The organism is Streptomyces sp. NBC_01260 (genome assembly GCF_036226405.1).
GTDB classification, from domain to species: Bacteria; Actinomycetota; Actinomycetes; order Streptomycetales; family Streptomycetaceae; genus Streptomyces; species Streptomyces laculatispora.
Genome location: NZ_CP108464.1, coordinates 5,028,850 through 5,086,520 on the forward strand (window position 1 = coordinate 5,028,850; position 57,671 = coordinate 5,086,520).

At 70.5% G+C, this 57,671-nt stretch carries 40 protein-coding genes, 2 pseudogenes and 1 riboswitch (2 of these 43 only partly in view); of the genes and pseudogenes, 36 read left to right on the plus strand and 6 right to left on the minus strand.

Annotation, left to right across the window (positions count from 1 at the left end; all coding sequences use genetic code 11):
• Together OG322_RS22380 and OG322_RS22385 are read right to left on the minus strand one after the other, a co-directional pair.
• On the minus strand, nt 1–268 hold the 5' portion of the coding sequence (locus tag OG322_RS22380) for an SUKH-3 domain-containing protein (protein WP_123459788.1). The gene continues 266 nt to the left of window position 1, outside the view; the window shows 268 of its 534 coding nt (coding positions 1–268); it begins with the start codon at nt 266–268; the stop codon falls past the left edge of the window.
• Between the two features lie 10 nt (nt 269–278).
• On the minus strand, nt 279–812 hold the full coding sequence (locus tag OG322_RS22385; RefSeq protein WP_123459787.1) for a YwqJ-related putative deaminase: 534 nt from the start codon (nt 810–812) through the stop codon (nt 279–281).
• 303 nt (nt 813–1,115) lie between these two features.
• On the opposite strand from OG322_RS22385, the gene OG322_RS22390 reads away from it, so the two are divergent.
• The 3 genes from OG322_RS22390 (at nt 1,116) to OG322_RS22400 (ending at nt 5,761) form a co-directional block, all read left to right on the plus strand.
• Nucleotides 1,116–2,093: an SMI1/KNR4 family protein gene (locus tag OG322_RS22390; protein ID WP_123462000.1), complete on the plus strand. Its 978-nt coding sequence runs from the start codon at nt 1,116–1,118 to the stop codon at nt 2,091–2,093.
• 5 nt (nt 2,094–2,098) lie between these two features.
• Nucleotides 2,099–4,669: an SUKH-4 family immunity protein gene (locus OG322_RS22395; protein ID WP_329306837.1), complete on the plus strand. Its 2,571-nt coding sequence runs from the start codon at nt 2,099–2,101 to the stop codon at nt 4,667–4,669.
• A 198-nt stretch (nt 4,670–4,867) separates the two neighbouring features.
• Nucleotides 4,868–5,761 (plus strand): cellulose-binding protein, encoded by an 894-nt coding sequence (locus OG322_RS22400; protein ID WP_185095298.1) that lies wholly within the window; start codon nt 4,868–4,870, stop codon nt 5,759–5,761.
• 73 nt (nt 5,762–5,834) lie between these two features.
• Here the strand turns inward: OG322_RS22400 and OG322_RS22405 are convergent, their stop codons facing one another.
• Nucleotides 5,835–6,290, minus strand: a complete 456-nt coding sequence (locus OG322_RS22405; protein WP_123461996.1) for a MarR family winged helix-turn-helix transcriptional regulator — start codon at nt 6,288–6,290, stop codon at nt 5,835–5,837.
• Between the two features lie 171 nt (nt 6,291–6,461).
• On the opposite strand from OG322_RS22405, the gene OG322_RS22410 reads away from it, so the two are divergent.
• Nucleotides 6,462–7,919, plus strand: a complete 1,458-nt coding sequence (locus OG322_RS22410) for an MFS transporter (RefSeq protein ID WP_329306838.1) — start codon at nt 6,462–6,464, stop codon at nt 7,917–7,919.
• A 102-nt stretch (nt 7,920–8,021) separates the two neighbouring features.
• Here OG322_RS22410 and OG322_RS22415 read toward each other — a convergent pair whose 3' ends face one another.
• A complete protein-coding gene (locus OG322_RS22415; protein WP_405700696.1) occupies nt 8,022–9,623 on the minus strand; it encodes an MFS transporter in 1,602 nt (533 codons plus the stop codon).
• 401 nt (nt 9,624–10,024) lie between these two features.
• Here OG322_RS22415 and OG322_RS22420 point away from each other — a divergent pair, with 401 nt between their 5' ends.
• The 7 genes and pseudogenes from OG322_RS22420 to OG322_RS22450 all read left to right on the plus strand — a co-directional run.
• The gene (locus OG322_RS22420) at nt 10,025–10,813 is read left to right on the plus strand and encodes an ABC transporter ATP-binding protein (RefSeq protein ID WP_123459783.1); all 789 of its coding nucleotides are present in this window, start codon (nt 10,025–10,027) and stop codon (nt 10,811–10,813) included.
• The gene (locus OG322_RS22425) at nt 10,810–13,395 is read left to right on the plus strand and encodes an ABC transporter permease (RefSeq protein ID WP_123459782.1); all 2,586 of its coding nucleotides are present in this window, start codon (nt 10,810–10,812) and stop codon (nt 13,393–13,395) included. Before OG322_RS22420 ends, OG322_RS22425 begins: the two co-directional genes overlap by 4 nt.
• A gap of 678 nt (nt 13,396–14,073) precedes the next feature.
• Nucleotides 14,074–17,607 carry a transcription-repair coupling factor gene (mfd, locus tag OG322_RS22430; protein WP_266411840.1) on the plus strand — a complete coding sequence of 1,178 codons (3,534 nt, stop codon included), beginning with the start codon at nt 14,074–14,076 and terminating at the stop codon, nt 17,605–17,607.
• Nucleotides 17,608–17,699: 92 nt separating this feature from the next.
• Complete coding sequence (locus tag OG322_RS22435; RefSeq protein WP_123459780.1) at nt 17,700–18,320, plus strand: ArsR/SmtB family transcription factor; 621 nt, start codon at nt 17,700–17,702, stop codon at nt 18,318–18,320.
• The gene (locus OG322_RS22440; protein ID WP_329306839.1) at nt 18,317–19,633 is read left to right on the plus strand and encodes an MFS transporter; all 1,317 of its coding nucleotides are present in this window, start codon (nt 18,317–18,319) and stop codon (nt 19,631–19,633) included. Before OG322_RS22435 ends, OG322_RS22440 begins: the two co-directional genes overlap by 4 nt.
• Nucleotides 19,634–20,019: 386 nt before the next feature.
• Nucleotides 20,020–20,184, plus strand: a pseudogene (locus OG322_RS22445) (hypothetical protein); the annotation flags it as partial.
• A gap of 64 nt (nt 20,185–20,248) precedes the next feature.
• Nucleotides 20,249–20,800, plus strand: a pseudogene (locus tag OG322_RS22450) (UTRA domain-containing protein); the annotation flags it as partial.
• A 183-nt stretch (nt 20,801–20,983) separates the two neighbouring features.
• Here OG322_RS22450 and OG322_RS22455 read toward each other — a convergent pair.
• Nucleotides 20,984–21,559, minus strand: a complete 576-nt coding sequence (locus tag OG322_RS22455; protein ID WP_123459778.1) for a TetR/AcrR family transcriptional regulator — start codon at nt 21,557–21,559, stop codon at nt 20,984–20,986.
• Nucleotides 21,560–21,663: 104 nt separating this feature from the next.
• On the opposite strand from OG322_RS22455, the gene OG322_RS22460 reads away from it, so the two are divergent.
• From OG322_RS22460 to OG322_RS22495, 8 genes are all read left to right on the plus strand, one after another.
• Nucleotides 21,664–22,530 carry an SCO6745 family protein gene (locus tag OG322_RS22460; protein WP_329306840.1) on the plus strand — a complete coding sequence of 289 codons (867 nt, stop codon included), beginning with the start codon at nt 21,664–21,666 and terminating at the stop codon, nt 22,528–22,530.
• Nucleotides 22,531–22,665: 135 nt separating this feature from the next.
• Complete coding sequence (locus tag OG322_RS22465) at nt 22,666–23,421, plus strand: HNH endonuclease family protein (RefSeq protein WP_185095411.1); 756 nt, start codon at nt 22,666–22,668, stop codon at nt 23,419–23,421.
• A gap of 159 nt (nt 23,422–23,580) precedes the next feature.
• The gene (locus OG322_RS22470) at nt 23,581–23,964 is read left to right on the plus strand and encodes a hypothetical protein (RefSeq protein WP_148085505.1); all 384 of its coding nucleotides are present in this window, start codon (nt 23,581–23,583) and stop codon (nt 23,962–23,964) included.
• Between the two features lie 972 nt (nt 23,965–24,936).
• Nucleotides 24,937–34,788 carry a LamG-like jellyroll fold domain-containing protein gene (locus OG322_RS22475; RefSeq protein ID WP_329306841.1) on the plus strand — a complete coding sequence of 3,284 codons (9,852 nt, stop codon included), beginning with the start codon at nt 24,937–24,939 and terminating at the stop codon, nt 34,786–34,788.
• A gap of 8 nt (nt 34,789–34,796) precedes the next feature.
• Nucleotides 34,797–35,372, plus strand: coding sequence for a suppressor of fused domain protein (locus OG322_RS22480; RefSeq protein ID WP_164494334.1), 576 nt, complete (start codon nt 34,797–34,799; stop codon nt 35,370–35,372).
• Between the two features lie 121 nt (nt 35,373–35,493).
• A complete protein-coding gene (locus OG322_RS22485; protein ID WP_123459772.1) occupies nt 35,494–35,994 on the plus strand; it encodes a hypothetical protein in 501 nt (166 codons plus the stop codon).
• Nucleotides 35,945–36,817 carry a hypothetical protein gene (locus tag OG322_RS22490; RefSeq protein WP_329306842.1) on the plus strand — a complete coding sequence of 291 codons (873 nt, stop codon included), beginning with the start codon at nt 35,945–35,947 and terminating at the stop codon, nt 36,815–36,817. The genes OG322_RS22485 and OG322_RS22490 overlap by 50 nt, the downstream gene beginning before the upstream one ends.
• Nucleotides 36,818–37,065: 248 nt before the next feature.
• Nucleotides 37,066–37,254, plus strand: a complete 189-nt coding sequence (locus OG322_RS22495) for a hypothetical protein (protein ID WP_329306843.1) — start codon at nt 37,066–37,068, stop codon at nt 37,252–37,254.
• A gap of 80 nt (nt 37,255–37,334) precedes the next feature.
• Here OG322_RS22495 and OG322_RS22500 read toward each other — a convergent pair whose 3' ends face one another.
• Nucleotides 37,335–38,252, minus strand: a complete 918-nt coding sequence (locus tag OG322_RS22500) for a hypothetical protein (protein ID WP_148085504.1) — start codon at nt 38,250–38,252, stop codon at nt 37,335–37,337.
• A 95-nt stretch (nt 38,253–38,347) separates the two neighbouring features.
• Here OG322_RS22500 and OG322_RS22505 point away from each other — a divergent pair, with 95 nt between their 5' ends.
• The 17 genes from OG322_RS22505 to OG322_RS22585 form a co-directional block, all read left to right on the plus strand.
• Nucleotides 38,348–39,562 carry a CapA family protein gene (locus OG322_RS22505; RefSeq protein ID WP_398910439.1) on the plus strand — a complete coding sequence of 405 codons (1,215 nt, stop codon included), beginning with the start codon at nt 38,348–38,350 and terminating at the stop codon, nt 39,560–39,562.
• A 487-nt stretch (nt 39,563–40,049) separates the two neighbouring features.
• Nucleotides 40,050–42,281, plus strand: coding sequence for a cache domain-containing protein (locus OG322_RS22510; protein ID WP_123459767.1), 2,232 nt, complete (start codon nt 40,050–40,052; stop codon nt 42,279–42,281).
• A gap of 6 nt (nt 42,282–42,287) precedes the next feature.
• Complete coding sequence (gene pgsB, locus OG322_RS22515) at nt 42,288–43,892, plus strand: poly-gamma-glutamate synthase PgsB (protein ID WP_123459766.1); 1,605 nt, start codon at nt 42,288–42,290, stop codon at nt 43,890–43,892.
• Nucleotides 43,889–44,371 (plus strand): poly-gamma-glutamate biosynthesis protein PgsC/CapC, encoded by a 483-nt coding sequence (locus OG322_RS22520; RefSeq protein WP_073738471.1) that lies wholly within the window; start codon nt 43,889–43,891, stop codon nt 44,369–44,371. Before pgsB ends, OG322_RS22520 begins: the two co-directional genes overlap by 4 nt.
• Nucleotides 44,372–44,380: 9 nt before the next feature.
• On the plus strand, nt 44,381–45,460 hold the full coding sequence (locus OG322_RS22525; protein WP_123459765.1) for an NlpC/P60 family protein: 1,080 nt from the start codon (nt 44,381–44,383) through the stop codon (nt 45,458–45,460).
• A 138-nt stretch (nt 45,461–45,598) separates the two neighbouring features.
• The gene (locus OG322_RS22530) at nt 45,599–46,567 is read left to right on the plus strand and encodes a glycosyltransferase family 2 protein (protein WP_329306844.1); all 969 of its coding nucleotides are present in this window, start codon (nt 45,599–45,601) and stop codon (nt 46,565–46,567) included.
• Complete coding sequence (locus tag OG322_RS22535; RefSeq protein WP_123459763.1) at nt 46,564–46,965, plus strand: GtrA family protein; 402 nt, start codon at nt 46,564–46,566, stop codon at nt 46,963–46,965. Before OG322_RS22530 ends, OG322_RS22535 begins: the two co-directional genes overlap by 4 nt.
• Nucleotides 46,966–47,102: 137 nt before the next feature.
• Complete coding sequence (locus OG322_RS22540) at nt 47,103–47,759, plus strand: SurA N-terminal domain-containing protein (protein ID WP_123459762.1); 657 nt, start codon at nt 47,103–47,105, stop codon at nt 47,757–47,759.
• Between the two features lie 31 nt (nt 47,760–47,790).
• Entirely contained in the window at nt 47,791–48,753 is a 963-nt protein-coding gene (locus tag OG322_RS22545) for a nucleoside triphosphate pyrophosphohydrolase (protein ID WP_329306845.1), read from the plus strand.
• A 374-nt stretch (nt 48,754–49,127) separates the two neighbouring features.
• Nucleotides 49,128–50,519: a cytochrome P450 family protein gene (locus OG322_RS22550; protein ID WP_123459760.1), complete on the plus strand. Its 1,392-nt coding sequence runs from the start codon at nt 49,128–49,130 to the stop codon at nt 50,517–50,519.
• A gap of 105 nt (nt 50,520–50,624) precedes the next feature.
• Entirely contained in the window at nt 50,625–51,560 is a 936-nt protein-coding gene (locus OG322_RS22555; protein WP_329306846.1) for a transglycosylase family protein, read from the plus strand.
• Between the two features lie 312 nt (nt 51,561–51,872).
• A riboswitch (cyclic di-AMP (ydaO/yuaA leader) is annotated at nt 51,873–52,044 on the plus strand.
• Between the two features lie 4 nt (nt 52,045–52,048).
• The gene (locus tag OG322_RS22560) at nt 52,049–52,795 is read left to right on the plus strand and encodes a LysM peptidoglycan-binding domain-containing protein (protein ID WP_123459758.1); all 747 of its coding nucleotides are present in this window, start codon (nt 52,049–52,051) and stop codon (nt 52,793–52,795) included.
• A gap of 307 nt (nt 52,796–53,102) precedes the next feature.
• Nucleotides 53,103–54,389 (plus strand): phosphopyruvate hydratase, encoded by a 1,287-nt coding sequence (eno, locus tag OG322_RS22565; RefSeq protein ID WP_123459757.1) that lies wholly within the window; start codon nt 53,103–53,105, stop codon nt 54,387–54,389.
• 180 nt (nt 54,390–54,569) lie between these two features.
• Nucleotides 54,570–55,040, plus strand: a complete 471-nt coding sequence (locus tag OG322_RS22570; protein ID WP_123459756.1) for an FtsB family cell division protein — start codon at nt 54,570–54,572, stop codon at nt 55,038–55,040.
• A gap of 64 nt (nt 55,041–55,104) precedes the next feature.
• The gene (locus OG322_RS22575) at nt 55,105–55,683 is read left to right on the plus strand and encodes a DUF501 domain-containing protein (protein WP_123459755.1); all 579 of its coding nucleotides are present in this window, start codon (nt 55,105–55,107) and stop codon (nt 55,681–55,683) included.
• Nucleotides 55,684–55,754: 71 nt separating this feature from the next.
• On the plus strand, nt 55,755–56,696 hold the full coding sequence (locus OG322_RS22580) for a Ppx/GppA phosphatase family protein (protein WP_123459754.1): 942 nt from the start codon (nt 55,755–55,757) through the stop codon (nt 56,694–56,696).
• A 497-nt stretch (nt 56,697–57,193) separates the two neighbouring features.
• A protein-coding gene (locus tag OG322_RS22585; RefSeq protein ID WP_123459753.1) for an NAD(P)/FAD-dependent oxidoreductase crosses the window boundary here: on the plus strand, nt 57,194–57,671 show its 5' portion. Its footprint extends 908 nt past the window's final position; only the first 478 of its 1,386 coding nucleotides appear in the window; the start codon lies at nt 57,194–57,196; its stop codon lies off the right edge, out of view.

Below are 57,671 nucleotides of genomic sequence, written 5' to 3' on the forward strand. Positions count from 1 at the left end.
GGCCGGGCGCGGTCGCGGTGAGGTGGAGGCCGCCGAATTCGGCCCAGGCCTCCACGGCTGACGGGAAGACGGCGTGCTGGTGGCCGGCCGGCGAGGCGTGCGAGCGCAGCGCGTCGGCCCACTCCTCGGCCTGCCGGATGTCCCAGCGGCCGGGCTGCCAGCCCGCGGCGCGCAGGGCGGCGTCGACGGCGACGGGGAAGCGGGTGGAGGCCTGGCGGTCGTGGTTCGCCGGGCCCGCCTGTTCGGGGAGTTCGGTTCGGTCGGCCATGGGGGCGCGGTCAGCCCTTCTCGGCGGTGGTCGCCGCTCCGGTCGTGGTGAGGTCGACGGGTCGTACGCCGAAGTGGGCGAGCATCACCGAGCAGGAGCGGCAGGGCGGTGCGTAGCTGCCGTGCAGGGGGTCGCCGTCCTCGCGGATGCGGCGTGCGGTGAGCCGGGCGTGCTTGAGCGCGCGGCGGGCCTCGCCGTTGGTGAGGGGCTTGCGCTGGGCTCGTTTGGAGCGGCCGGCCTCCGCGGCGGTGAGGTGCCGGGAGAGCAGTATCGCTTCGGGGCAGCGGCCGGTGAAGCGTTCGCGCTGGCTGCTGGTGAGGGTGTCGAGGAAGTCCTGGACGAGGTGGTGCAGTACGGGCGGCTGGTCGCCCTTGCCCGCGGTGCAGGTGAGTGTCTCGCCGCGTACGGACAGCGCTGCGGCCACCGCGGGCAGGATGCCGTCGCGGCGGTGGGTCAGGCGGGGTGCGTGGCTGGTTTCGGAGCTGCTCCAGCTGAGTCGTGGGTCCCCGGTTGTGACGGTGTGTGCAGAGTGTGCGGTGTGCATGGTGCGTTGTCCCTCCCGTGCCCGCAGCGGCCGCTGCCGAATGTGCACGCCCCCGTGTATGCGGTGACAGCCTGCCAAATGTGTCGGGTCGTGTGAAAGCTGGGTCGGGAAAACGTGTGTGCGTGTCGCGCGACAGTGGCCCGGCCGTCGCTCATCCGGCACAGCGTTGTGACGGTTCGTGACGGAAGCGGCCGGGGGCCGGTGGGGCGGGACCCGTTCTTGCGGCACCGCATAGGCTGTGCCTGGACCGCCCCCATGGGCAGGTCGGTCCTCATCAGCCAGACGCAGCAGGGGGCAACCGCCATGACGACAGGTCGGCTCGGGCAGCAAGCCGCGCCACCGAACGGGGCCTACGCCGGGCAGCTCGTGCACTTCCCGGATCCTGTCCGGGCGTCCCGCCACCCCAGAGGTGTGCGTATGGACGGGAACGGCTGTCCGGAGTTCGCGCCGTACGCCCGCGCCGCCGCCGAGATCGCCGAGCCCCCGCAGGGCTTCGGCGTCGACGAACTGCGGCTCACGGACTACGTGTCGGCGAACGCGGCGCTGGCGGCCAGTGGCCATGAGCTGTGGGACACGATTCCCGCGGTGGCCACCCCGCACGGCTGGACCTGGCACCACGTGCCGGGCGGCCGGCGGATGGAGCTGGTCCCGGTCGAGGTGAAGGCGCTGCTGCGGCATCACGGCGGGCTGGCGACGACGGCGGTGGACCAGAACAAGCGGGGCACGCGTCCGCTCCAGGAGACCCGGCCCGCGCACTTCCGGCTCCCGAAGGGGGCCGTGGCGGTGAGCGAGCAGCAGATCCAGGGGGTCGAGGAGGACCTCGGCTACCGGTTGCCCGGTGCGTACCGTTCGTTCCTGAAGGCGGCGGGCGGTTCGGCCCCGGTGGGCGCGGCGCTCGACGCGGAGCTCGGTCTGCTGGTCGACCAGCCGTTCTTCACGGTGCGCGACGAGGCCGCGGTGAACGATCTGGTGTACGTCAACAAGTGCCTGCGGGACCATCTGACCAAGGACTACCTGGGCGTCGGTTTCGTCCAGGGCGGCATCCTCGCGGTGAAGGTCCGGGGCCAGGGCACCGGTTCGGTGTGGTTCTGCGCGTACGACGATGCGCGGGATCAGGACGGCTGGAGCGTGCAGGAGCGGGTGGACCGGCTGCTGCTGCCGTGCGGCGCGGACTTCGACGCCTTTCTGCAGCGTCTCGCGGGCAACCCGCCGGAGTTGGAGACGGTGGCGAACCTGATGGTGGACGGCGGCTTCGCGCACGCCGTCCCGGTGGAGGGGTGAGCGCGATGGTGACCTTTGCGCAGGCGCAGGAGCGTGCGGACGAGTGGGTCAACGGTGACGTTGCGGCGTATCAGCACCGCGAGGTGCGGGTACGTGAGTTCGAGCTGGGTTTCGTGGTGTGGGCCGAGGACCGGGCGGAGGGTCCGGTCTCGGACGGCGGCCGGCAGCGGCTGGTGATCGCCCGGGACAGCGGTGAGGCGACGCTGTGGCCCGGATTGCCGGTCGGCGAGGTGATCCGGCGGTACGAGGAGGAGTACGGCGTCACGGATGTGGCGCAGGCTGCCCCGCAGCCGCCGCAGCGCATCGATCTGAATCAGACGTCGTTCCTGTTGAGTCCGCCCGAGTGGCTCCAGGAGGCGGCGGACAAGCTCGGCATACCGGACCGGCGGACGGAAGGTGCCGGCGAGCAGGCGGCCGCCGCCCCCGCTGTCCCTCCTCCCGCCACCTTCCCTTCTGCTCCTTCCGTTCCTTCCCCTTCCTCTCCGCCGGACGGGCCGGGCACCTACGAGCCGACCGCGTACGCGGGGGTTCCGGCGTCCTCTCCGCAGCCGCCGGTCGGGGCCACGCCGTGGGCGGGGACCGATACCAACTCCGACTCCGACGACGGGGGAGTGGCTCTGCCGGCCACGGTGTTCGCGCCGCCGCTCTCCGGTGCGGACGACGAGGGCGCGCCGCCCAGGATGGTTCCGGCGGATGCGCCGACCGCGCTGATGTCCGGTGGCAGCCAGCTGCCCCGGACGGCGCTCGTGCCCGGTCTCGATCCGCAGGGTTCCGGGGCTCACGTTCCCGGTGCGCCCGGTGCGCCCGGTGCGCCCGGTGCGCCCGGCGGGTCCGGTGCGAGGGACATCTCGCAGGAGGCCACCAGCAAGGCGGCCGTGTCGCCGCGGGGTGCGCGTGGCGGGGGTGCGACGACTCCGCCGCCGCCCGGTGCCCCCGGCGTTCCGGGTGCGCGGCCGGGTGCGCCGGTGCCGCCGCACTCGGGACCGGGTGCGCCCGGCGCCCCGGCGGGCGGGTACATGCCGACGCAGCTCGCCCCGCAGCAGGGCCCGCCCGGTGTGCCCCAGCCGCCCGGTCCGCCGGGTGTGCCCGGTGCGCCGCAGCCTCCCAGCCCTCCCGGTCCGCCCGGGTCGACGCCGCCGCCCGGTGCCAACGTGCACCAGGCGGCCACGGTGTTCGCGCCGCCCGGCCAGGTGGGTCCGCCGGCTCCGCAGCCGCCCGGTCCGCCCGGCGTTCCGGGTGCTCCGCTGCCGCCCGGTCCGCCCGGTCCGCCCGGGTCGACGCCGCCTCCCGGTGTTGGCGGGCATCATGCGGCCACGATGCTGGCGGGTCCGGGCCAGGTGGGTCCGCCGGCTCCGCAGCCGCCCGGTCCACCCGGTGCTCCGGGTGCCCCGCTGCCGCCCGGTCCGCCCGGGTCGACGCCGCCTCCCGGCGCCGGTGTGCACCACGCCGCGACGATGCTCGCGGGTCCGGCTCAGATGGGCCCGCCCGCTCCGCAGCCTCCGGGGCCGCCCGGCGCGCCGATGGGCGCCCCCGGTCCCGTGCCGCCGCCCGGTCACACCCCGCCGCCCGTGGCGTACGGGTATCCGCAGGCGCCCACCGGTCAGCCGACGGTCGGCCCCGGCTACCAGGCCGTGCTGCGCTACCGCGGCCCCGATGGCAGCGAGCAGCAGCTGATCCGCCGTTCGGCGCCCGGCACCCCGCACCCCGAGTGGCAGATGCTGCACGAGCTGCGGGCCATGAACGTGCCGCCGCAGCAGGTCATCGAGCTGCACACGGAGCTGGAGTCCTGTGAACTGCCGGGTGGTTACTGCGCCCGGATGATCCGGGAGACCTGGCCGCAGGTGCGGATCACCAGCGTCGCCCCGTACGGCACCGATCACGCGAGCCGGCAGCAGGGCATGCAGCATCTGCTCACCCATCAGGGCGAGCTGCACCAGGTCGCGGACGGTCCGGCGCGTCCGGCGCCGGTCCGGGCACCGCTGCCGCAGCTCCCGCCCGCGATGCCGGTGCCGCCGGAGGCCGTCGCGGAGGAACTGCTGCAGGCCTTCGGCCCGCAGGGTGTGCTGCGCTTCGATCAGCGTGCGGTGTCCCGGCAGGGTGTGCCGGAGGTCGTGGCGCGGACCCTGGTGTGGGCGGGGCTGCCCGCCGACTTCGGGCCGTTCTTCTGGGCGCAGCCGGGGCAGCCGGTGGTGCCGACGCTGGCCGAGCTGGCCATGCAGCGGCAGGTGCAGCCGGCGCCCGACGCGGGGTCGTACCTCGTGATGGGTTCGGACTTCGGCCGGGCGATCTGTGTGCAGTACGGAACGGCGAACATCGTGGCCGTGCCGGTGGAGGCGGGGCCCGGCGGGCAGTCGGTGCCGCCGCAGTTCGTGAACACCGGGCTGCCGGAGTTCACCCGTTCGCTGGCGCTGCTGGGCCGGATGTGGCGGCTGCGGTTCGGTCTCAACCCGGAGCAGGCCGGCCGCTGGACGGTCGACTTCCAGGCGCAGCTCGTCGCGCTGGACCCGGCGGCGCTCGCGTCGCCGGAGAGCTGGTGGTCGGTGCTGCTGGAGCAGATGTGGGACGGCTTGATCTGATCGTCCGGCCTGCGTAGTACTTCATCGGGCGTGGTGCCCTGTCCCCTGCTGGGGGCGGGGCGCCACGCCTTCGTCGTCTGTGATGCCCGTCGCTTCCGTCCGGAAAGCATCGAAAGGATTCCGACTTCTCAGCCAATTGCCGCATCCTTGACGTATTGCTCGATGGTCGGGTCGGAGAGTCGGAAAGAGGCGACAAGGATGAGTTCTGCACCGGTGTCCGCGCACGGCTTCGTCGGCGTACGCGGACGTGGCTACCGTCCGGAGCAGGTGGACCGCATGGTGGCCGAGCTGTCCGCCGAGCGGGACGCGGCCCAGGAGCAGGTGGCTCGGCTGACGGCGCAGGTGGAGACGCTGATCGCGGAGTCGGCCCGGCTGGACGAGGCCGTCGCCGTGCTGGCGCCGCAGGACTACGCGTCGCTGGGGGAGCGGGCGCAGCAGATCCTGGCGCTCGCCGAGGGCGAGGTGGAGACCGTGCGGGGTGCGGCGCTGGAGGACGCGCAGTCCTTGCGGGACGCGGTGGACGCGGCGGCGCGGACCTTGCGGGAGTCGGCCCGTGCGGACGCGGAGGCGATGCGGGCGGCCGCGGTGGCCCGTGCCGAGCAGTTGCTGGCCGCGGCGGAGGGCTCGGCCGGTGAGGCGCTGGCCGCGGCCCGGCTGGAGGCGGGGGCGGCGCGCGAGGAGGCGGACGCCGCGATGGAGGCGACCCGCAGCCGTACGGCGAGTGTGCTGGCGCATCAGGAGCAGGAGCACGCCGAGCGGTGGAAGGCGGCCGAGCGGGAGCTCGCGGACGGCGAGTCGGCGCAGTCCGCGGAGCACACGGAGCTCACCGGGCGGGCGGAGGCCGTGCTGGCCGGGGCGCGCCGGGCACTGGCCGAGACGGAGGAGGCCGCGCGGCACGGCCAGGAGGACGCCGAGGCGCGGGGCGCGGAGCTGATCGCCGCTGCCCGGGTGCGTGAGGAGCGGGTGGCGCGGGAGACGGAGCGGATTCTGCGGGAGCACGAGGAGGGCCGCGAGGAGGTGCAGGCGCACATGGCGCACGTACGCAATTCGCTGGCGGCGCTCACCGGGCGGGTGACTCCGGCGGGCGACTGAGGCGTCGTCCGGTCCGGCGGAGGGGGCGGGGCCGGGGCCCGGGGCGTGTGCCGGTGGCCGGGCGGGTCCGGGGTCAGGGGCGCGGCCAGGGGTGCTTGGAGAGGTGCTCGATGCCGCTGTTGAAGCGCTTGAGGTAGCCGGCGAAGGCGGCGATGTCCTCGTCCGGCCAGTCGTCCATGATCTGGTCCAGGGCGCGCACGACCCGTTCGCGCTCCTGGTCGAGGAGTTCGGCGCCCTTGGCGGTGATGCGGAACTTGCGGGCCATGCCGCCGTCGGGATCGGCGATGCGTTCGGCCAGCCCGGCGCGTGTCGCCGCGGCTGTCTGGCGGTTGAGGGTGGAGGCGTCGAGTCCGAAGGCCTCGCTCAGTTCGCCGTTGGACATGGGTCCCTGGATCCGGATGCGGCTCAGCAGGATGTAGGCGCTTCGCTCCATGAGGGCGTACTTGTGCCGTCCGCCCCGGTGGTAGGGGAGGTCGTGTCGCCCGAGCAGCATCTGCTCGTACTCCACCTCGTCCGTGGGCCTGGCCATGTCCGCGGCCTCCTGCTCCTGCTCCGGGGTCGGTTGCGCGGCGGGTGCTGAACGCCGGCTCATGCTCTCATGCGGCGTGCATCGGACACGTGATGTGTATGACACATTCGGCGTGTACGATGCACATCGCTATTCGGTGGACGAGACGACGACCCCTAGGAGTTCCTCCTCATGGATGCCCCCCAGCCGACAGCCAGAACGGGCGGTGTGGTCGCTACGCTCGCCTTCGCCGGCACCGTGGCGGCGGTCATGCAGACCCTGGTCACCCCGCTCATCGCGGAGCTGCCGCAACTTCTCAACACGACCTCCTCCAACGCCACTTGGGTGATCACCGTCACCCTGCTGGTCTCGGCGGTGTGCGTGCCGGTCTCCGGACGGCTGGGTGACCTGCTGGGCAAGCGCCGGATGCTGCTCGTGTGTGCGGTGCCGCTGTTCGCCGGTTCCGTGGTGTGCGCCCTCGCGTCCTCCGTCGTCCCCATGATCATCGGGCGCGGTCTGCAGGGGATGGGCATGGGCATGGTGCCCCTCGGCATCGCTCTGCTGCGTGACGTGGTGCCGAAGGAGAAGCTGAGCTCCTCCATCGCCCTGGTCAGCGCCTCCCTCGGCATCGGCGGCGCCCTCGGCCTGCCGATCGCTTCGGCGGTCGCCCAGTACGCGAGCTGGCGGGTGCTGTTCTGGGGCTCCGCCGCACTGGCCCTCGCCATCTCCGTACTGATCTGGTTCCTGATTCCGGACGTCCCGGCGGGCGCCAAGGGGCAGCGTTTCGACGTGCCCGGCGCCCTCGGCCTGGCCGTCGGCCTGGTCTGCCTGCTCCTCGCCGTCTCCAAGGGTGCCGAGTGGGGCTGGACCTCCACGACGACGGTCGGCCTGTTCGTCGCCTCCGTCGTGGTGCTCATCGGCTGGGGGTTCTGGGAACTGCGGACCAAGGACCCGCTGGTCGACCTGCGCACCACGGCCCGCCCCCGGGTGCTCATCACCAACCTCGCGTCGCTCTTCGTCGGTTTCGGCATGTACGCGGGCATGCTGATCGCACCGCAGCTGCTGCAGTTCCCCGAGGCCACCGGTTACGGCCTGGGCCAGTCGATGCTCGCGGCGGGCCTGTGGATGGCCCCCGGCGGCATCATGATGATGATCGTCTCCCCGTTCGGCGGGAAGCTCACCGACGCCCGCGGCCCCAAGTTCACGCTGATCTGCGGTGTGCTGGTCATCGCCGCGGCCTACGGGCTGGGCATCCTCCTGATGGGCTCCGCCTGGGGGCTGATGCTGTTCCTCATGGTCAGCAGCAGTGGCGTCGGCCTCGCCTACGGTGCGATGCCCGCCCTGATCATGAGCGCGGTCCCGGCGTCCGAGACGGCAGCCGCCAACGGGTTCAACACCCTCATGCGCGCGCTCGGCACCTCGATCGGCGCCGCCGTGATCGGTGCGGTCCTCTCGCAGATGACCACGGAGGCGGGCGGCTTCACCCTCACCTCCGAGGCCGGGTTCCGTACCGGCCTGATGTTCGGCTGCGGTGTCGCCGTCATCGCCGCGGCGATCTCGGCGTTCATCCCGGCCGTCCGCGGGTCCGCCGCCACCGGTGAGACGGCCGACGCGGCCGCCTCGCCGGAGGTGGCCACGGCCAGGGGCTGACCCCGGCACGCGCACCCAACTGCCCGGCTCCGGGCCCCGAAAGGGGAGGGAGCCGGGCAGTCCCGCGTACGGGACCAGGCCGGAGGTGGCCACGCCCTCCCCTCAGCCGGCCGGGCCTCCGGGCGCGGGAGCGCTGTCGGGCTCCTCGGTGAGGATCGGGAAGCGGCGGGGGGTCACGAAGACGAGGACCAGCAGGGCGACGACGGCGGCCGCGGCCGCCCCGAGGTAGACCCGGTCGACGGCGGCGTCAACGGCCCGCCGCAGATAGTCCGTTGCCGCCGCGCTCAGTGCGCCCGGGTCGTCCAGGGCGTGCGAGACGGAGTCCAGATCGCCGGGCAGGCCGGGTACGGGGGCGTCGGCGAGCCGGGAGGCGAGGACTCCGTTGGCGACGGCGCCGAAGAGCGCCGCGCCGATGCTCTGGCCCAGCTGGCGGCAGAAGAGCACGGAAGCCGTCGTCGTACCGCGTTCGGCCCAGCCGACGGTCGACTGGACGCCGACGATCAGCGGGAGCTGGAAGAGCCCGAGCGCGGCGCCGAGCAGCAGCATGATCAGTGACGGCTGCCAGGCCCGGCCCGGATAGGGCAGCAGCGGGAAGGCGAGCAGGACCAGCAGGGCGCCGGACATGCCGGTGATCGCGGTGCGGCGGAAGCCGATGCGGTTGTAGACCCGGTTGGAGAACGCCGCCGACACCGGCCAGCTCAGCGTCATCACCGAGAGCACGAAACCGGCGGCGATCGGCCCGAGGCCGAGCACCGACTGCGCGTACGTCGGCAGGAAGACGGTCGGCGCGACCATCAGCAGACCCATCGCGCCCAGGGCGAGGTTGACGGAGGCGATGGTGCGCCGCCGCCACACCCAGCCGGGGATGACCGGTTCGGCGGCGCGCCGTTCGATGAACACGGTCAGCGCGGCGAGCAGGGCGGTCGCCGCCAGCAGGCCGAGGGAGGGGAGGGACAGCCAGGGCCAGGCGACCCCGCCCTGGACGAGTGCGGTCAGCAGCAGGGCGCCGGTCGCGAAGACGGCCAGGGAGCCCGCCCAGTCGATCCGGGGGCGGGGGGCGCCGGCCGCGCGGCGGACGCGGGAGGGCTCGTGGAGGTGGCGGGCGACGAGCCAGAGGGCGACGGCCCCGATCGGCAGGTTGATCAGGAAGATCCAGCGCCAGTCCGCGTACACCGCGAACAGCCCGCCGAGCACCGGTCCGGTGACCGCCGAAGTGGCCCAGACGGTGGACAGTTTCGCCTGGATCCTCGGACGCTCCTTGAGCGGGTAGAGGTCCGCCGCGATGGTCTGGACGGTGCCCTGGAGGGCGCCGCCGCCGATCCCCTGCACGACACGGAAGGCGATCAGCGCGGCCATGTTCCAGGCGGCGGCGCAGAGCACCGAGCCGAACAGGAAGAGGATCACGCCGGCGATCAGGACCGGCTTGCGGCCGAAGGTGTCGGAGAGCTTCCCGTACACCGGCAGGGTGACGGTCACGGCCAGCAGATAGCCGGAGAAGAGCCAGGAGAAGACGGAGAACCCGCCCAGGTCACCGACGATCTGAGGGATCGCGGTGGAGACGATGGTGCCGTCGATGGCGGACAGCGCCATACAGAGCATCAGGGCCGCGACGACGGGGCCGCGTCCACGGGGTTTCGCGGGGGAGGGGGCGGGGCCGAGTCCTGACCCCGATATCGCTTCCGTACCGCCGCTCGCGCCGCTCACCAGGATTCCTTCCCCATGCACGTAATTTCGGACACTGTCTCACCTGCGGCTCTCCCGGGGCAGACGGCAGCGGCGGCGGACGTCCCGGGGCGGGGTGCTCCACCCGTCGTGTGCACCGATGGGAGCAACCCCTCAGAAACCCGTCCACCCAGGGGCCGAGACCCCTAGGGGGAGCTCCCTATTTCTGTCCAGGGGCCGTTCCTCCCGGCGGAGGAGGTGCCTGGTCAGGCCCTCTCCGTAGCGTTGTTCGCACACCGCGATTGCGGCTGACCGCAGGGGACGGGGTGGGGAAAACCCCACCCGAAGACTGCGCTGGGCACCAGCGCGCCGAACCCCCTCCGGCCGACAGACTTCAGAGCAGACAGCGACGACTCAGCGCTGGCCGACATAGGAGAAATACCGTGACAACGGCTGTAACCATTCCCAGGCACGGGGGCACTGGAAGGCGTACGGCTGTTGCTGCGCGAGCGCGGCAGGTCGTCAAGGCGTACGGGGTGGGGGAGACCCGGGTCGTCGCGCTCGACCATGTCGATGTGGACATCGCACGGGGGCAGTTCACGGCCATCATGGGCCCGTCCGGCTCCGGCAAGTCGACGCTGATGCACTGCCTGGCCGGGCTGGACACCGTGACGTCCGGTCAGATCCACCTCGCCGAGACCGAGATCACCGGGCTCAAGGACAAGAAGCTGACCCAACTCCGCCGCGACCGCATCGGGTTCATCTTCCAGGCGTTCAACCTCCTGCCGACGCTCAACGCGCTGGAGAACATCACGCTGCCGATGGACATCGCGGGCCGCAGGCCGGACGCCGCCTGGCTGCGGCAGGTCGTGGAGACCGTGGGCCTCTCCGACCGGCTGAAGCACCGGCCGACCGAGCTCTCCGGCGGCCAGCAGCAGCGGGTCGCGGTGGCGCGGGCGCTCGCCGCCCAGCCGGAGATCATCTTCGGCGACGAGCCGACCGGGAACCTGGACTCGCGGGCCGGCGCCGAGGTGCTGGACTTCCTGCGCAAGTCCGTCGACGAGCTGGGCCAGACCATCGTCATGGTCACCCACGACCCGGTCGCCGCCTCCTACGCGGACCGGGTGCTGTACCTCGCCGACGGGCGCATCGTCGACGAGATGCTCAACCCGAGTGCCGATCAGGTGCTGGACCGGATGAAGGACTTCGACGCGCGCGGGCGGACCTCATGACCGTCTGGAAGACCTCGATGCGCAACTTCTTCGCGCACAAGGGGCGGATGGCGCTGTCCGCCGTCGCCGTCCTGCTGTCGGTGGCGTTCGTGTGCGGCACGCTCGTCTTCACCGACACGATGAACACCACGTTCGACAAGCTCTTCGCCGCGACGTCGGCCGACGTCACCGTCAGCCCGAAGTCCGCGAAGGCCGACGACACCCCCCAGAACGGCAAGCCCGAGTCGCTGCCCGCCTCCGTGGTCGCGCAGGTCGAGAGGGCCGACGGGGTGAAGAAGGCCGAGGGCTCCGTCTCCAGCATGGCCGTCACGGTCGTCGACAGCCACAACAAGAACATGGGCTCCGAGACCGGCGCCCCCACGATCGCCGGCAACTGGACGCAGAACGAACTGCGTTCCATGGAGATCACCTCCGGCCACGCACCGCGCGGCCCGACCGAGGTGATGGTCGACGCCGACACCGCGGACAAGCACCACCTGAAGCTCGGTGACGAGCTGCGCACCATCGCCGTCACCGGCGACATCCGGGCGAGGATCAGCGGCATCGCCGCCTTCAAGGTCACCAACCCCGGTGCCGCGATCGTCTACCTCGACACCGCCACCGCCCAGCAGAAACTGCTCGGCGCCCGCGACGTCTTCACCCAGATCTCCGTCACCGCCGAACCGGGCGTCAGTGACGAGCAGTTGAAGCGGAACGTCGCCACCGCCCTGGACGGTCCGGCCGCGTACAAGCTCCTGACCCAGAAGGAGGCCGCGGAGGCCAACAAGGACTCCATGGGCTCGTTCCTCGACGTCATGAAGTACGCGATGCTCGGCTTCGCCGGGATCGCCTTCCTCGTCGGCATCTTCCTGATCGTCAACACCTTCTCGATGCTGGTCGCCCAGCGCACCCGCGAGATCGGCCTGATGCGGGCCATCGGCTCCAGCCGCAAGCAGGTCAACCGGTCCGTGCTGCTCGAAGCGGTGCTGCTCGGCATCGTCGGATCGATCCTCGGCGTCGCCGCCGGGGTCGGCCTGGCCGTCGGCCTGATGAAGGTCATGGGCGCGGTGGGCATGGAGCTGTCCACCGAGGACCTCACCATCGCCTGGACGACTCCGGTGCTCGGACTCGCGCTCGGCATCATCGTGACCGTCCTCGCCGCCTACGTCCCGGCCCGCCGGGCCGGCAAGGTCTCCCCGATGGCCGCCCTGCGCGACGCCGGAACCCCGGCGGACGCCAAGTCGGGCTGGATCCGGGCCGGCCTCGGCCTGGTCCTCACCGGCGCCGGCGTGGCCGCGCTGTGGACGACGGCCCAGGCGGACAAGGCGAGCGAGGGCTCGCTCTTCCTCGGCCTGGGCGTGGTCCTCACCCTCATCGGCTTCATCGTGATCGGCCCGCTGCTCGCCGGTGTGGTCGTTCGGGCGCTCAGCGTCGTCGTCCTGCGCCTGTTCGGCCCGGTCGGCCGGCTGGCGGAGCGCAACGCCCTGCGCAACCCGCGCCGCACCGGGGCGACCGGCGCCGCCCTGATGATCGGCCTGGCCCTGGTGGCCTGCCTGTCGGTGGTCGGCTCCTCGATGGTCGCCTCGGCCACCGACGAGCTGGACAAGTCGGTGGGGGCCGACTTCATCGTGCAGGTGGGCAGCGGCGACAGCGGGAGGCCGGTCAGCCGGCAGGCCTCCGCAGCGGTCGAGGGCGCACCCCACCTGGCCCACGTCACCCATCTCAAGGAGGTGCACGCCAAGCTGACGCTGCCGGGAGGCGGCACCGAGAAGGTGGGTCTGACCGCCGCCGATCCGACGTACGCGCAGGACCTCAGGCGCGACACGCTGTCGGGTGAGCTCTCCGCCGCCTACGGCAAGGACGCGATGTCCGTCGGTTCGAAGTTCGCGAAGCGCCACGGGATCAAGGTCGGGGACCGGCTGAAGGCCGCCTTCGAGCACGGCTCGACAGCGACGCTGAAGGTCGCCGCCATCACCTCCGACGACTCCGCCCTCGACACCGGGGCGATGTACACGAACATCACCACGGCGGCGCGCCACGTCCCGGCCGACCGCATGCCGCTGGACGCGATCGTGTTTGCGAAGGCGGCGCCGGACCAGCAGGACCAGGCGTACAAGTCGCTCAAGGCCGCCGTGGCCACGGACCCGACCATCAAGGTGTTCGACCAGACCGATTTCAAGCAGGAGCTGAAGGACCAGATCGGTCAGCTGCTGAAGATTGTCTACGGACTGCTCGCCCTGGCCATCATCGTCGCGGTGCTCGGAGTCGTGAACACCCTCGCGCTCTCGGTGGTGGAGCGTACCCGGGAGATCGGCCTCATTCGCGCCATCGGCCTTTCCCGCCGGCAACTCCGTCGCATGATCCGGCTGGAATCCGTGGTGATCGCCGTCTTCGGCGCTCTGCTCGGACTCGTCCTCGGAATGGGCTGGGGAGCGGTGGCACACAAGCTGCTCGCACTGGAGGGGATGAAGATCCTCGAAATCCCCTGGCCGACCATCATCGCGGTATTCGTCGGTTCGGCCTTCGTCGGACTGTTCGCGGCCCTGGTCCCGGCATTCCGGGCCGGCCGGATGAACGTCCTGAACGCCATCGCGACGGAATAGAGAAGGGCCGGCGCGGGGCCGGAAAGAGGAAGCGCGCAGCCGGTGGCCCGAAAAGGGTCACCGGCTGCGCGCCGCCTCCTGGGGAGATCAGCCCTTCTCGCGGGCGGGCGAAGAATATGCCACTGCTGGTATGCGGTGCCCCTTGCTGATGGCAAGCTCAAGTTACTGATGACAGGCCCATGTTTTGCTCAAGCAAAGGGCCGTGGGTATGGGCGGATGGATACGTTCCTGCCACGGCCGTGCCCGGGAAGGGCGCCCGGCCGCGCACACGGTCAGCAGTGGGGGGGCGGGGTTGACGGGGACGGTGGGCAGTGGGCGCCGCAGGCCGGCGTCGGACTCCGTTCTCCTCGTGGCGATCGAACCCAGCCGCCGGGTGGTCGTCGACTTCCGGGCGCGGCCCGGGTCCCGCGTGGACGGCGCCAGGAGCACGGCTGCCACGGACGGGTGAGGCGGCGCTCACCGTAGACTGGCGAATCCGGCCCCGGGACGTTCCTCCAAACGCCCCGGGGCCGGATTGCGTCCGTGCGCCGCCCCGGATGTCCGTTGCGGAAGCGGCCGTCATCCCGGAGTCGTACGCTGGACGCCCCGGCCCGTATGACGTGTCGGGCCCTTCGCGTTGCCCCCTGGCAGCAGCCGGCTGCCAGGCCCCACCCTCGTTACCCCGGACGGAAGCCCTTCATGAGCCTGCACGGTCTGCTGGATGTCGTCGTACGTGACCCGGCGCTGTCCGAAGCGGTGAAGGCCGCCGGAGACAGCCACCGGATGCACATCGACCTGGTGGGCCCGCCCGCCGCCAGGCCCTTCGCCGTGGCCGCGCTGGCCAGGGACGCCGGGCGGACCGTGCTCGCCGTCACCGCGACCGGACGCGAGGCCGAGGACCTGGCGGCGGCGCTGCGCACGCTGCTGCCGCCGGACACGGTCGCGGAGTTCCCGTCCTGGGAGACGCTGCCGCACGAGCGCCTCTCGCCCCGCTCCGACACCGTGGGCCGCCGGCTGGCCGTGCTGCGGCGCCTCGCGCACCCGAGGCAGGACGACCCGGAGACCGGGCCGGTCTCCGTCGTCGTCGCGCCGGTGCGCTCCGTGCTCCAGCCGCAGGTCAAGGGGCTCGCCGACCTGGAGCCGGTGGCGCTGCGGATCGGGCAGAGCGCCGATCTCGGCGAGACGGTCGAGGCGCTCGCGGCCGCCGCGTACTCCCGGGTCGAGCTGGTGGAGAAGCGCGGTGAGTTCGCGGTGCGCGGCGGCATCCTGGACGTCTTCCCGCCGACCGAGGAGCACCCCCTTCGGGTGGAGTTCTGGGGCGACGACGTCGAGGAGATCCGCTACTTCAAGATCGCCGACCAGCGGTCGCTGGAGATCGCCGACCACGGGCTGTGGGCGCCGCCCTGCCGCGAGCTGCTGCTGACCGACCAGGTCCGCGAGCGGGCCGCCGCGCTCGCGGAACAACACCCCGAGCTGGGCGAACTCCTCAACAAGATCGCCGAGGGCATCGCGGTGGAGGGCATGGAGTCCCTGGCACCGGTTCTCGTCGATGACATGGAGCTGCTGATCGACGTGCTGCCCGCGGGCTCGATGGCCGTGGTCTGCGACCCGGAGCGGGTCCGCACCCGGGCCGCCGACCTGGTCGCCACCAGCCAGGAGTTCCTCCAGGCGTCGTGGGCGGCCACCGCGGGCGGCGGCGAGGCCCCGATCGACGTCGGCGCCGCCTCGCTGCGCGGCATCGCGGACGTCCGCGACCGGGCCCGTGAGCTGGAGATGATGTGGTGGTCGATCTCCCCGTTCGCCGCGGACGAGGAGTTGGACGACGACACCCTCAAGCTCCGGATGCACGCCCCGGAGGCGTACCGGGGCGACACCGCCCGCGCGCTCGCCGACACCAAGGGCTGGCTGGCCGACGGCTGGCGCACGGTGTACGTCACCGAGGGCCAGGGCCTCGCGTCCCGTACCGTCGAGGTGCTGGGCGGCGAGGGCATCCCGGCCCGTCTCGACGCGGATCTGGCGGAGATCTCGCCATCCCTGGTCCATGTGTCCTGCGGCGCGATCGACCACGGCTTCGTCGACCCGGAGCTCAAGCTTGCCGTCCTGACCGAGACGGACCTGACCGGTCAGCGCACCGCCATCAAGGACCTGGGCCGGATGCCGGCCCGCCGCCGCAAGAGCATCGACCCGCTGACGCTGGAGACGGGCGACTACATCGTCCACGAGCAGCACGGCGTGGGCCGCTACATCGAGATGGTGCAGCGCACGGTGCAGGGCGCCACCCGCGAGTACCTCCTCGTCGAGTACGCCCCCGCCAAGCGCGGCCAGCCCGGCGACCGGCTCTACATCCCGACCGACCAGCTGGAGCAGGTCACCAAGTACGTCGGCGGCGAGGCGCCCACCCTGCACCGGCTCGGCGGCGCCGACTGGACCAAGACGAAGGCACGCGCCAAGAAGGCCGTCAAGGAGATCGCCGCCGACCTGATCAAGCTCTACGCGGCCCGGATGGCGGCCCCCGGCCATGTCTTCGGCCCGGACACCCCCTGGCAGCGCGAACTGGAGGACGCCTTCCCGCACGCGGAGACGCCCGACCAGCTCACCACCATCGCCGAGGTCAAGGAGGACATGGAGAAGTCCGTACCCATGGACCGGCTGATCTGCGGCGACGTCGGCTACGGCAAGACGGAGATCGCGGTGCGGGCGGCCTTCAAGGCGGTCCAGGACGGCAAGCAGGTCGCCGTCCTCGTCCCCACGACCCTCCTGGTCCAGCAGCACTACGGCACGTTCACCGAGCGGTACTCCCAGTTCCCCGTCAACGTACGGGCGCTGAGCCGCTTCCAGTCCGAGTCCCAGTCCAAGTCGACGCTCGAAGGGCTGCGCGAAGGCTCCGTCGACCTGGTCATCGGCACCCACCGCCTCTTCTCCTCCGAGACGAAGTTCAAGGACCTGGGCCTGGTCATCGTCGACGAGGAACAGCGCTTCGGCGTCGAGCACAAGGAGCAGCTGAAGAAGCTCCGCGCCAACGTGGACGTCCTCACCATGTCCGCGACACCCATTCCCCGTACGCTCGAAATGGCGGTGACCGGCATCCGCGAGATGTCGACGATCACCACACCGCCCGAGGAGCGCCACCCGGTCCTCACCTTCGTCGGCCCGTACGAGGAGAAGCAGATCGGCGCGGCCATCCGCCGCGAACTGCTCCGCGAGGGCCAGGCGTTCTACATCCACAACCGCGTCGAGTCCATCGACCGGGCCGCCGCCCGGCTGCGCGAGATCGTCCCCGAGGCGCGGATCGCCACCGCGCACGGCCAGATGTCCGAACAGGCCCTGGAGCAGGTGGTCGTGGACTTCTGGGAGAAGAAGTTCGACGTCCTGGTCTCCACGACGATCGTCGAGTCCGGCATCGACATCTCCAACGCCAACACCCTGATCGTGGAGCGCGGCGACAACTTCGGCCTCTCCCAGCTCCACCAGTTGCGCGGCCGGGTGGGCCGTGGCCGCGACCGCGGCTACGCCTACTTCCTCTACCCGCCGGAGAAGCCGCTCACCGAGACGGCCCACGAGCGGCTCGCCACGATCGCCCAGCACACCGAGATGGGCGCGGGCATGTACGTGGCCATGAAGGACCTGGAGATCCGCGGCGCCGGAAACCTCCTGGGCGGCGAACAGTCCGGCCATATCGCGGGCGTCGGTTTCGACCTGTACATCCGCATGGTCGGCGAAGCGGTCGCCGGCTACCGGACCTCGCTGGAAGGCGGCGCCGAGGAGGAGGAGCCGCCGCTGGAGGTCAAGATCGAGCTGCCGGTCGACGCGCACATCCCGCACGACTACGCCCCCGGCGAGCGCCTCCGCCTCCAGGCGTACCGCTCGATCGCCTCGGCCTCCTCGGAGGACGACATCAGGGCCGTCCGCGAGGAGCTCACCGACCGCTACGGAAAGCTCCCGGAACCGGTCGAGAACCTCCTCCTGGTGGCCGGCCTGCGCATGCTGGCCCGCGCCTGCGGCGTCGGCGAGATCGTGCTCCAGGGGCAGAACATCCGGTTCGGCCCGGTGGAGTTGCGCGAGTCGCAGGAGCTCCGCCTGAAGCGCCTGCACCCGAAGACGATCATCAAGCCGGCCCTCCACCAGATCCTGGTCCCGCGCCCGACGGCCGGCCGGATCGGCGGCAAGCCGGTCGTGGGCCGCGAACTCCTGGCGTGGACGGGGGAGTTCCTCACGACGATCCTGGGGTCGTAGGGGGCCGCAAGGGCTCAGGACCAGGGGGAATCGCGCGCGGCCGGAGATATGAGAGTTGACTCTCACGAATCGTGAGAGGATGCTCTCGCGTCATGGACTCCAGCAACCCCCTGGGCGATGTCGAGATCACCGATCCGCAGGCGATGCGGGCACTGGCGCACCCGGTGCGGCTGTCGATCCTCGACCACCTGCACCGGAACGGACCGGCGACCGCGACCGAACTGGCACCGCATGTGGGAGCCACTCCCTCGGTGACCAGCTGGCACCTGCGTCACCTGGCGGCGTTCGGGCTGGTGCGCGACAGCGAGCCCGGGCCGGACCGCCGGAGCCGGCGCTGGGAGGCGGTGGCGCGCGGATTCCGGTTCGAGGAGTCGCAGGACCCGGCGGACGACGAGGGCCGGTCGGCCGCGCGGGAGCTCTCGCGGCAGATGTTCCTGCGCTACGCGGACGCCCCGGTCCGCTGGTCGGCCGAGGTCGAGCCGGGACTCGATCCCGCGTGGCGCAGGGCCGCCGGGCTCGCCAACACCCGGATCAGGGTCTCCGCCGCGGAACTGGCCGCCATCCAGGACGGGATCGAGCGCGTCCTCGCGCCGTACGTCACCCGCGACCCGGCCGACCGGCCCGCCGACAGCCGTGAAGTCGTGCTGATGCGCTACGCCCTGCCGGAAGGTGACGGGGAACCGGGCGAGGGCCGGGCGGGGCGGACGCGGTGAACGGCGCGGACGGGACCCCCGCCATATCGCTGTGGCGGGACCGGCGGTTCACCCGGTTCTGGGCGGGCAACTCGGTCTCGCAGTTCGGTGACCGGATCACCGAACTGGCCCTGCCCCTGATCGCTGTCGGCGCGCTCAACGCTTCGGCCAACCAGGTGGCCTGGCTGACCGCGCTCATCTGGACCCCCAACCTGCTCGCGATCCTTCTGGGCGCCTGGGTCGATCAACAGGCCCGCAAACGCCGCCTGATGATCCTCGCGGACCTCGTGCGCGCCGCGGTGCTGCTGAGCCTGCCCGCGGCCTACCTGCTGGGGGCGGTGACGCTCACGCAGCTGTATGCCGTGGCGTTGCTGACGGGCGCCGCCGGGGTGCTGTTCAACACGGCCTATCCGCCGTTCTTCGTACGACTCGTTCCGCGTGCCTCCTATGTCGACGCGAACAGCAAACTCAGCGCCAGCCGTTCGGTTTCGTACGTCGCAGGCCCCGCGATCGGTGGCGTACTGGTCCAGGCGCTCACCGCGCCCGTCGCCATCGTGGCGGACGCCCTGACCTTCCTGGCATCGGCGGTCCTGATCAGCCGGGTCCCGGTCGACGAGCCGCCGAAGGGCGCGACCGGCACGGCCGGCCCCTCGCTGGTCCGGCGTGCCAGGGAGGGCCTCGCGTTCGTCGGGGGCCACCCCGTGCTCCGGGGCACTCTCGGCTGCGCGGCGACCGTCAACTTCTTCACCTTCGTCGCCGGCAGCGGACTGATCGTGCTCTTCGCCAGCCGGAGCCTGGGGCTCTCGGCGGGCACGATCGGTGTCGCGCTCGGACTGGGGGCGACCGGTGCCCTGCTCGGCGCGGTGTGCGCCCCATCGATCTCGCGGCGGCTGGGTGTGGGGCGCAGCATCGTCGCGGGCGCCGTCCTGTTCCCGGCGCCGATCGCCATCGCCGCGGCGGCGGGCGGCCCTCCCTGGCTCAGCGCCGGGGCGTTGGCGGCGGCCGAGTTCCTCTCCGGATTCGGCGTCATGATGTTCGACGTCAACCTCAACTCCCTCCAGGCGTCGGTGATCCCCGACCGGATGCGCAGCCGCGTCGCGGGGGCGTACAGCACGATCAACTACGGCATACGGCCCGTGGGCGCCGTCGCCGGCGGCCTGCTCGCCACGCTCGTCGGACTGAGGCCGACCCTGCTCATCGCCGCCGTCGGGGGAGCCCTGTCGGTGCTCTGGCTGCTGCCCTCCCCGATACCCCGCATCCGCTCCCTGGACCCGGACACCCTTGCGGACGTGGTCGGGGATGCGGGTGACGACAAGCGGCCGCTCCGCCAGTGACCGGCCGGTCCTCGGTCCGGTGGATGTCGACGCTGAACTCGCGTCCGGGTGGTGCCCCGTGCGGCAACGCATTGGTGGCGAGTTCCGACACGCACAGCTTTATGTCCTCGACCAGGGAGTGAAGCCCCCACTTGAGGAGGGCACCGGTGACGAATTCGCGTGAGGCACCAACAGAGGTGCGCCTGCGAGGAAAGCGTCGTTGCTGAGACAGGGACACGGTGGTTCACCGCCTTGCTCGCGGAACGTAACGGATGGCGACTGCACTGCTATTCGCGAAAACCAGCAAGGTTTAACCGATGGGAGAAGGCTCGGGGTCGCCCACCGTGTGATGCGGCAGGCTGGTGAAAGGTGTTGGCGGCAGAGGAGAACGACATGGGCGGCAGTGAATGGACCAGCGCTTCGGTGCCCTATCTCGTCGCGCCCTCCGGAGCTCCGGGCGACACGTGGGCTGCGGAGGCCGCCGCCGAGGGGCGCCGGGGCAGTCAGCGCCTGTCCAGGCGGGCGAGGTAGCGGCGCCGGGGGCGGTCGCGGAACTGCTGGGGGTGGCCGCCGGGCAGAGTGTCGTCGCTCGGCGCAGGATCATGTATCTCGACGGTGAGCCGTGCGAGTTGACGGGTAACGGTCCGCGAGCATCGCCAGCGAACCGTCCGCCCAGCCTCGTACATGGCACCGGCAGGTGCGGGAGAGCCGTACCGCTGGCTGACCGAAGCCGCCAGGACAGGCTCCCGCGCGCACAGCACACTGCTTGAGGTGGCCGAGTGCGAACCTCCCGCAGATGTGGCCGAGGCCCTTCGCCTGCCGAAACGCGGCATCGCGCTCCTGCGGCGCCAGCTCCTCATGGTCGACGACGAACCCGTCGAACTCGTGTCGTCGTACTACCTGCTGGAGATCGTCGGCGGCACGGCGATGACGGGGCGCCGGAAGATTCCCGGCGGTACGCCCACGCTGCTCGCGGAACTGGGCCACCCGCCGCGACTCGGCGTGGACCGGGTCTCGGCGCGGGTGCCCACGCAGGATCAGCACCAGGCGCTGCGGCTGCCCGGTGGGCTGCCGGTTCTTCGGACGCTGCGCGTCGTCTACAGCGAGGCCGAGCGGCCCATCGAAGCGACCGTCATGGTGAAGGCGGGCCATCTGCACGAGGTGCGGTACGAGTTCACTGCCGAGTGAGCGGGGCCGGGGCGCGGCGCGGCGGCGGGGCCGTGCGAGGCTGCTCAGGTCCAGGGCCTCGGCCGTCGCCCGGTATCCCGCCGGGTGGACAGTTCGACGCGGGGCCCGGGTCCAAGTCGTCGATCACGTGCGCGCGACACGGTCAAGCGCCCATCGGCTCCGGCTATTCCCCTTGGGTGAGGGTCAGTTGGTCCCGTCCGGTGCGAACATCACTGCGGTGAGCGCCCGGAACACCTCCTCCGGGTCCTGGTCGCCCACCGCGCCGCCCAGGTTGCCGCTCAGCAGCAGCGTGGCGAAGCCGTGGGCCAGGGACCAGGCGGCCGTGCCCGCGAGCACCGGGTCCTCGCCGCGGCCGGCGGCGGGGAGTCCGCTGACGCCCGCACGCAGTTCCACCGAGGCCCGGAGCTTCGCCGCCACCAGTTCCGGATCGTCGGCGCGGCAGAGCTCCGGCTGGAACATCACCTGGAAGTGCGCCGGGTGCTCGGTGGCGAAGCGCACGTACCGCACACCTCGCTCCCGCAGGTCCGGGGCGTCGGCCAGCGCGTCGGCGAAGAGCTCGTAGCCCTCGGTGGCGATGGCGGTGAGCAGGCCCGTGCGGTCCTTGAAGTGGTGGGCGGGGGCGGCGTGGGAGACGCCGGCCCGGCGGGCCAGGTCGCGCAGACTCAGCGCGCCGGGGCCCTCGGTGCGGATGACGTCGAGGGCGGCCGTGAGGACGGCCCGCCGCAGATCGCCGTGGTGGTAGGCGCGGGTGCTGGTCATGACAGCAGATTACGCGGAATCTAGGCATTGACAAGTTAGGGGGTGGGGTGCACTCTGGGGATCTAGTCACTGGCAAGATGCCTGTGGTTGCGGAAGGCGGAGACATGTCCGACGAGCTGGGTCGCGCACGGCAGATGTGGCACCTCCTGGAGCCCCTGCACGCTGTCCTCTACTACGCGCCGGAGGCCTTCGAGGAGGCCTCCGCGCTCGGCTACCGGGTCGACGAGCGCTGGCCGAGCTACTTCGCCTGGCGGGCCGCGCCGCTCGGGGACGCAGGGGCCGACCGGGTCGCCGGGGCCTTCCACAGCTTCAGCCCGGCCATGGTGGACGAGCACGTGCCCGCCGTCTGGTCCGTCGCCTCGTCCGCCGACGTGCTCGCGGCCCGTACGAGAGCCGTCGACCGCACGTACCGGACGCTGCTGGGGGAGGCGTGCGCCGCTGCGGACACGGCCGAGGCCGTCGCGCTCCTGCGCCGCGTCACGGAGGCGGCCGACACGGCGGACCGCCCGCTCGCCGCGGCCAACGCGGCGCTGCCCTGGCTGGACGAACCCCACCTCGCGCTCTGGCGGGCGGCGACCGTCCTGCGCGAGCACCGCGGTGACGGCCATCTCGCGGCGCTCGCCCACGCGGAGCTCGACCCGGTCGAGTCGCTGGTGTCCTTCGCGGCCGTCGGCGCGGCGGCGCCGGAGGTGTTCGCGAGCCGGGGGTGGAGCGGGGCGCAGTGGGACGAAGCCCGTCAGCGGCTGCTCAAGCGGGGGCTGTTGAGGGGTGACGGCATGGCGACGGACGCGGGCAGGGCGCTGCGCGCCGAGGTCGAGCGGCGTACGGACGAGGCGGCCGCCGCCCCGTGGCGGGAGCTCGGGGAGGAGGAGCGGGAGCGGCTCGTCGAGTTGCTGGGGCCGTTGTGGGTGGCGGTGATCGGCTCCGGGATGCTGCCCTCGGAGACGACGCTGGGCATCGGCAAGGTGTGATTCGGACCGCATCCGGGGTGAACGGAGGTCATGAACACGTCGCGGCGGGGAAGACGTCCGTAGGATTCCCGAGTTGGTTCGGCTTTCTCCCCGTCAGGACGGCTTCGAGTGATATCTTCCCGCGCTTACCGAGTGATGGTGCCCGCCCTCGGCGTGGCCGCTGTGCTGGCCCTGGCAGGCTGTGACCCCGAGAAGATCACCTCCGGTGCCGAATCTCCGGGCGCCGGCTCGAACGGTGGCGGGGGGCCGGTCACCGGCTTCGGTGCCAGTCCGCTCGACAACGCCGACGGCACGAAGCCGGGCCTGGCGCCCCTCACCTCCGACGCGGACAGGGCGGCGGCCCGGAAGGTCATCGAGAAGGTGGCCACCAAGGGGCGCGGCCCGAAGACCGGATACGAGCGGGACAAGTTCGGGTACGCCTGGAAGGACTCCGTCGACGGCATACCGCTCTCCCGCAACGGCTGCGACACCCGCAACGACCTGCTGGCCCGGGACGGCAAGAAGGTCGAACTCCGGTCGGGTTCGAAGTGTGTGGTCGTCTCGATGACCCTCAAGGACCCGTACACCGGCTCGTCCATCGAGTGGCGCAAGAAGCAGGCCACCAAGGTCCAGATCGACCACGTCATGCCGCTGTCGTACGACTGGCAGATGGGCGCCGCCCGCTGGAACGAGGCCAAGCGGCAGCAGATCGCCAACGATCCGCTCAACCTCCTCCCGGTGGACGGCCCGGCCAACAACGCCAAGCGCGACTCGGGCCCCGCGACCTGGCTGCCGCCGTACAAGCCGGTCCGGTGCTCGTACGCGCTGCGGTTCGCCCAGGTCTCGCTGAAGTACGAACTCCCGGTCACCACAGCGGACAAGAAGGTCATGCTGGAGCTGTGCGGCGGCTGACCCCGCTCGCGGGCGGGGCCCGCCCGGCGGGGCGCCCGCTGTGCCGGACCTGTGAAGGAACGGTGTACTGTACGGCGTCCGAATCCGTCGGGCGTCTGTGCGAACGGCCCCGGCCGTCGCGGGCGGGCGCGCCCGCGTCCCTCCCGTAAGGAACAGAGCGTGAAGTCTGCTGTGCCCGTGGCCGCCGAGGTGGGCCCCCGTCCGGCGACGGCGGTGATGACGGCGGCGCCCCGAGTCCTGCTGGCCGCGGTGCCCCTCGTCACGCTCGGCATGCTGTCCTTCGTGCCGTCCCTCGTCGTTGCCGCGCGGCGGCGACGGGCCGCCGACTGGCTGGTGTGCGCCGGGTTCACGGCCGGCAACGTGGCCTGGGTGATCTGGGCCGCCCTGACCCCGGCCGAGACGCGGGGCGCGGAGTTCGCGGCGGACCTGCTGCTGGTGCTGGTCACCACGCTCGGGGCGGCGGCGCACGTCCTGTTCGCCGGGTCCGGGCGGCGCACGGCCGGCCCTGTCGCCGCCGGCCCCGTCGCCGCGGGTGCCGAGTGAAGACCCGGCGCACCTGGCGGGGCGTCAGGCCCGAGCCGCGGGGCCGCCGGTCCGGCGTGCGGCGGTTGCTCGACGGATCGGCGGAACTGCTGCGCGGCCGCCGGGGCGCGTGGGCGGGGGCCGGGCTGCTGGTGGTGGTCTGCGCCGTCATTGCCGCATGGCTGTTCGGCGGCGACGACGAGGCGGCGAGCCCGCCGGACACCAGGGCGCGCCAGTACCGGGACTTCGACGCCTGTCTGCTCACCGGGGAGGACGGCATCGCGGCCGGGACCCCCGCGGCGGCCGTCTGGCAGGGCATGGAGCGCGCCTCCGGCGACAAGCGGGTCCGGGTCACTCATGTCCCGGTCATGGGCGAGCAGTCGGCGGCGAACGCGCTGCCGCATCTGAACGGCCTGATCCAGCGGGACTGCGAGGTCGTGCTGGCCACCGGTCCGGCCCAGACGGAGACCGAGCTTCGACGCGAAGACCAGCAAGCGGAACGCGAAGAAGTCCACCGCGACCTCCGACTACTTCGTCAACGCCGACGGTTCGACCACGGTCCGGCACTACGCGAGCCGGTCCAACTTCAAGGCCGCCGACGGCGCCTGGAAGCCGATCGACACCGAGCTGACCCAGGACGCGGACGGCACGCTCCGGCAGAGCGCCAACTCGCTCGACGTCGAGTTCGCACCCGACGCCACCGACCAGCAGCTCGCCTCCGTCGACTTCGGATCGGGCCGCAGCCTCGCCTACGCGCTGCGCGGCGCGAAGAAGGCCGCCCCCACGGTCGACGCCGACAACACGGCGACGTACGCCGATGTCCTGCCGGACACCGACCTGCTGCTCTCCCCGCTCGCCGACGGCCTCAAGGAGCGGCTGGTCCTGCGGTCGGCCGACGCACCCAACTCCTGGCTGTTCCCCCTCGACCTCAAGGGCCTCACCCCGCGCATCGCCGACAACGGCGACGTCCGGTTCACCGACGGGGACGGGGAGGTGACGGCCACCATTCCCCACGCCTTCATGGAGGACTCCCGCACCGACCCCCGCTCCGGCGACGCCGCGACGTCCCGGGCCGTGACCTATGAACTGACCACCGCCGACGGCAAGCCCGCGCTGCGGCTGACCGCCGACCGCGACTGGCTGGACGACCCCGCCCGGGTCTATCCGGTCACCGTCGACCCGACCATCGCCGCCGGCAACTCGACGTACGCGCAGAGCACCATCGGCGGTGACCACTCCACCGAGAACCAGATCAAGGTCGGCAGCTACGACGCCGGCACCAACAAGGCGAACTCGTTCCTCCAGTTCTCCTCGCTGGGCACCACGCTCAAGGGCCAGCGGGTCACCGCCGCCACGCTGAACGTGTACGCGATCTGGTCCGCGACCTGCACCGCCGAGCCGTTCTCGGTGAGCCCGGTGACCAAGTCCTGGACCCCGGCCGGTGTCACCTCGTACCCCGGTCCGGCGTACGGCGCCGCGATCGGCACCGCCACCGTCGCCCCGGGAGCCTCCTGCAGCAACGACGCGGGCGGCACCAACGACCTGAACGTCGGCGTGAAGATGCCGGTGAAGCTGTCCACCGGATGGTTCGACGGCGTCGCCACCGGCAGTGCCAACTACGGCCTGGCTTTGACCGCACCGACCGGCGACGGGCTGCACTGGAAGAAGTTCCACTCCGACAACAGCACCAAGGCGGCCTTCCGGCCCGCGCTGGATCTGACGTACACGCCCAACACGGCGCCGCAGATCAACGCCCAGTACCCGCCGGAGAACCACCAGTCGAACACCCTCCAGCCGGAACTGCTGGTCTACGCCAGCGACGCCGACAAGTGGCCGATGCCGTCGCTCACGTACGCCTTCGAGGTGTACGACGCGGACACCGACAGCACCACGCCCGTCGCCACCTCCGGGGTCATCACCAAGAGCAGCTGGAAGATACCCGCCGGCAAGCTCAAGTGGAGCAAGAACTACGCCTGGTACGTCAGCGTCACCGACGGATACGACTCGGTGATGTACTCGGCGAGCCGCTTCGCCACCGCCGTACCGCAGCCGCCGGTCACCTCCGGCCTCGCCCAGAACACCGACGGCCACGAGTTCGACCCGAGCGATGCCAACTACACCACCGAGGACACCGACGCCGAGATCGAGGTCGTCGGCCCCTCGCTGTCGGTGGAGCGCTCGTACAACAGCCGCGACCCGCGCACCGACGGGGCCTTCGGCGCCGGCTGGGCGACGGTCACCGACATGACGGCCGCCGAGGTGAAGGACGGCTCCGGCACGGTCACCAGCGTCGTGGTCACCTACCCGGGTGGCGAGCAGGTCGCTTTCGGCCGCAACGGCGACGGCACCTTCGTGCCGCCGATGGGCCGGTACGCCCGGCTGGCACCGGCCGCGTCGGGCGGCGGTTACACGCTGACCGACAAGGACTTCACCGCCTACGCCTTCCAGCAGGCGGTGACGGGACGGGCCGGCACGTTCGCGATCTCCTCGATCAAGGACTACGCGAACCGTGCGGAGACCTTCACCTACACGGGCGGCAGGCTCAGCAAGGTCACCAACACCACCTCCAACCGCTCGCTGGCCTTCGCCTGGCAGACACCGGCCGGTGCCACCGCGCCGCACGTGGCGACCGTGACGACCGACGCCGCCAAGGCGGGCGACGCGAGCACCGCCCAGGTCTGGCAGTACGGCTACACCGGTGACCAGCTCACCAAGGTCTGCCCGCCCGCCGACCCCACCAAGTGCACGGTCTACGGCTACGCGACGGGCAACCACTACCGCACCACCGTCATGGACGCGGACCCGTTCGCGTACTGGCGGCTCGGGGAGACCAGCGGTTCGGCCGCCACCGACACGATCGACCTCAACCAGGGCAAGTTCAACGGCCTCTACCGCAACGTGAGCCTCGGCGGTACGGGCCCGTTGGCCGGCTCCACGCAGAAGGCCGCCACCTTCAACGGCACCACGTCGTACGTCGAGATACCCAGCGCCCCCGGCGCGACGCCCTCGTACACGACGGTTTCGCTGTGGTTCAAGACCACGCAGGCGGGCGGTGTCCTCTTCTACTACGGGGACAAGCCGCTCAGTGACGCCGACCCGGTCGCGAACACGAAGAAGAACACCCCGGCGGTGTACGTCGGCACGGACGGCAAGCTCCGCGGCTGCCTCGCCATGTCACCGGGGTGCATGACCACGACGGCCTCCACGGCCACCGTCACCGACGGCAAGTGGCACAACGTCGCCCTCACCGGCGCGGCCACCAGCCAGACGCTCTACCTCGACGGCGCCAAGCAGGGCAGTCTCGCCGGCACCATCAACGACTGGGAGCAGCCCTACATCTCCTTCGGCGCCGGGGTGAACACCGACGGCTGGCCCGCCATGAACGCCTCCGACAAGCTGGGGCACTACGCCGGGCAGCTCGCCGAGGTCGCCGTCTACACCGAGGCACTCGACCCGTCGGTCATCACCGCGCAGTACCAGGCGGCCAACCGGTCCGCGGGGCTGCTCAACAAGATCACCACGCCGAACGGCAAGACCCAGTCCGCCGTGACCTACGGCACCACCGACGACCTGGTCCTCCAGGCCACGGACGGCGACGGCGGCACCTGGAAGCTGAACCCGGCCACGGTCACCGGCTCGTCCCAGGTCTACCGCTCCGCGGTGATGGGCTCGGCCCCGGCCGGATACTGGCGCCTGGACGACACCCAGGGCGCCGCGCAGGCCGCCAACGAACTGCACACCGGCTTCGGTACGTACAACAGCGTCACCCAGGGCGTGGCGGGGCCGTTCGGCGCCGGTGACGTCACGGCGGCGCAGTTCAACGGCACCAGCTCGTACGCGGAGGTCCCGTACGCGTCCTGGCACGGGAAGGGCGACCGCTCCGTCGAGCTGTGGTTCAAGACCGCCAAGCCCGGTGTGCTGGTCGCCGACCAGGCCAAGGCCGTGAACGACGCGGCCGGGGCGAGCGGCAACTACAGCCCCGTCCTGTACGTCGGCTCCGACGGGAAGCTCCGCGGGCACTGGTACAGCGCGGCCGGCTCGGCCACCACGGAGTTCGGGTCCAAGGACAAGGTCGACAACAACGCCTGGCACCACGCGGTGCTCTCCGCGACCGGCACCAAGCAGGCGCTGTACGTCGACGGCGTCAAGCAGGGCGACTACAGCGGGGCGCCGAACGACCAGGCCAACACCCGGACCTTCATCGGTGCGGGCTTCGCCAAGGGCTGGAACAACCCGCCCGCCGACGTCAGCTACTTCACCGGCTCCATCGCCGAGGTCGCCGTGCACGCGGGCGGGCTCACCGAGGAGCAGGTCGAGCAGCACTGGTCGGCGTACAAGGCCTCCGCGGGCGTCGCCCCGGTGCGGACGGTGAAGCTCACCGACCCCACGGAGAAGACGCTGACGTACGTGTACGACGCGGAGATGGGCAACCGCCTGCTCACCGCGATCGACACCAACGGCAAGCGGACCACATACGGCTACGACACGGCGGGCTTCCTGCACACCGTGACCGACGCCAACGGCAACCGGTCGGTCACCGGCCACGACATCCGCGGCAACACGGTCTCCCAGACCATGTGCCAGGACACCGCGGCGGGCAAGTGCGCCACCGACTACTACACGTACTACCCGGACGCCACGACGGCGTTCCCGCCGATGGACCCACGCAACGACCTGGTGCTCACCGAGCGCGACGGCCGTTCCTCGGGGCCGGCGGACAACACCTACCTGACCGCCTACGTGTACGACACGGCGGGCAACCTCACCTCGGTGACGACGCCGCCGGTGCCGGGCCATCCCAACGGCCGGACCGCCACCACCACGTACACGACCGCCGCCACCCCGGCGGCCGAGGGCGGCACCGCCAAGGCGCCGGCCGGGCTGGTCGCCGAGGTGGTCACACCGGGCGGCCGGAAGACCGAGTACGCCTACTTCGCCGACGGTGACCTCGCCGAGGTGACCGATGCCAACGGAGCGAAGGAGCGGAGCACGTACGACGGCCTCGGCCGTCAGCTCACCAGGACCGAGGTGTCCGACGCCCAGCCGGGCGGCCTCACCACGACCCTGACGTACGACAAGGACGACCAGGTCGTCACCGAGACCGACCCGCCGGTCACCAACCGGGTCACCGGCGCCGTCCACACCGGGCGGACGACCACGGTGTACGACGCCGACGGCAACGTCTCCTCGCAGACGGTCGCCGACCTCACCGGCGGTGACGCCTCCCGCGCCACCTCGATCACCTACGACGCCTACAACCGCATGGCGTCCCGGACCGACCCGGGCGGCGACACCACGTCGTTCGAGTACGACGTGTACGGCAACAAGGTCAAGGAGACCGACCCGGCCGGCAACGTCAACACGTACACGTTCGACGGGGAGGGCAGACCCCTCACCACCAATCTGCTGAACTACACGGGCGACCCGGCCAACCCCTCGCCGGCCACGACCCTCGTGCAGGAGTCCCGGGCCTACGACCCGGGTGGCAGGCTCGCTTCGATCGCCGACGCGATGGGCCAGGTCACCGCGTACACCTACACCGACGACGGACTCGCCGCCACGGTGACGCGCAAGGACCCGGTCAACAACCTCTCCTTCACCGAGGAGGCCAACACCTACGACGCGGCCGGCAACCTGATCAAGCAGGTCACCAACGACGGGCAGACCGTCTCCGCGTTCACCGTGGACGCGTCCGACCGCACCACGTCCTCGGTCCTGGACCCGGGCGGGCTCGCCCGGAGCACGAAGGTGAGCTACGACCCGGACGACAACGTCGTCTCGGAGAGCGACCTCGACCCGGCCAACGGCCGTACCAGCACCGAGGACACGCTCTACGACAACCTCGGCAACGTCACCGGATCCACCCTCCACGACGGCACCACCGCACCGGTGGCCCGCTGGAAACTGGCCGAGACCAGTGGCGCTTCGGCCGCTGACTCGTCCGGCGGGAACCGGACCGTCACCTTCGGCAGCGGAGTCACCCACTCCACCGAGCACGGTGGCGCCGCCGTCTTCGACGGCACGGCGAACGCCTACGGCCAGACGGGCGCGGTGGTCAACACGGGCGGCTCCTTCACCGTCTCCACGTGGGTCAAGCTGAACTCCACCGCGGCCAACAACACCTTCCTGGCCCAGGCCGGGAAATCCGCCAGCGGTTTCCAGCTGTACTACTCCACGGCGTACGGCTGGACGTTCAACCGGCACAGCGCGGACATGTCGGGACCGGTCATCGTACGGGCCAGCTCCGGCACCGCCGCGGTGACCACGGGTACCTGGACCCATCTGACCGGTGTGTACGACCAGGAAGCGGCTCAGATCCGCTTGTACGTCAACGGCGTCCAGGCCGGCACCTCGACGGCGTTCGCCACTCCCTGGGATGCCACGGGCCCGCTCCAGATCGGCCGCAGGGTCGCCGACAAGGAGAACACCAACGGCGCGCTCAGCGACATCCAGGTCTACGGCGAGGCGCTGACCACGTCCCAGGTGACCGCGCTCAAGGGCGGCACGCTGCCGGCGGCGGGCAGTTCCGTCCGCACCAGCAGCTGGAAGCTGGACCAGCGCGGCCTGCCGCTGGCGATGACCGACGAGAACGGTGTCACGACCGACTACGGCTACGACGAGGCCGGTCAGCAGACCAGCGTCACCGAGCCCGCCGTCAGCAGTGAGACCGGGGGCGGCACCCCGGTGAGCGTGCGGCCGGTCTCGATGACCGGCTACAACACGTTCGGGGAGGACACCGAGTCCTCCGACCCGCTCGGCAAGGTGGTGACCACGGCGTACGACGCCGAGGGCCAGGAGTCCTCGACGACGATGCCGGACTACACCCCGCCGGGTGCCTCGGCCCCGATCACGGCCGCGACCTGGAACGAGTACAACAAGCTCGGTCAGGTCACCGCCGAGGTCGACCCGCTGGGCAAGCGCACCGAGTACACCTACACCCAGCTCGGCGACCTGGCCTCGGTCCGGGAGCCGGGCGGCGCCACGACGCGGTACACGTACACCGCCAACGGCGACCAGCTGTCGGCCGTACGGCCCGGCGGCGCCCGCCAGGAGACCACCTGGGACTACCTGGGCCGCCCGGTCACGGACACGGACATCGTGCGCCAGCCGACCGAGCGGGCGTACACCTCCATCAACGAGTACAAGGCCCCGGGAGGTGAACTCTCCCGGACGGTCAGTCCGACCGGGGTGAGCGAGTCCTACAAGTACAACGTCCTCGGCGAGACGACCGAGGTGACCGACTCCGCGGGCGCCACCAGCCGCTTCACGTACGACATGGACGGCCGGCCGCTCACGTCGGTGGACGCCGACGGCACCAGCACCGCGAACACCTACGACGGCTACGGCCAGCTGGTCGCCACGAAGGACCTGGACGAGACGGGCAAGGTGCTGTGTACCAGCAGTTCCACCTACGACCGGGTGGGCAACCCGACATCGGTGACCGACTACCGGGGTCACACCGTCACGCTCACCAGTGACGCGACGGGGCTGATCACCAAGGCGGTCCAGCCGGTCTCGGAGACGGAGTCGGTCACCACGACCTTCGGCTACGACGCGGCGGGCAACCGTACGCGCTTCACCGACGGCCGCGGCAACGCCTTCCTCACCACGTACAACGCGTGGGGCATGGCGGAGAAGGAGATCGAACCGTCCACCCCGGCCCATCCGGACGCCGCGGACCGCACGTTCACGATGGTCTACGACGTCGCGGGCCGTCCGAAGGAGCAGCGCTCCCCGGGCGGGACCGTCGTCAGCAACGAGTACGACGACCGGAGCCGGCTGGTCCGCCAGCACGGCACGGGAGCGGAGGCGGAGACCGCCGACCACACCTACACCTATGACGAGGACGACCAGGTCACCTCGGTGGCGGGTGCGGGCGAGGAGAAGGACACCTTCTCCTACGACGACCGCGGTCTGCTCCTCTCCGCCAACGGCCCCTCCGGGTCCTCCTCCTTCGCCTACGACGGCAACGGGGCGATGACCTCGCGCAAGGACGCGTCGGGCACGTCGACCTTCGGGTACGACACGGCGGGCCGGCTGAAGACGGCCGTGGACGGGGCGACCGGCACGTCGATGACGTACGGCTACGACGTCGAGTCCAACGTGACGTCGATCGAGTACGGCCAGGGCAAGGGGAGGCGTGACTTCTCCTACGACTCCCTGGGGCAGTTGACCACCGACCGGCTGACCTCGCCGGCCGGCAAGTCGCTGGCGTCGTTCTCCTACGGCTACGACCTCAACGGCAACGAGACGTCGAAGACGACGGCCGGTGTCGCCGGGGCGGGTACGAACACGTACACCTACGACTGGGCGAACCGCCTGTCGTCCTGGAACAACGGGAGCGCGACCGAGCAGTACGGCTACGACGCGTCGGGCAACCGGACGCGCGTGGGCGGTGACACCTACACCTACGACGCCCGCAACCGCCTCACCTCGGACGGGCAGAGCACGTACACGTACACCGCTCGCGGCACGATGAGTTCGGTCACCGACGAGGCAGGTGTGCAGACGTCGGTGAAGGCGGACGCCTTCAACCGGGTGATCAACGAGGGCGAGCGGACGTACACGTACGACGGCCTGGACCGGACGCTGAAGGCGACGGACGCCCAGGGCGGTTCGGTGTACGACTTCGCGTACAGCGGCGTCGGCAACGATGTGGCGTCCGACGGCGGTACGGCCTACAGCCGCAACGTCGACGGTTCGCTGCTCGGCATCAAGTCGGCGATCGGCTCGGTGCTCGCGCTGACCGACATCCACGACGACGTGGTGGGCCAGTTCACCGCGGACGGCGAGGCACTGACCGGGTCGACGACGTACAGCCCGTTCGGCAAGGTCGAGCAGTCGCTGGGCATGGTCGGGCGTCTCGGCTACCAGTCGGGGTGGACGGACCCGGAGACCGCCAAGGTCAATATGGCGGCGCGCTGGTACTCGCCGGAGACCGGCCAGTTCAACAGCCGGGACACGGTGGGCATGAACCCGCTGCCGACGTCGGTGTCCGCGAACCGTTACGCGTACGCGGACCAGAACCCGATGACGGCGACGGACCCGACGGGTCACTGGCCGAGCTTCGTCGACAAGGCGATCAAGAAGGTCAAGAAGAAGGTCAAGAAGGTCGCGAAGTCGGCCTGGAAGAAGACCAAGACGGCCGTCAAGAAGGTCGCGAAGAAGGTCAAGGCCGCCGCGAAGAAGGTGAAGAAGGCGGTCAAGAAGGTCGTCAAGAAGGCCAAGCGTGTGGTGCGCAAGGCCGTGCACTATGTGGCCGACAGCGTCAAAAAGGTCAAGAGATATGTCAAACGCACGTACAAGCGCGTAAAGAAATACGTCCACAAGGTCGTCAAACAGGTCAAGAAGACGGTCCGCAAGGTGGCCAAGGCCGCCGTGCATGTGGCGAAGAAGGTGGTGAAGGCCGCCAAGAAGGTCGGCAAGGCCGTCAAGAAGGCGGCGAAGGCGACGGCCAACTTCGTGAAACAGCACGCGTCGACGATCGCGGCGGTGGCCACCGGTGTGGTGGTCTTCGCGGGTTGTACGGCGGCGACCGGTGGCGTGGGTGTCATCGGCTGCGGAGCCCTGGCGGGCGCTGCGGCGAACGCGGTGGGCTACGCGATGAGTGACGGTCCCAAGTCGCTGGGCGGCTTCGTGACCGCGGTCGGCGTGGGAGCCGTGACCGGCGCCCTCGGCGGTGCGGCCGGCGGCGCGGCCTCCGGTGCGGTGGGCCGTCTGCTCGCCGGTGTCGGCGGCAAGGCGCTGAACGGTGCGGCGATGGGCGCTGCGGGCGGTGCCGCGGAAGGCGCGGTCGGCTACGGCGTCTCCTGTGTGACCAGCGAGGAGGGCTGCAGCGTCTCCGGCGCGGCGAAGGCCTCGGCGGTCGGCGCGGTGACCGGTGGTGTGTTCGGCGCGGCGGCGAGCAGGTTCGGCCGCAAGGGCTGCACACCGCACAGCTTCACCGGCGCCACTCCGGTGGTACTGGCGAACGCCACCATCAAGCCGATCTCCGAGATCAAGGTCGGGGACTACGTCCTGACGGCCGAACCGGGCAAGAAGAAGAAGGAGAAGCACAAGGTCAAGGCGGTCATCGTCACCAAGACGGACCGCGAGTTCGTCGATGTCGTCGTGTCCACGAAGTCGGGCCCGAAGACGATCCAGACCACCGAGCACCACCAGTTCTACGAGGCCACGAAGGACGCCTGGACTCAGGCGGCCGACCTCAAGGCCGGACAGAAACTGCAGAGCGAGTCGGGTCGGCCGACCGTGGTGATCGACGTCAACGCGTACACGGCGCAGCGCGTCACGTACGACCTGAGCGTCGAGGGCCTGCACACGTATCACGTGGGTGCGGGTGACACGGCGGTGCTGGTGCACAATGACAACGGCTCGCAGGGTCCCGCGTGCGGCGTCGGTGCCGCGGCCGCGGACGCCAACGGTCAGTGGCGCAACCGGGGGCGTTTCGCCGCCGATCCGGACCGTGTCGCGGCGGGCACGCCTCACGCGGACGGGATGCTGCGCGGGACGAACGAGTCCGGTCAGACGACCAGCCGCGCGAGCTTCCGGGTGCCCGTCCTCGCCAAGATGTGGAACGACGCCGAGGTGGGTGTGCTGGCGAGCGGACAGCCCGGCCGGGTCTGCCCCAGAAAGGGGCCGAACTGTGTCGGTGTGGTCGGCGGCGATCCCACCAAGGGACAGGACCGCGGCGGGCAATGGGACGGCGGTCACTATCCCGAGAGTTGGTCGAACCGGAAATTCCCGACCAACGTGACTCGCGAGCAGGTGCTCAATAATTACAATACGGATGTACGACTCGAATGCGTTCCGTGCAACCGTGGCGCAGGAAACAGAGAGGACGGGTAGTAAAGAAGATGGCTGTTCTGATCGACCATCTCGAATCACGTCTGGGTCGACTCGTCGGAGCATGGTCGGTCAGGGACGGCGCTCCGGAGGGTGCCGCAGAGGTGGGGTACTTCACCGGCGGCGTCCTCGACGGAGTCCAGTCCTACGCCACCACCACCCTGCACCGGACGCACCTGGTCTCGCCCACCACGGGTGATCCCCAGCATCTGGAACTGCTCGGCTGCACCCACCCCGTTGCCGGGGACGAGTACGGTCCTTTTCCCGGAGTGCTGGAATGGGCGGCGGAGCGTCTGGCGACGTCCGGAACGGCGGTGCTGCGGGGGGACGTCGTGCCCCTGCCGATGCCGCTGCGTCCGGGCGGAACGCTGACGCACCTCTACGCGGCGATGCCGGTCTACTTCGACGACGACTTCTTCTCCGTCGACCTGGAGAACGGGACGCATGTCTCCGTGGTGTGGCTGGTGCCGCTCCACGGCGTCGAGGCGGATTACGTCACGAAGAAGGGATGGCCCGCCTTCGAGGAGGAATTGACCAAGCAGGATCCTGATCTGTTCGACCTCGACCGTCCGCCGATGAGCCTGTAGCCCCGGCAGCGGGATGAGCGCGGGCCTCCGGCACACTCCGGGGGCCCGCGTTCGTGTCCAAGCATCCGCACGGGGGCCGCCGGGCTCTCCCAGCCCCGCCCCGCCAGACGCGACGGGCAAGGTGCTGCGTGCCAGCAGTTCCACCTACGACCGGGTGGGCAACCCGACATCGGTGACCGACTACCGGGGTCACACCGTCACGCTCGTCAGTGATGCGACGGGGCTGATCACCAAGGCGGTCCAGCCGGTCTCGGAGACGGAGTCGGTCACCACGACCTTCGGCTACGACGCGGCGGGCAACCGTACGCGTTTCACCGACGGGCGCGGCAACGCCTTCCTCACCACGTACAACGCGTGGGGCATGGCGGAGAAGGAGATCGAACCGTCCACCCCGGCCCATCCGGACGCCGCGGACCGCACGTTCACGATGGTCTACGACGTCGCGGGCCGTCCGAAGGAACAGCGCTCCCCGGGCGGGACCGTCGTCAGCAACGAGTACGACGACCGGAGCCGGCTGGTCCGCCAGCACGGCACGGGAGCGGAGGCGGAGACCGCCGACCACACCTACACCTATGAAGTCCCAGTTCAAGCTGAAGGCCGATGCGCTCAAGCAGTTCGGTGATGAAGGGAAGCTTGTCAAGGCACCCAATCCTCTTCCGGCGAGAGCCGGTACCGAGAAGGGCTACAAGCAGAACTTCTTCAAGAAGGTCTACGCTCAGTTCAACGACAAGAACCCGGAATTCGTTGCGGCGGCCCGCAGGAGAATCTTCGGAAACATGAACCCGGATCACGTCTGGGAACTCCAGCTGGGTGGACCGGACGTCCGGAGCAATCTCCATATGCTTGATGCCACCACCAACCAAGTCATTGGTCGGCATCAGGCAGCAGATCATGCATCTGCCGGATTACACGCCCATCTCGGTCAACATTCAGGGGCCCTAATGATCACAGAAGAATTCAGGCAGAGCCTTGCCAGGGCTCGTGAAGCCATCGACTCCAGCGAGGAGTGGAGCATCTTCAACTCCGTTCCGGCAGGGGTTTCCCGGCGGCCGGACCTGGATGCTCCGGAGGAGTACCTGGACTTTCTGATGGCTGCAAACGGGGCCATCATGGGGTCCGTGGTGATCCTCGACAGGAAGTACGCCGAGAAGTCGCAGGGGCTGATCTCTCCCAACAGGGTCGAGGTCCCCGAGGACCCGGACGACTGGTTCGTCGTCGGAAAGATCAACGAGAATCCGATGCTGGTCAATCGCCGGGACGGCTCGGTCTGGACCTACCCGGACATGCTGACTTCCTGGTGGGCGAGCCGTCGATTCGAGCGAGTGGCGGACAGCCTCGCCGAGTTCGTGTCGGAGCAGGCACTCGGCTCGGGGTACCTGCGCATCACGGGTTCCACGGAGACCGATGAGTGGTGGCAGTTGCTGCGCCATCTGGGAAACGTGTAGAGAACGACGCTCCGTGACCGCTCGCTCTCCGCGACCGGCAAGCGCAGCGGTGCACTGAACCGGACTGACCAGGTCCGGGACAGGTAGCACGCCCGGCCGGGGACTCCGGCCGGGCGTGCTGCATGGTCGCGGCAAGCACACCGGGAGAGCAGGGAACGACGGCCATTCGTGACCGCGGATCGTGGCTACCCGTGATTCCAGGCCGCGCCGACGTGCTCTGCTCGTGTGGGGCTCGGACGGACCTGCTGGTGACGGTGGCGAGCAAGGAGTGGGACGGCGGGAGCCGCAGCTGGATTCCGCTGGAGGATCTGGCCGCGTCGCAGGAGATGGACGCCAACACGCCCACCCAAGTCATCGTGGGGCGTTGGGGCTCCATGAACGTCTTCCTCTGCCGGGCGGACCCCACGCACCCGCCGCAGCTCAGCTTCCAGGGCTGAGGTCCGCCGCCGGCACCGAGGCGGCGGCCTGGAGGATATGGGCAGGTTTGCCGGTCTCAAGGTGGTGAGGGCCGTACTCGTCAGCGCGCGGACCGCTCCGCCCGCGTGGCCCCGGCGCTCTGCGCCGAGTATCGCGCCGCCTCCCTGATCGCCGTCACCGCGTCGGCGGTGCGGCGCGGCGACGATCGGACCGTACGGCTGAACTCGACGTGCAGGAAAGGAAGTTCGGCCGCTGCCGCAGCTCGGCCCTGGACGTTCGTGCGGCCCTCCAGGGAGCAGCGGCGCACCCAGACCCGGCAGACGTCGAAGCCCTCCCGCTTCAGTGCCGCCGCCAGCCCCTCGCCCCAGGCGCGGCCGTGGTCGCCCTTCCCGGTGGAGACGATCACGTCGTAGTCCGGTTCGGTGGAGTCGGCGTAGCCGTGGAGCTGGATGCCGGGCAGCCGGTGGGCGACCAGTTCGGCGCAGACCGCGTGGAAGACGGTGTCCCGGCGGTGGGCGACGTCGGCCGCGTCGCCCTCGCCCGCCCTGCGGTTCGCACCCGCCAGGACCATGACCCCGCCCGGTGTGGCCCGCCAGGCGCCCACGCCCAGCTTCTCGCTGTCGGCGTCGGCGACCGGGTGCGGGACCTGGACGGACCAGGTCGCAGCGGGGCGGGACAGGTCGATGTACACGCGCCCCCAGCCGCGGGCGGACTCCGGGGCCCGGTCGGCGATCTCGGCGAAGCGCCGGCCGGTGGCCGTGTCCGTGAAGGTACTGACCCCGAAGTCGACCTCGGCGAGGAGTCGTGCGGCGTCCTTGTGGCGGCCGTCGAGATAGAGCCCGACGCCGTCGGCGATGGTGCGGCGGTCCAGGGCCGTCGGCGGGTGGAAGGCGCTGCGGCGGATCGTGCCCTGGGTGAAATCGTCGATCCGGGCTGCCAGGTCGACGCCGTCACGGGGCCGGGCATGCTGCGGCCGGCCCTTGTCGGAATCCCCTCCTCCGGAGGGGGTGACGAGCACCACAACAGCCGCTACGACAGCTGTGACCAGCAATGTTGCAGAGATCGCCGAATTTTTGGCCCATTTGCTCGTCATATTGAAGTAAAAATACATGGGTGACCCGACGTCCTTATGTTCCCTTCACCTCTCGCGCCGCCCTGGCCGGGCTCCTCGCCCTGGCCACTACGGGCTGCTCCCTCCTGGGCAGTGATGCCGGGTCAGGCGGGAGCGATCCGGCCAAGAGCGCGGGGACGTCGTTCACCGTCGCCGCGGCCGGTGACATCCTGATTCACCCGCCGCTGATCGAGCAGGCCCGCAAGGACGCGAAGGCCGAGGGGAAGCAGGGGCTCGACTTCTACCGGCTCATGGCCGGGGTGAAGCCCGTCATCTCCCGTGCCGACCTGGCGATCTGCCACTTCGAGCCGGTGGTGGGCAAGCCGAACGGACCCTTCCGCAGCTACCCGGACTTCCTGGTGCCGCCGCAGATCACCACCGCGGTGAAGCAGATCGGTTACGACACCTGCTCGAGCGCGTCGAACCACACCCTCGACCACGGCCAGGCCGGTGTGAAGCGCACCCTGGACGCCCTCGACGAGGCCGGACTGAAGCACACCGGTTCGGCGCGCAGCAAGGCCGAGGCCGACAAGCCGCTGATCATGGATGTGAAGGGCGTCAAGGTCGCGCAGCTCTCGTACGCCTTCGGCTTCAACGGGCGCGAGGTCCCGGCCGGTACGCCCTGGATCGTCAACCAGAACGACTTCGACCGGATCAAGGAAGCCGAGAAGCGGGCCCGCGCGGCCGGCGCCGATGTGGTCATCCTGAGCATCCACTGGGGGCGCGAGCACCACCCCGAGCCGAGCTCCGCCCAGATCAAGCTGGCGCGCAGGATCGCCCGGGAGACCGGCATCAACCTGGTCATCGGCCATCACGCCCATGTCGTGCAGCCGATGGAGAAGGTCGACGGGACCTGGATCGCATACGGACTGGGCAATCAGGTCGCCCGGCACGACGTGCCGTCCGGACTGACCGAGGAAGGCGTCGTCGGCTGGTTCGAGTTCCACAAGAGCGGCGGCTCGTGGGACGTGAAGGCGCGGTACGTGCCGACGCTCATCACCATTCCGCCCGACGCGGACGAGGCGAACCCGGCGCCCTCCGACGCGGTCCAGGACCACCGGCTCGTCGATGTGGCCGCGGCGCTGCGCGACGACAAGAAGCTGACGCCCGAGGAACGGGCCCGCTACCGGCTGGCGTTCGAGCGCACCCAGGGCACGATGCTCAACCGCGGGGCCGCGCAGGACGGCCTGAAACCGCTGGAGGACCTGCCCGGCTGACCTCCGGGCGGCGGAGGCCGGGCGAGGGGGCCGAACCGCGATGGTCGGGCGAGGCCGGGCCGTGCGGGTGGGAGCAGTCGGACCGTGCAGCCATTGGGTGAAGACGGCCGGTGAAGACAGTCGGGTGAGGACGGCCAGGTGAACACGGGATGTCTCCGGGGTTTACCTGGCCTCCTCTGTGGCTTGATCCGAGTGGTCTGCATCACAACTGCCCTCTTCGCTACAACCGTTCGGAATGCGAACGAGTCATGATCTTCCGCGTGGACGTTCGATTCTTCGGGCGCGTCAACGCGCCCTGAAGTCCGATACGTCCGGAAAGAAACAGAAGCCGCGGAAGTTCAGCAGCGAGCGGAAATTCCGTTTGCTCCTGCAGTGTCGACAGCTCCTGCAGCGCCGGTAGTACCAGAAACGCAAGAAGTTCCAGAAGGGATGCACCATGGCCGCCTCGCCTGTGAAGCGGCGACACAAGGTCCGCCGCCGGGCTGATATGTCGCTGTTGGGTGGTATACGGCCGCCCATCGCGGTCCTCTCGGTCCTGCTGCTCTCACTGGCCGCCATCACCGCGCTCGGTCTGGGCCGCACGGCGCAGGACCGGGTGCCCGAGGCGGTACTGACCTCGCAGCAGCAGTTCGCCGAGGACGGCGCAATCGCGCTGCGCGCGTCCATCGACGAGAGCTTCACCGACCTGGGGCGGACCGCCGGCCTGTTCAACGCCGCGGACCCGGTCTCTCCCGACGCCGTGCTCGACAAGATCAGCAGCGTCTACCAGAAGTGGACCGGCACAGCGGTCGTCGAGATCTCCTCCGGCAAGCTGCTCGCCGCACGCGGTGAGAATGTCCCCCTCACCGCGATCGACACCACCAAGCTCAGCGGCAAGGACGCGCTCGGCCCCCGCATGGTGAAGCTGGCCAACGGAGAGACCCGGCTGCTCTCCTTCGCGCTGCTCTCCTGGCCCGGCGCCCCGCAGCAACTCCTGGTCGCCTCCAGTAATCTGCGGTTCCCCGGCATCAGCCTGGGCCAGTTCCGCTCCATCGCCGTCATCGACGCGGACGCCGACATCCTCTCCAGCGACGGCATCCCGCAGCCCGAGCAGTTGCTCACCGACACCCAGCGCGCCGACGCCAAACGCGCCGACAAGCAGCTGAAGAGCTTCGCGAAGACCGCCTCGGTCAAGGTCCGACAGCACCCCATGTCCGCCAAGGAGCCCGGCTCCGGCGGCTTCCCCGGCGTCAGCGGCAGCCTGCTGGGCAGCCTGCACACGGGCGACCGGAGCGTCGCCGGTTACGCCTCGCTCGCCGGCGTCCAGCCAGGCGAGCCCACTGTCGCCACCGGCCTCGGCCTCAGCGTCGTCGCCATGGTCGCGGTGGCCGAGAACCCCACCACAGCCGCCGGCCCGTTCTTCGGCCTGGTTGCCGCGGGCGCCCTGGTCGTCGTCGGCGCACTCGCCGTCGCACTGCTCCTGGGCACCGTCCAGCGGCCGCTGATCCGGCTCTTCCTGGAGAGCCGGCGGCTGACCCGCGGCGACCTCACCCGACCGGTCAGCGTCCCTTCCTACGGCGAAGCCGCCCGGATCGGGAACTCCCTGGAACGGCTGCGCCGTCAGCTGCTCGGTGAGGACCGGTCCGCCGAGCCGCCCCGGCGCGGCCGGTTCGGCACCCGCGGACTGATCCTCGTCTGCGGGGTGCTGGTACTCGCCTGGTGCGGACCGATGCTGCTGCTCCTCAACCGGGCCGATGACACCGCCGTCGTACCGCAGCAGCTGGTCAACGACCAGCGCGAGCGGACCGACACGCTCACCGACCGGGTGCGCCGGGCCCTCAACGAGGGACAGGCCGACCTGCTGTCCGTGGCCACCCTGATCGGCGCCGGCACCTCGCCCGCCGATATGCGCACCGTCCTGGAACGGACCCGACTGGAGCACGACCGCTACCAGTCGCTGTACGTCGTCGACACGTCAGGAAAGGTCGTCGCGCAGGCCGGTGACACTCCGCAGCAGCCGGCCGGCAAGGCATCCAGCCAGCTGATCCGGGTGCTCAACGACTCCGGCAAGAAGCCGGTCATCGCCGCCCAGGCCGGGATACCCGGCCGCGACGGCGCCACAGTCGTCGGCGAGTTCCGCATCGACTTCCTCAACGGCCTGCTCAAGCGGCCCGGCCTCGGTCAGATCAACATCGTCGACGACAAGCAGCGGATCATCGGCGGCAACACCGGCTACCGCGCCTTCCAGGAGCTGCCCGGCGAACGGCTGCGGACGCTCGTGACGGGCACCAACCAGAAGACCGGCGTCAGCATGCACCCCAGCGGCATCCTGTACCGCGACGGCGGCAAGGTGCAGATCGCCGCGGCCGCGCCCTTCGTCGGCGGCGGGGCGGCGAAGACCCTCGGCTGGACCGTGGTCAGCCGGCAGCCCGCCAGTTCCCTCGCCATCCCCGAGTACCGGAAGCAGAACCTCACGGTGCTCGCCGGGCTGCTGGGGATGGCCGCGGCCATCGCCTGTCTGGGCTGGCTGCACATCATCGTCGTACGCCCGCTGCGCGCCCTCGCCGACCAGGCCGAGGCGCTCGCCGGCGGTGAGCGGCGCACCGTCCTCTATCCGCGCCACCACGACGAGGTCGGCGCCGTCACCCGCTCCCTGGAGCTGGTACGCCAGCAGCTCCCGGCGCAGCAGAAGCGCGAGCCCGCGCCGACGGCGCCCACGACCTACGCCGAAAGGACCTGACCGGCCGTGCTGTTCCTTTACACCGTGCTGGTGGTGTGCTGTGCGATCCTGCTGACAGCGGGCATCGTCGAGCAGCGACGCCACTTCATCAACCTGGAGCGCATACCCGCCCGGGTCCTGGTGAACGGCATCCGCGGTAAGTCCTCCATCACCCGGCTCTGCGCGGGCGCCCTGCGGGGCGGCGATCTGGTGACCGTCGCCAAGACCACCGGTACGGCGGCCCGGTTCATCCACCCGGACGCCACCGAGGAGCCCGTCTACCGCAAGTTCGGCCTGGCCAACGTCGTCGAGCAGATCGGCATCGTGCGCCGCGCCGCGGCGTACGACCCGCAGGCCCTGGTCATCGAGTGCATGGCGGTGATGCCCGCGCTCCAGGAGATCAACCAGTCCAAGCTGATCCGCTCCACGATCGGCGTGCTCTGCAACGTGCGCGAGGACCACCTGGCCGAGATGGGACCGACCCTCGACGACGTGGCGCGCTCGCTCTGCCGCTCCATGCCGGAGGGCGGCATCTGCGTGACCGCCGAGGTCGACCGGTTCGCGATCCTCCAGGAGGAGGCCGACGCCCGCGACTGCGAGCTCATCTACGCCGATCCCGAGACCGTGAGCGACGCGGAGCTGCGCGGCTTCAGCTGGTTCACCTTCAAGGAGAACGTGGCCATCGCGCTGAAGGTCGCCGAACTGCTCGGCGTGGAGCGGGAAACCGCGCTGAAGGGGATGTACGAGGCCCCGCCGGACCCGGGAGTCCTCTCCGTCGAGCGGTATCTGACACCGGACGGCAAGAAGCTGCGGTTCGCCAACGTCTTCGCGGCCAACGACCCCGAGTCCACGCTGATGAACGTCAACCAGCTGCTGGATCTGGGCGCCGTCCATCGTCCGCTGAACGTCGTCATCAACTGCCGCCCCGACCGGGTCGAACGAAACGGCCAGATGGGCGAGATCATCCCCGATCTCCAGCCCGACAAGGTCTTCGTCATCGGCCACCCGGCCAAGAGCGCCATCGACGCGATCCCCGCCGAGTGGCGCGGCCGCGCGGTGGACCTGGGCGGTGACCGGCGCGATCCGGAGGAGTTCATGCGGGAGCTGCTCGGCGGCCTCGGGCCCGACTCGTCACTGATCGCCATTGGCAACATCCACGGCCAGGGCGAACTGCTGCTGGAGCACCTCAGCGAACTCCCGCCCGACGAGACCCCGGACGAGCAGCCCGACGACGCCCCGGACGAGCAGCCCGAGGAGACCCCGGACGAGCAGCCGGAACCGCACGCTCCGCAGGACATCCGCCACGACGAGACGATGCCGCTCCAGCAGTACCGGCCGCATCTGGACCCGTACGCGCCCTACCCGGAGGCGTACGAGACCCGCTACCAGCCGCACCCCACGGTCCAGGCGCCGATGCCGACGCCGACGCCGGCGCAGTCCCGGCCGCGCGGCATGTTCGAGCCCGCGCTGCACCCGGACCCCCAGCACCAGCAGCACCACCAGCACCAGCAGTCGGAGCACCAGCAGCCCGTACAGCCGTACCGGCACGGGCAGCCGGAACCGGACGGGCAGCAGCCCCCGCAGGACCCTTACCAGCAGAGCCGGCAGAACAGCGCAGGAGACCCCCGTTGATTCCCACCGTCCTGACGCCCGAGATCGCCGCCATCGGCATCGCGCTCGGCCTGATGTTCTCCCTGGTCTGCTATCTGACGACCAACCTCTCACCCGGCGGCATGATCACCCCCGGCTGGCTGGCGCTGACCCTCGTCGAGGATCTCCAGCGCGCGGCCATGGTGGTCGGCGTCACCGTCCTCACGTACGTCTCCGTGCTGCTGCTCCAGAAGGTCGTCATCCTCTACGGGAAGCGGCTGTTCTCCGCGGTGGTGCTGACCGGGGTCATCCTCCAGGCGACGGTGATGATCGTGCTCCAGGTGGAGTTCCCGCTGATGTACGCCAACCAGACCCTCGGCTTCATCGTCCCGGGTCTCATCGCCTACCAGCTGGTCCGCCAGCCGAAGGGCGCGACGCTGCTGGCCACCGGCTCGGTCTCGCTGCTCGCCTACGTCGTCCTGACCGCCGGCATCCTGCTCGGCGCCCTTCCGTCTGCCTGAGGTGATCTCATGACCGCTCCCCGTACCAAGCAGTCCAAGCGCCCCCGCCAGATCCTGCACGCCGTCACGGTGGTCGCGCTGCTCGCCGGCAGCGCGTACTTCACGGTGGAACTCCGCAAGGACGAACAGGCCAAGGCGCCCGCCGTCCAGGCCATCACGGACAAGCCGGCCGGCGCCGCGCTGAAGTCCGGGAAAGAGACCTGGGAACGGCTGAACGCACCCGCCCGTACGGTCCTGCGCGACGCCGGCGGCAAGGTCCTCGCCACGTTCACCGACCACGCCCGCACCGCCACGCTCACCGGCCCCTCCCGTACCTTCGCCGAACCCACCAACACCAAGTCCCGTGTGGTCACCGAGAACTGGGTGCGACTGATGCCGGAGAAGTGGAAGAAGGGCGCCGAGAAGCAGCAGTGGTTCAAGGACTGGTTCAAGACCTTCTACGGCAGCGAGGAGGACGATCTGTTCGCCTTCGCCTTCCAGTACGTCGAAGGGGCGCCGGTCAAGAAGGACGACGAGGGGGTCTCCTACGCCGGGGACGCCCAGTTCGGGCCCATCAACCCGAACGGCAGCGAGGGCAACGACCTGCGCCTGGAGCAGTCGGACTTCTTCGACTACCTGGGCATCCCCTACACCTTCCGCAACGGTGTCACCCGTCAGCCCGAGAAGCAGCGCTACCGGTCCATGGACTGCTCGGGCTTCATGCGGACGATCCTCGGCTACCGCGCCCGCTACCCGCTCGCCCCCCTCGACGGCCAGGGCGACGGACTGCCCCGCACCGCCAACGGCATCGCCCGCTCCAAGCTCGGCGCCGATGTGATCCCGCTCAAGGGCATATCGGCCGCGGACCGGCCCACCTCGATCGATGTGCTGCAACCGGGCGACCTGGTCTTCTTCAAGCTCGACCAGCGCACCGGGCAGCGGCTGGACCACATCGGCATGTACATGGGCCATGACTCGGACGGCCACCTGATCTTCGTCTCCAGCCGGGAGGAAGTGAACGGCCCGACCATCGGCGACAAGGGCGGCACCTCACGCCTCGACGGAAACGGCTACTACGCGGCGACGCTGCGCAGCGCGAAGCGGCTCTAAGGTCTCGCGTGCGGATCAGGCCGGATCAGGGAGCGGACGCCGCGGACCGGCGGGCGGCACGGGCCAGTTCACCCAATGGCCGCCCCTCGGTCACACCCGGCATCCGCTCCCGACACTTTGACCGGCTGATGTACATTCGTGCTGATCTCGCTGGTGGTGCCTGGTTTCAACGAGCAAGAGATACTCGAACGCTTCCATGAACGCGTGACGGATGAGATGACCCGGCTGGGTCACGCGTTCCAACTCGTGTACGTCGACGACGGGAGCACGGACCGGACCCTGCCGATTCTGCGGCAGCTGGCCGCCGCCGATCCACGGGCCCGCTACGTCTCCTTCAGCCGCAACTTCGGCAAGGAGGCCGCCATGCTGGCCGGCCTCCAGCACGCCGAGGGCGACGCCGTCGTCATCATGGACGCCGACCTCCAGCATCCGCCGGAGCTCGTCGGCCGGATGCTGGAGGAGCACGCGCACGGCTACGACCAGGTGATCGCCCGGCGCACCCGCAAGGGCGACCGCGTCACCCGGACGCTCACCGCACGCGCCTACTACTGGCTGATCAACCGGCTGGTGGACGTGGAACTCGTCGACGGGGTAGGGGACTTCCGGCTGCTGTCGCGCCGGGCCGCCGACGCCGTGCTCGAACTCACCGAATACAACCGGTTCTCCAAGGGCCTCTTCGCCTGGGTCGGATTCCCCACCACGACGTTCAGCTACGAGAACGCCGTCCGCGAAGAGGGCCGCTCCGCCTGGACCTTCGGGAAACTGCTGAACTACGGGCTCGACGGGCTGCTCTCGTTCAACAACAAGCCGTTGCGCGCCGCGCTCTACCTCGGCCTGCTGCTGATGTCCCTCGCCCTCGTCTACTCCGGCTGGATCGTCGGCGTCGCCCTGGTGAAGGGCGTCGACACCCCCGGATACGTCACCCTCCTCGTCGCGGTCACCGCCCTCGCCGGGGTCCAGATGGTGATGGTCGGGGTGGTCGGGGAGTACGTCGGCCGTATCTACTACGAGGTGAAGCGCCGCCCGCACTACCTGGTGCAGGACACCAACACCCGGGTCCGCAGGCCGGCCCCGGAGCCGGAACCCCTGGAGTTCGTACGCCGATGACGGTCAAGGCACAGCTGGCACGCTTTGCCCTCGTGGGCGTCGTGAACACCGGCACGTACTACGGCTGCTACCTCGCCCTGCTGACCCGGCTGCCCTACATAGCCGCGCACGTGGCCGCCTTCGCGCTCAGCATGACCGGGTCGTTCTTCCTCAACTCCTGGTTCACCTACCGGACCCGGCCCACCTGGCGGAAGTTCCTGCTCTTCCCGCTCACCAACGCCGCCAACTTCGTCATCACCACCGGCGGTGTCTACCTGCTGGTCGATCTGGCCGGGTTCAGCAGCCGGTACGCCCCGCTGGTCGCGGCCGCGGCGGCGATCCCGATCACCTTCGTGGTCTCGCGCACGATCATGCTGCGGCCGGACGTACCGCAGAAGACGTCCCTGCCGGTGCGCTGAGCGGGGCTCCGGGGAGCCCACATCCCCAACTCCTTCCGAATCGTTGGTCGAATCGGTGGCCCGGACCGGTTCCACTGCCTAACATCGATCACCGCAAGGCTTTGTGCACCGCCGCACAATCTCCTCGGGAGGCTCCTTTGCACCGCCGCCGTCGCACCGCGCTCACCGTCTCCGCCGCACTGCTCGTCGCAGCGCCGCTCCTCTCCGCCTGCGGCAGCCAGGCCCGCCCCGGCGCGGCAGCCGTCGTGGGCGGGGACCGGATCGCGGTGTCCACCGTGCAGGCCCAGGCGGCGGACGTGCGCGACGCGCAGGACGCCTCCAAGCAGGCGGACCAGGCGACCGACCAGTCCGGCCAGCTCGTCCGCGCCAAGCTGCACGGGATCATCCTTGACCGGGTCCTGGACCGGGCCTCGGCGGACAACGGGGTCACCGTCAGCCGTGCCGAGATCCAGCAGATGCGCCAGTCGGCCGTCGCCCAGTACAAGGGCGAGGAAGGGCTGCGGGCCGCGGTGCTCCAGGAGCGCTGGATCTCCCCCGGCCAGATCGACCCCTTCCTGCGCGAGCAGATCCAGCTGACCAAGCTCGCCCAGGCACTCGGCGCCGACCCGTCGACCCCGGCCGGTACGAAGATCCTCGGCGACGCGCTGACGAAGGCGTCCAAGGCGCTGAAGGTCGACGTCAATCCGCGCTACGGCACCTGGAACAACCAGCAGATCCAGCTCGCGGACTACAAGGCCCCCTGGATCAACCAGGTCACCAAGCCCGCCCAGGCGGCGGCGGAGGCCGGGGCGTAGCAGCGGCCGGGCGGCCGGGTAGATTCGCAGCGTGAACGCTGAAGACCCCGGCCGCATCGTCCTGCTCACCGCCAGCCACCGGGTCGCGCCCGGACTGCTGTCCTGGCCCGCCTGGCAGACGCTGCACGCCGCCGACCGGGTGCTGTGCGCCGAGCCGGACCAGCCCCAGCTGCCGTATCTGCGCGAGGCGGGCATCACCGTCGAGCCGGCCGTTCCGGACGCGCGGGAACTCGTCGGCGCCTGCGCCGGGGGCCGGACCCTGGTGGTGCTCAGCGGTGGCGAGGGGAACCAGCCGCTGACCGACGGACTGGCGAGGCTGGCGGGTTCGGGGCGGGTGCAGATGCCGAACCTGGAGCTGCTGCCCGGTTCCTACGATCTGCCGGGCGCCCGGCTGCTGGATCTGGTCCAGGTCATGGACCGGATCCGGATCGAGTGCCCCTGGACCTCGCAGAAGACCCACGTGGGCCTCGCCAAGTACGCCATCGAGGAGGCGTACGAACTCGTCGAGGCGATCGAGGACGGCAACCGCGAGGAGCTGCGCGAGGAGCTCGGCGACGTACTGCTCCAGGTCGTCTTCCACGCGCGCATCGCCGAGGAGGACGAGGACGAGCCGTTCTCGGTGGACGATGTCGCCGCCACGCTCGTCGAGAAGCTGATCCACCGCCATCCGCACGTCTTCGGTGACGAGACCGCCGAGACCCCGGAGGACGTCCACGCGCACTGGCTGCGGACCAAGGCGATCGAGAAGCAGCGCGAGTCGGTCACCGACGGGGTGCCGCTCGGCCAGCCCGCCCTGGCACTCGCCGCGAAGCTGGCCGGCCGGGTCCGTACCGCCGGACTCGACGTGGCGCTCCCCGAGGGCGACGGCATCGGCTACCGGCTCCTGGCGCTGGCGGTGCGCGCCCAGGAGGACGGCACCGACCCGGAGGCCGCCCTGCGGGCCGCGGGCCGCGCCTACCGGGACGCCATCAGGGCGGCGGAGGGCAACGGATAGCCCGGCGCGGGGCACGGCCGCGCGGTCTCGTTCTGGATCACCGCGCCCACGAAGGCGCACTCCACCTCGCAGCCGTCCTGATCCGCACGCGACCACGGATTGCCGACGACGCCCAGGGGTACCTGACTCAGGACCCGGACGAGGCATCGATCGGGCCGCGGGGGATGTCCCTCGGCCCGGCCGGCGCGCGATCACCAGCCAAGGGCCAGACGCCCGGCGGGCCATGCAGCCACTCCGGACCGGAGCCCGCAGCCACCGCTTTGTACCAGCGGGAGGACCGGCGGGACAGCGGGCCATCCCGCCGACGCGGCCGGTCCGGCTTGATCGGGGAGGGACCGCCCAGCCCGGCCAGGGGCAGCGGCTAACGTCGGGGGGTGAACGACAGCCCCGCCGACACCCCTGCCGACACTCCCGCCGATGCGCCCGCGCACGCTGCGGGAGCCACCCCGGCGCCCGCACCCGCCGGCTGCCCCGCCCACGCGGCCGGCGCGGCCGACGCCGTGCCGCCCGCCCCCGAACTCTTCACCTGGGAGTTCGCCACCGACCCGTACCCCGCGTACGCCTGGCTGCGCGAGCACAGCCCCGTGCACCGCACGACCCTGCCCAGCGGGGTCGAGGCCTGGCTCGTCACCCGGTACGCGGATGCCAAGCAGGCCCTCGCCGACGCCCGGCTCTCCAAGAACCCGGCGCACCACGCCGAGCCGGCGCACGCCAAGGGCCGCACCGGCATTCCGGGCGAGCGCAAGGCGGAGCTGATGACGCATCTGCTGAACATCGACCCGCCCGATCACACCCGGCTGCGGCGTCTGGTGTCGAAGGCGTTCACGCCCCGGCGCATCGCGGAGTTCGCGCCGCGCGTGCAGGAGCTGACGGACCGCCTCATCGACTCCTTCGCGCAGAAGGGGGAGGCGGACCTCATCCATGAGTTCGCCTTCCCGCTCCCCATCTACGCGATCTGCGACCTGCTCGGCGTCCCGCGCGAGGACCAGGACGACTTCCGGGACTGGGCGGGCATGATGATCCGCCACGGCGGCGGCCCCCGCGGCGGGGTGGCCCGTTCGGTGAAGAAGATGCGCGGCTATCTGCTCGAACTCATCCACCGCAAGCGCGAGAACCCCGGGGACGACCTGATCTCGGGACTGATCCGGGCGAGTGACGACGGCGAGCACCTGACCGAGAACGAGGCCGCCGCGATGGCCTTCATCCTGCTCTTCGCCGGGTTCGAGACGACCGTCAACCTCATCGGCAACGGCGTCCACACCCTGCTGGGCCACCCGGAGCAGCGCGAGCGGCTCCAGCGGTCCCTGGCGGCGGGGGAGACGGAGCTGCTGGCCACCGGGGTCGAGGAACTGCTGCGTTACGACGGTCCGGTGGAGCTGGCGACCTGGCGGTTCGCCACCGAGGCGCTGACGATCGGCGGGCAGCCGGTCGCCGAGGGGGACCCCGTGCTGGTGGTGCTGGCGGCCGCCGACCGGGACCCCGAACGCTTCGCCGCTCCGGACACGCTGGACCTCTCGCGGCGTGACAATCAGCACCTCGGTTACGGTCACGGCATCCATTACTGCCTGGGAGCACCGCTCGCCCGGCTGGAGGGACAGGCCGCGCTCGCCACGCTGCTGAAACGCCTCCCGGACCTGCGACTTGCGGTGGAACCTGCCGATTTGCGCTGGCGTGGCGGGCTCATCATGCGCGGACTGCGCACGCTTCCGGTGGAGTTCACCCCCGAGACCGTCCCCGGCGAAGGTGACGCTCTGTCAACTCTGTGACTTTCACGTGATCTCTGCTGCATCGACTTGTGACACACGTTCGAGTCCCGCTAGGTTCACCGTTCGACTCATCCGTCACTCGTCCGTCACACGGAAGGCATTCCCATGGGCTCCGCGAACGGCAGGCACCGTCGCCCTCGGCAGGCACCCGCGATCGTCGTCGCCGCAGGCGTGACCGGCTCGGCCATCGCCATCCCGCTGCTCGGCGCGGCCGGCGCGCACGCAGCCGACGCCTCGACCTGGGACCGGGTCGCCGAGTGCGAGAGCGGCGGCATGTGGAGTGCCGACCTCAGCAACGGCTTCTACGGCGGCCTGCAGTTCTCGCAGGAGGTGTGGAAGTCCTACGGCGGCGATTCGTACGCCCCGCGTGCGGACCTGGCCAGCCGCTCGCAGCAGATCGCCGTGGCGGAGAAGGTCCTGGACGACCAGGGGCCGAAGGCGTGGCCCAGCTGCGCCGTCATCTCCGGCCTCGCCGTGGACGGTTCCCTGCCGGGCGTCGACCCGGGCAGCACCCCGTCCGCCCACCCGTCCGAGAGCGCGGACCCGTCCGCGAGCGCCGACCCGTCGGACGGCGCGTCCAAGGGCGCCAAGAAGACCCCGTCGGACGACGCCACCGCCGACACCGCCGACACCGCCGACAAGGACCGTACGCCGGACGCCTCGGACTCCCCGTCCGCCACGCCCTCGGCATCCGGCTCCTCCGGCGCGAGTGACACCTCCGACGCCCCGGGCAGGTCCTCCCGGGCCGGGGACACGGGCGGCAGGCACCGCGGTGCGCCGGCCCCGGAGAAGCCCGGCAGCGACCGGGACTCGGGACGGCACGCCTCGCGCGGCGAAGGTGACGCACGCGGCAAGGGCGCACCCGCCGCTGACGGTACGTACACCGTCCGGCCGGGCGACAACCTCTGGGCGATTGCTGACGCACAGAAGCTGCCCGGCGGCTGGACCGGGCTGTACGAGGCCAACAAGGCGGCGGTCGGCTCCGACCCGGACCTCATCCTCCCTGGCCAGAGTCTCGATCTCGGCGTGAAGGCCGGATGAGAACGACCGCGGAAGCAGTCTGATCATCAGCTGAATGCGCCCCAAATCTGGGGTACTTAGGCGGTCTATGTCCCATTTTTGACTAAGTGAGACATGGGTCTCTTTGCGTGAACTGGTGCGTCTTGTTCGGGAGCTCCCCCCGCATCCGTTCCGACCTGCGCAAACAGGCCTTCTTCAGATGCAAGTAAGGGCTGTTTATCCGGTATGTCCTTCTTTGGAGATGGGGGTTGCGTGTGTTTACGGTCGGAACCGCTCGCACCGCGGGCCCCGTCGATCGTCACGCCGAATCCTGCCGTCGGTCGAAGGGAACAGACGCGTAAAGCGCCGTAGGCAGGAGCGGGGGACCCAGGTAAGTGCCGGGCCCGATCGTCGCAAGACGCATCAGGACCGGCTTGGGGTTAAGTCGTGCGCTAGGACGTGCGACCGGGCAACTCACTTGGCCCGAACCCGACAGCTCACCTCGCAGGCGTCGGTGAGGAGAAGTCTCGATGCTGCTGAACAGCAAGGGCAACAAGCACCGCCGCCCGTCCAAGGCCGTCCGTATCGCCACGCTCGCCGGTGTGACCGGTGCCGCCATCGCCGTGCCCCTGATGGGTGCGACCGGCGCCTCCGCGGCCTCCGTCTCCACGTGGGACGCGGTCGCCCAGTGCGAGTCCGGCGGCAACTGGTCCATCAACACCGGCAACGGCTACTACGGCGGTCTGCAGTTCTCGCAGTCCAGCTGGGCCGCCGCCGGCGGTACGCAGTACGCGGCCCGCGCCGACCTGGCCAGCAAGTCCCAGCAGATCACCGTGGCCGAGAAGCTCCTCGACATGCAGGGACCGGGCGCCTGGTCCTGCGCCGGTGCCGGCAACCTGAGCAACGACGGTGTCGACCCGGGTGTCGGCACCGGCTCCACCGCCCCCAAGACCGAGACCGCTCCCAAGCAGGAGTCGGCTCCGGCCCAGCAGGCCGAGCCGAAGAAGTCCGAGCGCACCGAGGCCCCGGCCACCAACCGCTCTGACCGCTCGACCGCCCCCAAGGCGGAGCAGAAGAAGACCGTCACCACCCCGACCGGCGAGAAGGTCAAGAAGGGTGATGGCGAGTACAAGGTCGTCACCGGCGACTCGCTGAGCAAGATCGCGGCCGACCACCACGTCAAGGGCGGCTGGGAGCAGCTGTTCGAGCTGAACAAGGACATCGTCAAGGACGCCGACATGATCTTCCCGGGTCAGCAGCTCCACCTGGTGAAGTGATTCAGCACCCTCCTCGCTGAGCACCCCGGCCCGGCCCGCATCTTCCCCCCATGCGTGCCGGGCCGGGGTTCGCCGGTCGCCGGGCCATCGCTTCGCGGCTCACCGGATTCCGCGTTGATTGTTCAACTGTTGTAGTTACTGGTCAGTAAATTTCTGGCCGTTCGCCCCGCTATGACAGCTCTTGGGTCCTTTTTCGTCCCAGGGGACGGGCGGTCGGCCGACTGAGACGGCCGGGCCGGTTAGGCTCTTGTCGCAAGGCCAAAGTGACCCTGCACAACCAGCGTCATATCCCAGAAGGAGATGCCTCGTGCCGTCCATCGACGTCGTCGTAGCCCGGGAAATCCTCGACTCCCGGGGCAACCCCACGGTCGAGGTCGAGGTTGGCCTCGACGACGGCAGCACGGGTCGTGCTGCTGTTCCGTCCGGAGCCTCCACCGGTGCGTTCGAGGCCATTGAGCTTCGCGACGGTGACCCCAACCGCTACCACGGGAAGGGCGTCGAGAAGGCGGTCCTCGCCGTGATCGAGCAGATCGGCCCGGAGCTCGTCGGCTATGACGCGACCGAGCAGCGGCTGATCGACCAGGCCATGTTCGACCTGGACGCCACGGAGAACAAGGGCTCGCTCGGCGCCAACGCCATCCTCGGCGTCTCGCTCGCCGTCGCCCACGCCGCGTCCGAGGCCTCGGACCTGCCGCTGTTCCGCTACCTCGGTGGCCCGAACGCGCACCTGCTGCCCGTCCCGATGATGAACATCCTCAACGGTGGGTCGCACGCCGACTCCAACGTGGACATCCAGGAGTTCATGATCGCCCCGATCGGCGCGGAGTCCTTCTCCGAGGCCCTGCGCTGGGGCGCCGAGGTCTACCACACGCTGAAGAAGGTCCTGAAGACCAAGGGCCTGTCCACCGGCCTCGGTGACGAGGGCGGCTTCGCGCCGAACCTGGAGTCCAACCGCGCGGCCCTCGACCTCATCGTCGAGGCCATCAAGGAAGCCGGCTACGCCCCGGGCAAGGACATCGCGCTCGCGCTCGACGTCGCCGCGTCCGAGTTCTACAAGGACGGCAAGTACGAGTTCGAGGGCAAGTCCCGCTCGGCCGCCGAGATGACCGAGTACTACGAGGAGCTCGTCTCCGCGTACCCGCTGGTCTCCATCGAGGACCCGCTGTACGAGGACGACTGGGCCGGCTGGAAGGTCATCACCGACAAGATCGGCGCCAAGGTGCAGATCGTCGGCGACGACCTCTTCGTCACCAACCCGGAGCGCCTGGCCCGCGGCATCGAGGAGGGCTCCGCCAACGCCCTGCTCGTCAAGGTCAACCAGATCGGTTCGCTGACCGAGACCCTGGACGCCGTCGAGCTGGCCCAGCGCAACGGCTTCAAGTGCATGATGTCCCACCGCTCCGGCGAGACCGAGGACGTCACCATCGCCGACCTCGCGGTCGCCGTGAACTGCGGCCAGATCAAGACCGGCGCCCCGGCCCGCTCGGACCGCGTCGCCAAGTACAACCAGCTGCTGCGCATCGAGGAGATCCTCGACGACGCCGCGGTGTACGCGGGCCGCTCGGCGTTCCCGCGGTTTCGCTCCGAAGGCTGACGAGCACAGCTAGGGTCTTTCGTTTGGATCAGGCCGGACCCCGCGAGCCCGGCATGATCCAAACGAGAGGCCCTAGGGCTGACAAGCCCGGCCGGGTCCAGCGCCCCGGCCTCCGTCCGTCCCCGCACTCGGTCCCGTACCGTGTGCGGGGACGGACGTGCGTAATGGGGAGGCGGAGACATGGCCGCGAAGGACCGGGACCGGTTCTCCACCGCGACCCGGCTGAGGCTGCTCGGTGAGCAGACCGCAGCCCGCGTCTACCGGTCCCAGAACCGCCGTCAGGCGCACCGCTCCCGCCTCACCGGCCGGGCGGCCGTCCTGGCCCTGATCGTCTGCTCCCTGGTCGTCGCACTCGCGTACCCGATGCGGCAGTACGTGTCGCAGCGCGACGAGATCGCCGACCAGGAGCGGCTCGCGCAGGAGGCCGAGGCACGCACCGAGGAACTGCGCGACGAGAAGTCGCGCCTCCAGGACGACGCGTACATCAAGCGGCTGGCCCGCGAGCACCTGCACTACCTTCTTCCGGGAGAGACCAGCTACACGGTGGTCGACCCCGACGCGGTCAAGGAGCGCAACGGAAAGCCGGACGAGTCCGGCCGGCCGTGGCACTCCAATCTGTGGGACGGCGTCGACAGCGCCGACCGCGGCTGACCCGCGTTCCCTCGTTCATCTGCGGAACCGCAGTTCAAGCAGCCCGATCAGAACCTAGGCAGGCATGGAAACGCCCCCTCCCCAGACCGAGCCCACCGCGCCCACCGACGCGGACATCGCCGCGTTCCAGCAGCAGCTGGGGCGCCCGCCGCGCGGGCTGCGCGCCATCGCGCACCGCTGTCCGTGCGGAAACCCGGACGTGGTCGAGACCCAGCCGCGGCTGGAGGACGGCACGCCGTTCCCGACGACGTACTACCTGACGTGCCCGCGTGCGGCGTCCGCGATCGGCACGCTGGAGGCGAACGGGGTCATGCGGGAGATGACCGAGCGCCTCGGTACGGACCCCGAGCTGGCCGCCGCGTACCGGGCCGCGCACGAGGACTACATCGCGCGGCGTGACTCCATCGAGGTGCTGGAGGGCTTCCCGAGTGCGGGGGGCATGCCGGACCGGGTGAAGTGCCTGCACGTGCTCGTGGGGCACTCGCTGGCCGCGGGGCCGGGGGTGAACCCGCTGGGGGACGAGGCGATCGCGATGCTGCCGCAGTGGTGGCGCAAGGGTCCGTGCGTGTCGCCGTGCGGCGCGCCGGAGGAGAAGGACGGCGGGACGGCCGACGCGGCCGACGGCGCGCCGGACGAGGACTGACCGTCCGCACGGGGGCTCCGCCCCCCGGACCCCCGCTCCGCAATCGAAGGGGCTTGAATGAGGAGTACTTCATGACGCGCGTGGCCGCCATCGACTGCGGTACCAACTCGATCCGCCTGCTGGTGGCGGACGCCGACCCCGGCACGGGGGAGCTCACCGAGCTCGACCGGCGGATGGAGATCGTCCGGCTCGGGCAGGGCGTCGACCGGACCGGACGGCTCGCCCCCGAGGCTCTGGAGCGGACGTTCGCCGCCTGCCGGCGGTACGCGGCGGTGATCAAGGAGCACGGCGCGCAGAAGGTGCGCTTCGTCGCCACCTCCGCCTCCCGGGACGCGGAGAACAGGGACGAGTTCGTCCGCGGGGTGCTGGACATCCTGGGCGTCGAGCCCGAGGTGATCAGCGGCGACCAGGAGGCCGAGTTCTCCTTCGACGGGGCCACCAAGGAGCTCACCGGCCGCGACGACCTCGCCAAGCCGTTTCTCGTCGTGGACATCGGCGGCGGCTCCACCGAGTTCGTCCTCGGCGACGACCGGGTGCGGGCCGCCCGGTCCGTGGACATCGGCTGCGTCCGGATGACCGAGCGCCATCTCGCGCGGGACGGCGCGGTCGTCGACCCGCCCACGCCGGACGCGGCCGACGCGATCCGCGCGGAAGTCGCCACCGCCCTGGACCTGGCCGGGCAGAGCGTCCCGCTCACCGGGGCGGGCACGCTCGTGGGGCTCGCCGGCACCGTCACCACCGTGGCCGCGATCGCGCTGGGCCTGGACGCGTACGACTCCGCGGCGATCCACCACTCCCGGGTCTCCCTGGAGCAGGTCCGGGAGATCACCGACCGGCTGCTCGCCTCGACCCACGCCGAGCGCGCCGCGATCGGCGCGATGCATCCGGGACGGGTCGATGTGATCGCCTCCGGGGCGCTGATCCTGCTGGCCGTCATGGAGCGGACCGGGGCCCATGAGGTGGTCGTCAGCGAGCACGACATCCTTGACGGGATCGGCTGGTCCATCGCGTAGCGCGCCCCTCGGGGCCGACGCCGCACAGCGCCCCCCTGAGGCCCCCGCGCGGGGCTCCGGGGGGCCGGGTGCGGGGAGGCGCCGGAACGTTGCTCATACGCATTCCTGCCTGCACCTTTGAGTCGCTGAGGGCTGCCCGGGGGACCCCTTCCGAGACCCGTCGCGACGAAGTTCGTGAACTTCTTCACAAGGAATTGGACCCCTGGGGGCGTACTTCTGCTCCGGACGGGCTTCCGGGAGGGTGTGCGGGGTCACTCGCGACGCGAACGGGGCGGTTCCGGGGGTGTTGCGGGAGTGTGAACCGAGGGGGTGGTCCACCTCGCTCGGCGGCTCAAGGGCCAGCTCACAAGCGGTGAACAACGTTCGCCGCAGCGTCGTGGTTCCCTTCCGGGGCCATGACCTGGGTCACGTGGGCGGCGAAGTGTAGCAGAGGGTGGGGGATACCTTGTGAAGGGGCTCACGAGCCCTCCCCCCGAGGGGGGTGGATACTCGATGGCATGAGCACCACGGAGCGTCCCAGGATCCTCGTAGTAGGCGGTGGGTACGTAGGCCTGTACGCAGCTCGGCGCATTCTGAAGAAGATGCGCTACGGAGAGGCGACCGTCACGGTCGTCGACCCCCGGTCGTACATGACCTACCAGCCCTTCCTCCCCGAAGCTGCTGCCGGCAGCATCTCGCCTCGGCATGTCGTCGTCCCGCTGCGACGCGTGCTGCCGAAGGCCGAGGTCCTCACCGGCCGCGTCACCACCATTGACCAGGACCGCAAGGTCGCCACGGTCGCGCCGCTCGTCGGCGAGGCCTACGAGCTGCCCTTCGACTACCTGGTCATCGCGATGGGCGCCGTCTCGCGTACCTTCCCGATCCCCGGCCTTGCCGAACAGGGCATCGGCATGAAGGGCATCGAGGAGGCCATCGGCCTGCGCAACCACGTTCTCGAGCAGCTGGACAAGGCTGACTCGACGACCGATGAGGATG

What these genes read in the sequence shown, in the direction of transcription:
- OG322_RS22385 (WP_123459787.1), bottom strand. Translation starts at nt 812, where the DNA reads ATGCACACCGCACACTCTGCACACACCGTCACAACCGGGGACCCACGA.
- OG322_RS22390 (WP_123462000.1), top strand. Translation starts at nt 1,116, where the DNA reads ATGACGACAGGTCGGCTCGGGCAGCAAGCCGCGCCACCGAACGGGGCC.
- OG322_RS22395 (WP_329306837.1), top strand. Translation starts at nt 2,099, where the DNA reads ATGGTGACCTTTGCGCAGGCGCAGGAGCGTGCGGACGAGTGGGTCAAC.
- OG322_RS22400 (WP_185095298.1), top strand. Translation starts at nt 4,868, where the DNA reads ATGAGTTCTGCACCGGTGTCCGCGCACGGCTTCGTCGGCGTACGCGGA.
- OG322_RS22405 (WP_123461996.1), bottom strand. Translation starts at nt 6,290, where the DNA reads ATGGCCAGGCCCACGGACGAGGTGGAGTACGAGCAGATGCTGCTCGGG.
- OG322_RS22410 (WP_329306838.1), top strand. Translation starts at nt 6,462, where the DNA reads ATGGATGCCCCCCAGCCGACAGCCAGAACGGGCGGTGTGGTCGCTACG.
- OG322_RS22425 (WP_123459782.1), top strand. Translation starts at nt 10,810, where the DNA reads ATGACCGTCTGGAAGACCTCGATGCGCAACTTCTTCGCGCACAAGGGG.
- mfd (WP_266411840.1), top strand. Translation starts at nt 14,074, where the DNA reads ATGAGCCTGCACGGTCTGCTGGATGTCGTCGTACGTGACCCGGCGCTG.
- OG322_RS22435 (WP_123459780.1), top strand. Translation starts at nt 17,700, where the DNA reads ATGGACTCCAGCAACCCCCTGGGCGATGTCGAGATCACCGATCCGCAG.
- OG322_RS22455 (WP_123459778.1), bottom strand. Translation starts at nt 21,559, where the DNA reads ATGACCAGCACCCGCGCCTACCACCACGGCGATCTGCGGCGGGCCGTC.
- OG322_RS22460 (WP_329306840.1), top strand. Translation starts at nt 21,664, where the DNA reads ATGTCCGACGAGCTGGGTCGCGCACGGCAGATGTGGCACCTCCTGGAG.
- OG322_RS22465 (WP_185095411.1), top strand. Translation starts at nt 22,666, where the DNA reads ATGGTGCCCGCCCTCGGCGTGGCCGCTGTGCTGGCCCTGGCAGGCTGT.
- OG322_RS22480 (WP_164494334.1), top strand. Translation starts at nt 34,797, where the DNA reads ATGGCTGTTCTGATCGACCATCTCGAATCACGTCTGGGTCGACTCGTC.
- OG322_RS22490 (WP_329306842.1), top strand. Translation starts at nt 35,945, where the DNA reads ATGAAGTCCCAGTTCAAGCTGAAGGCCGATGCGCTCAAGCAGTTCGGT.
- OG322_RS22510 (WP_123459767.1), top strand. Translation starts at nt 40,050, where the DNA reads ATGTCGCTGTTGGGTGGTATACGGCCGCCCATCGCGGTCCTCTCGGTC.
- OG322_RS22525 (WP_123459765.1), top strand. Translation starts at nt 44,381, where the DNA reads ATGACCGCTCCCCGTACCAAGCAGTCCAAGCGCCCCCGCCAGATCCTG.
- OG322_RS22535 (WP_123459763.1), top strand. Translation starts at nt 46,564, where the DNA reads ATGACGGTCAAGGCACAGCTGGCACGCTTTGCCCTCGTGGGCGTCGTG.
- OG322_RS22555 (WP_329306846.1), top strand. Translation starts at nt 50,625, where the DNA reads ATGGGCTCCGCGAACGGCAGGCACCGTCGCCCTCGGCAGGCACCCGCG.
- OG322_RS22560 (WP_123459758.1), top strand. Translation starts at nt 52,049, where the DNA reads ATGCTGCTGAACAGCAAGGGCAACAAGCACCGCCGCCCGTCCAAGGCC.
- OG322_RS22570 (WP_123459756.1), top strand. Translation starts at nt 54,570, where the DNA reads ATGGCCGCGAAGGACCGGGACCGGTTCTCCACCGCGACCCGGCTGAGG.
- OG322_RS22575 (WP_123459755.1), top strand. Translation starts at nt 55,105, where the DNA reads ATGGAAACGCCCCCTCCCCAGACCGAGCCCACCGCGCCCACCGACGCG.
- OG322_RS22580 (WP_123459754.1), top strand. Translation starts at nt 55,755, where the DNA reads ATGACGCGCGTGGCCGCCATCGACTGCGGTACCAACTCGATCCGCCTG.